The 55,951-nt window shown below is 59.0% G+C and carries 56 protein-coding genes (2 of these 56 only partly in view); 31 read left to right on the top strand and 25 right to left on the bottom strand.

The genetic code is table 11. From position 1 onward, the window contains the following. Positions 1-351: the 5' portion of a lysine--tRNA ligase gene (locus tag ACR0D9_RS11965; RefSeq protein ID WP_480538937.1), read on the bottom strand. It extends 1,224 nt beyond the left edge of the window; the window shows 351 of its 1,575 coding nt (coding positions 1-351); the start codon lies at positions 349-351; its stop codon lies beyond the left edge, outside the window. A gap of 210 nt (positions 352-561) precedes the next feature. Here ACR0D9_RS11965 and ACR0D9_RS11970 point away from each other — a divergent pair, with 210 nt between their 5' ends. Together ACR0D9_RS11970 and ACR0D9_RS11975 are read left to right on the top strand one after the other, a co-directional pair. After that, positions 562-1,047: a hypothetical protein gene (locus ACR0D9_RS11970; RefSeq protein WP_480538939.1), complete on the top strand. Its 486-nt coding sequence runs from the start codon at positions 562-564 to the stop codon at positions 1,045-1,047. A gap of 118 nt (positions 1,048-1,165) precedes the next feature. After that, positions 1,166-1,588 (top strand): tellurite resistance TerB family protein, encoded by a 423-nt coding sequence (locus ACR0D9_RS11975; RefSeq protein ID WP_209507905.1) that lies wholly within the window; start codon positions 1,166-1,168, stop codon positions 1,586-1,588. 26 nt (positions 1,589-1,614) lie between these two features. Here ACR0D9_RS11975 and dacB read toward each other — a convergent pair whose 3' ends face one another. The 3 genes from dacB to ACR0D9_RS11990 all read right to left on the bottom strand — a co-directional run bounded on the left by dacB (position 1,615) and on the right by ACR0D9_RS11990 (position 4,280). Further along, on the bottom strand, positions 1,615-3,093 hold the full coding sequence (gene dacB, locus ACR0D9_RS11980; RefSeq protein WP_480538941.1) for a D-alanyl-D-alanine carboxypeptidase/D-alanyl-D-alanine endopeptidase: 1,479 nt from the start codon (positions 3,091-3,093) through the stop codon (positions 1,615-1,617). Between the two features lie 66 nt (positions 3,094-3,159). Next, complete coding sequence (locus ACR0D9_RS11985) at positions 3,160-3,780, bottom strand: nicotinate-nucleotide adenylyltransferase (protein WP_480483271.1); 621 nt, start codon at positions 3,778-3,780, stop codon at positions 3,160-3,162. 32 nt (positions 3,781-3,812) lie between these two features. After that, the gene (locus ACR0D9_RS11990; protein ID WP_348540357.1) at positions 3,813-4,280 is read right to left on the bottom strand and encodes an MOSC domain-containing protein; all 468 of its coding nucleotides are present in this window, start codon (positions 4,278-4,280) and stop codon (positions 3,813-3,815) included. Between the two features lie 140 nt (positions 4,281-4,420). On the opposite strand from ACR0D9_RS11990, the gene ettA reads away from it, so the two are divergent. Beyond that, the gene (gene ettA, locus ACR0D9_RS11995) at positions 4,421-6,088 is read left to right on the top strand and encodes an energy-dependent translational throttle protein EttA (RefSeq protein ID WP_010442471.1); all 1,668 of its coding nucleotides are present in this window, start codon (positions 4,421-4,423) and stop codon (positions 6,086-6,088) included. A gap of 524 nt (positions 6,089-6,612) precedes the next feature. Here ettA and ACR0D9_RS12000 read toward each other — a convergent pair. Together ACR0D9_RS12000 and ACR0D9_RS12005 are read right to left on the bottom strand one after the other, a co-directional pair. Next, the gene (locus ACR0D9_RS12000) at positions 6,613-7,212 is read right to left on the bottom strand and encodes an REP-associated tyrosine transposase (RefSeq protein WP_480538943.1); all 600 of its coding nucleotides are present in this window, start codon (positions 7,210-7,212) and stop codon (positions 6,613-6,615) included. A gap of 136 nt (positions 7,213-7,348) precedes the next feature. Beyond that, a complete protein-coding gene (locus ACR0D9_RS12005) occupies positions 7,349-7,786 on the bottom strand; it encodes a hypothetical protein (protein ID WP_480538945.1) in 438 nt (145 codons plus the stop codon). A 532-nt stretch (positions 7,787-8,318) separates the two neighbouring features. Between ACR0D9_RS12005 and ACR0D9_RS12010 the strand changes: the two genes are divergently transcribed. Both ACR0D9_RS12010 and ACR0D9_RS12015 read left to right on the top strand, forming a co-directional pair. Next, on the top strand, positions 8,319-8,525 hold the full coding sequence (locus ACR0D9_RS12010) for a cold-shock protein (RefSeq protein WP_209506380.1): 207 nt from the start codon (positions 8,319-8,321) through the stop codon (positions 8,523-8,525). A gap of 168 nt (positions 8,526-8,693) precedes the next feature. After that, entirely contained in the window at positions 8,694-9,248 is a 555-nt protein-coding gene (locus tag ACR0D9_RS12015) for a L,D-transpeptidase (protein ID WP_209506382.1), read from the top strand. A gap of 18 nt (positions 9,249-9,266) precedes the next feature. Here ACR0D9_RS12015 and ACR0D9_RS12020 read toward each other — a convergent pair whose 3' ends face one another. Then, on the bottom strand, positions 9,267-9,893 hold the full coding sequence (locus tag ACR0D9_RS12020) for an arylesterase (RefSeq protein ID WP_480483262.1): 627 nt from the start codon (positions 9,891-9,893) through the stop codon (positions 9,267-9,269). Between the two features lie 65 nt (positions 9,894-9,958). Here ACR0D9_RS12020 and ACR0D9_RS12025 point away from each other — a divergent pair, with 65 nt between their 5' ends. Both ACR0D9_RS12025 and ACR0D9_RS12030 read left to right on the top strand, forming a co-directional pair. After that, the gene (locus tag ACR0D9_RS12025; RefSeq protein ID WP_480506777.1) at positions 9,959-10,654 is read left to right on the top strand and encodes an ABC transporter ATP-binding protein; all 696 of its coding nucleotides are present in this window, start codon (positions 9,959-9,961) and stop codon (positions 10,652-10,654) included. After that, positions 10,651-13,179, top strand: coding sequence for an ABC transporter permease (locus ACR0D9_RS12030; protein WP_480538947.1), 2,529 nt, complete (start codon positions 10,651-10,653; stop codon positions 13,177-13,179). Before ACR0D9_RS12025 ends, ACR0D9_RS12030 begins: the two co-directional genes overlap by 4 nt. 2 nt (positions 13,180-13,181) lie before the next feature. Here the strand turns inward: ACR0D9_RS12030 and ACR0D9_RS12035 are convergent, their stop codons facing one another. Then, positions 13,182-13,628 (bottom strand): RrF2 family transcriptional regulator, encoded by a 447-nt coding sequence (locus ACR0D9_RS12035; protein WP_209598591.1) that lies wholly within the window; start codon positions 13,626-13,628, stop codon positions 13,182-13,184. 93 nt (positions 13,629-13,721) lie between these two features. On the opposite strand from ACR0D9_RS12035, the gene ACR0D9_RS12040 reads away from it, so the two are divergent. Next, positions 13,722-14,291: a gamma-glutamylcyclotransferase family protein gene (locus ACR0D9_RS12040; RefSeq protein ID WP_480538949.1), complete on the top strand. Its 570-nt coding sequence runs from the start codon at positions 13,722-13,724 to the stop codon at positions 14,289-14,291. 48 nt (positions 14,292-14,339) lie between these two features. Here ACR0D9_RS12040 and gltX read toward each other — a convergent pair whose 3' ends face one another. After that, positions 14,340-15,665 carry a glutamate--tRNA ligase gene (gene gltX, locus ACR0D9_RS12045; protein WP_480538951.1) on the bottom strand — a complete coding sequence of 442 codons (1,326 nt, stop codon included), beginning with the start codon at positions 15,663-15,665 and terminating at the stop codon, positions 14,340-14,342. Between the two features lie 75 nt (positions 15,666-15,740). Continuing rightward, the gene (locus tag ACR0D9_RS12050) at positions 15,741-16,175 is read right to left on the bottom strand and encodes a DUF1801 domain-containing protein (protein WP_480483253.1); all 435 of its coding nucleotides are present in this window, start codon (positions 16,173-16,175) and stop codon (positions 15,741-15,743) included. 116 nt (positions 16,176-16,291) lie between these two features. Here ACR0D9_RS12050 and ACR0D9_RS12055 point away from each other — a divergent pair, with 116 nt between their 5' ends. Beyond that, on the top strand, positions 16,292-17,224 hold the full coding sequence (locus ACR0D9_RS12055; RefSeq protein ID WP_480483251.1) for an MBL fold metallo-hydrolase: 933 nt from the start codon (positions 16,292-16,294) through the stop codon (positions 17,222-17,224). A 4-nt stretch (positions 17,225-17,228) separates the two neighbouring features. On the opposite strand, the gene ACR0D9_RS12060 is transcribed toward ACR0D9_RS12055, so the two are convergent. The 3 genes from ACR0D9_RS12060 to ACR0D9_RS12070 all read right to left on the bottom strand — a co-directional run bounded on the left by ACR0D9_RS12060 (position 17,229) and on the right by ACR0D9_RS12070 (position 20,888). After that, the gene (locus ACR0D9_RS12060) at positions 17,229-18,560 is read right to left on the bottom strand and encodes an NAD(P)/FAD-dependent oxidoreductase (RefSeq protein ID WP_480538953.1); all 1,332 of its coding nucleotides are present in this window, start codon (positions 18,558-18,560) and stop codon (positions 17,229-17,231) included. Positions 18,561-18,696: 136 nt separating this feature from the next. Beyond that, the gene (locus tag ACR0D9_RS12065) at positions 18,697-18,921 is read right to left on the bottom strand and encodes a hypothetical protein (protein ID WP_245220582.1); all 225 of its coding nucleotides are present in this window, start codon (positions 18,919-18,921) and stop codon (positions 18,697-18,699) included. 308 nt (positions 18,922-19,229) lie between these two features. Continuing rightward, a complete protein-coding gene (locus ACR0D9_RS12070) occupies positions 19,230-20,888 on the bottom strand; it encodes an NAD+ synthase (protein WP_480483248.1) in 1,659 nt (552 codons plus the stop codon). Between the two features lie 153 nt (positions 20,889-21,041). Between ACR0D9_RS12070 and ACR0D9_RS12075 the strand changes: the two genes are divergently transcribed. Beyond that, entirely contained in the window at positions 21,042-22,523 is a 1,482-nt protein-coding gene (locus ACR0D9_RS12075; protein ID WP_480538955.1) for an MORN repeat-containing protein, read from the top strand. A gap of 4 nt (positions 22,524-22,527) precedes the next feature. Here the strand turns inward: ACR0D9_RS12075 and ACR0D9_RS12080 are convergent, their stop codons facing one another. After that, positions 22,528-23,193, bottom strand: coding sequence for an SDR family NAD(P)-dependent oxidoreductase (locus ACR0D9_RS12080; RefSeq protein ID WP_480486711.1), 666 nt, complete (start codon positions 23,191-23,193; stop codon positions 22,528-22,530). A gap of 290 nt (positions 23,194-23,483) precedes the next feature. Between ACR0D9_RS12080 and ACR0D9_RS12085 the strand changes: the two genes are divergently transcribed. Further along, entirely contained in the window at positions 23,484-25,052 is a 1,569-nt protein-coding gene (locus tag ACR0D9_RS12085) for a 2-isopropylmalate synthase (protein WP_480538957.1), read from the top strand. Positions 25,053-25,157: 105 nt separating this feature from the next. Here the strand turns inward: ACR0D9_RS12085 and ACR0D9_RS12090 are convergent, their stop codons facing one another. Beyond that, on the bottom strand, positions 25,158-25,943 hold the full coding sequence (locus ACR0D9_RS12090) for a 23S rRNA (adenine(2030)-N(6))-methyltransferase RlmJ (protein WP_480486707.1): 786 nt from the start codon (positions 25,941-25,943) through the stop codon (positions 25,158-25,160). A gap of 155 nt (positions 25,944-26,098) precedes the next feature. Here ACR0D9_RS12090 and ACR0D9_RS12095 point away from each other — a divergent pair, with 155 nt between their 5' ends. The 6 genes from ACR0D9_RS12095 to ACR0D9_RS12120 are packed head-to-tail and all read left to right on the top strand — an operon-like array spanning position 26,099 to position 32,665. After that, entirely contained in the window at positions 26,099-27,145 is a 1,047-nt protein-coding gene (locus tag ACR0D9_RS12095) for a rod shape-determining protein (protein ID WP_039523195.1), read from the top strand. A gap of 58 nt (positions 27,146-27,203) precedes the next feature. Beyond that, on the top strand, positions 27,204-28,106 hold the full coding sequence (mreC, locus tag ACR0D9_RS12100) for a rod shape-determining protein MreC (RefSeq protein WP_209506411.1): 903 nt from the start codon (positions 27,204-27,206) through the stop codon (positions 28,104-28,106). Continuing rightward, the gene (locus tag ACR0D9_RS12105; RefSeq protein WP_480483238.1) at positions 28,099-28,635 is read left to right on the top strand and encodes a rod shape-determining protein MreD; all 537 of its coding nucleotides are present in this window, start codon (positions 28,099-28,101) and stop codon (positions 28,633-28,635) included. Before mreC ends, ACR0D9_RS12105 begins: the two co-directional genes overlap by 8 nt. Beyond that, positions 28,632-30,581 carry a penicillin-binding protein 2 gene (gene mrdA / locus ACR0D9_RS12110; RefSeq protein WP_480483236.1) on the top strand — a complete coding sequence of 650 codons (1,950 nt, stop codon included), beginning with the start codon at positions 28,632-28,634 and terminating at the stop codon, positions 30,579-30,581. Before ACR0D9_RS12105 ends, mrdA begins: the two co-directional genes overlap by 4 nt. Then, positions 30,578-31,717 (top strand): rod shape-determining protein RodA, encoded by a 1,140-nt coding sequence (gene rodA, locus ACR0D9_RS12115; RefSeq protein ID WP_209506418.1) that lies wholly within the window; start codon positions 30,578-30,580, stop codon positions 31,715-31,717. The genes mrdA and rodA overlap by 4 nt, the downstream gene beginning before the upstream one ends. Before the next feature lie 15 nt (positions 31,718-31,732). Beyond that, the gene (locus ACR0D9_RS12120; protein ID WP_480483233.1) at positions 31,733-32,665 is read left to right on the top strand and encodes a 2-hydroxyacid dehydrogenase; all 933 of its coding nucleotides are present in this window, start codon (positions 31,733-31,735) and stop codon (positions 32,663-32,665) included. Positions 32,666-32,667: 2 nt separating this feature from the next. Here ACR0D9_RS12120 and ACR0D9_RS12125 read toward each other — a convergent pair whose 3' ends face one another. From ACR0D9_RS12125 to ACR0D9_RS12150, 6 genes are all read right to left on the bottom strand, one after another. Next, complete coding sequence (locus ACR0D9_RS12125) at positions 32,668-34,683, bottom strand: M3 family metallopeptidase (protein ID WP_480538959.1); 2,016 nt, start codon at positions 34,681-34,683, stop codon at positions 32,668-32,670. A 75-nt stretch (positions 34,684-34,758) separates the two neighbouring features. After that, positions 34,759-35,808: a HesA/MoeB/ThiF family protein gene (locus ACR0D9_RS12130; protein WP_480486701.1), complete on the bottom strand. Its 1,050-nt coding sequence runs from the start codon at positions 35,806-35,808 to the stop codon at positions 34,759-34,761. Next, complete coding sequence (gene dut / locus ACR0D9_RS12135; RefSeq protein ID WP_480486699.1) at positions 35,808-36,263, bottom strand: dUTP diphosphatase; 456 nt, start codon at positions 36,261-36,263, stop codon at positions 35,808-35,810. Before dut ends, ACR0D9_RS12130 begins: the two co-directional genes overlap by 1 nt. Positions 36,264-36,278: 15 nt before the next feature. Then, positions 36,279-37,475 carry a bifunctional phosphopantothenoylcysteine decarboxylase/phosphopantothenate--cysteine ligase CoaBC gene (gene coaBC, locus ACR0D9_RS12140; RefSeq protein WP_480486698.1) on the bottom strand — a complete coding sequence of 399 codons (1,197 nt, stop codon included), beginning with the start codon at positions 37,473-37,475 and terminating at the stop codon, positions 36,279-36,281. Between the two features lie 63 nt (positions 37,476-37,538). Further along, positions 37,539-38,363, bottom strand: coding sequence for a ChaN family lipoprotein (locus ACR0D9_RS12145; RefSeq protein WP_480486696.1), 825 nt, complete (start codon positions 38,361-38,363; stop codon positions 37,539-37,541). Further along, on the bottom strand, positions 38,360-39,238 hold the full coding sequence (locus tag ACR0D9_RS12150; protein ID WP_480486695.1) for an RNA polymerase factor sigma-32: 879 nt from the start codon (positions 39,236-39,238) through the stop codon (positions 38,360-38,362). The genes ACR0D9_RS12145 and ACR0D9_RS12150 overlap by 4 nt, the downstream gene beginning before the upstream one ends. Positions 39,239-39,339: 101 nt before the next feature. Between ACR0D9_RS12150 and cobU the strand changes: the two genes are divergently transcribed. The 4 genes from cobU to ACR0D9_RS12170 are packed head-to-tail and all read left to right on the top strand — an operon-like array spanning position 39,340 to position 42,940. Beyond that, positions 39,340-39,861, top strand: a complete 522-nt coding sequence (cobU, locus tag ACR0D9_RS12155; RefSeq protein WP_480486693.1) for a bifunctional adenosylcobinamide kinase/adenosylcobinamide-phosphate guanylyltransferase — start codon at positions 39,340-39,342, stop codon at positions 39,859-39,861. Next, positions 39,858-40,436: a histidine phosphatase family protein gene (locus ACR0D9_RS12160; protein WP_480486691.1), complete on the top strand. Its 579-nt coding sequence runs from the start codon at positions 39,858-39,860 to the stop codon at positions 40,434-40,436. Before cobU ends, ACR0D9_RS12160 begins: the two co-directional genes overlap by 4 nt. Positions 40,437-40,494: 58 nt before the next feature. Then, positions 40,495-41,379 carry a glutathione S-transferase gene (locus tag ACR0D9_RS12165; RefSeq protein ID WP_480538961.1) on the top strand — a complete coding sequence of 295 codons (885 nt, stop codon included), beginning with the start codon at positions 40,495-40,497 and terminating at the stop codon, positions 41,377-41,379. 46 nt (positions 41,380-41,425) lie between these two features. After that, complete coding sequence (locus tag ACR0D9_RS12170) at positions 41,426-42,940, top strand: YifB family Mg chelatase-like AAA ATPase (RefSeq protein WP_480538963.1); 1,515 nt, start codon at positions 41,426-41,428, stop codon at positions 42,938-42,940. Here the strand turns inward: ACR0D9_RS12170 and gshB are convergent. The 3 genes from gshB to rsmI form a co-directional block, all read right to left on the bottom strand. Further along, positions 42,937-43,869, bottom strand: a complete 933-nt coding sequence (gene gshB, locus ACR0D9_RS12175; RefSeq protein WP_480538965.1) for a glutathione synthase — start codon at positions 43,867-43,869, stop codon at positions 42,937-42,939. The genes ACR0D9_RS12170 and gshB overlap by 4 nt on opposite strands. A gap of 61 nt (positions 43,870-43,930) precedes the next feature. Beyond that, positions 43,931-44,302, bottom strand: a complete 372-nt coding sequence (locus tag ACR0D9_RS12180; protein WP_480538967.1) for a YraN family protein — start codon at positions 44,300-44,302, stop codon at positions 43,931-43,933. 1 nt (position 44,303) lies between these two features. Next, positions 44,304-45,161 carry a 16S rRNA (cytidine(1402)-2'-O)-methyltransferase gene (rsmI, locus tag ACR0D9_RS12185; RefSeq protein WP_480538969.1) on the bottom strand — a complete coding sequence of 286 codons (858 nt, stop codon included), beginning with the start codon at positions 45,159-45,161 and terminating at the stop codon, positions 44,304-44,306. A gap of 88 nt (positions 45,162-45,249) precedes the next feature. On the opposite strand from rsmI, the gene ACR0D9_RS12190 reads away from it, so the two are divergent. Genes ACR0D9_RS12190 through murJ form a run of 3 tightly spaced genes read left to right on the top strand, consistent with a single transcriptional unit; the run spans position 45,250 to position 50,739 of the window. Beyond that, positions 45,250-46,422, top strand: coding sequence for a penicillin-binding protein activator (locus tag ACR0D9_RS12190; RefSeq protein WP_480483206.1), 1,173 nt, complete (start codon positions 45,250-45,252; stop codon positions 46,420-46,422). Next, positions 46,382-49,201 carry a [protein-PII] uridylyltransferase gene (locus ACR0D9_RS12195; RefSeq protein ID WP_480475156.1) on the top strand — a complete coding sequence of 940 codons (2,820 nt, stop codon included), beginning with the start codon at positions 46,382-46,384 and terminating at the stop codon, positions 49,199-49,201. Before ACR0D9_RS12190 ends, ACR0D9_RS12195 begins: the two co-directional genes overlap by 41 nt. After that, a complete protein-coding gene (gene murJ, locus ACR0D9_RS12200) occupies positions 49,198-50,739 on the top strand; it encodes a murein biosynthesis integral membrane protein MurJ (protein WP_480538971.1) in 1,542 nt (513 codons plus the stop codon). Before ACR0D9_RS12195 ends, murJ begins: the two co-directional genes overlap by 4 nt. Here murJ and ACR0D9_RS12205 read toward each other — a convergent pair whose 3' ends face one another. After that, entirely contained in the window at positions 50,740-51,426 is a 687-nt protein-coding gene (locus ACR0D9_RS12205) for a rhomboid family intramembrane serine protease (RefSeq protein WP_480483200.1), read from the bottom strand. An 86-nt stretch (positions 51,427-51,512) separates the two neighbouring features. On the opposite strand from ACR0D9_RS12205, the gene trpS reads away from it, so the two are divergent. The 7 genes from trpS to ACR0D9_RS12240 all read left to right on the top strand — a co-directional run. Further along, complete coding sequence (gene trpS, locus ACR0D9_RS12210; protein WP_480486677.1) at positions 51,513-52,541, top strand: tryptophan--tRNA ligase; 1,029 nt, start codon at positions 51,513-51,515, stop codon at positions 52,539-52,541. Between the two features lie 59 nt (positions 52,542-52,600). Continuing rightward, entirely contained in the window at positions 52,601-53,464 is an 864-nt protein-coding gene (locus ACR0D9_RS12215; RefSeq protein ID WP_480486675.1) for a branched-chain amino acid aminotransferase, read from the top strand. A 77-nt stretch (positions 53,465-53,541) separates the two neighbouring features. Next, on the top strand, positions 53,542-53,997 hold the full coding sequence (locus ACR0D9_RS12220; protein ID WP_267366250.1) for a universal stress protein: 456 nt from the start codon (positions 53,542-53,544) through the stop codon (positions 53,995-53,997). Between the two features lie 9 nt (positions 53,998-54,006). Next, positions 54,007-54,600, top strand: a complete 594-nt coding sequence (locus ACR0D9_RS12225) for a DsbA family protein (protein WP_480538973.1) — start codon at positions 54,007-54,009, stop codon at positions 54,598-54,600. Between the two features lie 69 nt (positions 54,601-54,669). After that, positions 54,670-55,233 (top strand): NifU family protein, encoded by a 564-nt coding sequence (locus tag ACR0D9_RS12230; RefSeq protein ID WP_267366253.1) that lies wholly within the window; start codon positions 54,670-54,672, stop codon positions 55,231-55,233. Next, positions 55,223-55,813 (top strand): tRNA (adenosine(37)-N6)-threonylcarbamoyltransferase complex dimerization subunit type 1 TsaB, encoded by a 591-nt coding sequence (gene tsaB, locus ACR0D9_RS12235; protein WP_480538975.1) that lies wholly within the window; start codon positions 55,223-55,225, stop codon positions 55,811-55,813. Before ACR0D9_RS12230 ends, tsaB begins: the two co-directional genes overlap by 11 nt. Then, on the top strand, positions 55,810-55,951 hold the 5' portion of the coding sequence (locus tag ACR0D9_RS12240) for a GNAT family N-acetyltransferase (protein WP_480506752.1). 272 nt of this gene lie beyond the right edge of the window; only the first 142 of its 414 coding nucleotides appear in the window; it begins with the start codon at positions 55,810-55,812; its stop codon lies beyond the right edge, outside the window. The genes tsaB and ACR0D9_RS12240 overlap by 4 nt, the downstream gene beginning before the upstream one ends.

The following is a 55,951-nucleotide window of genomic DNA, read 5'->3' on the forward strand; positions in this document are numbered from 1 at the left end:
ATACTCGCCAAACGGATCAGGAACCGAGGTCAGCGGGCGCTGCAAATGCTCTTCCAGCGCCTCAGGGTTCGGCACGTTGCTGGGGACCTTGCGCATCCCGTCCAGATCGTCCGAAAAACAGATCAGCTTGGTCGGGATGTCCGACAGCACCTCAAAGGCACGCTTGACCATCGTGGTCCGCGCCACCTCGCCGAACGTGCCGATATGCGGCAGGCCCGACGGGCCGTATCCGGTTTCAAACAGCACATACCCCTTTTCCGGAGCACCTTTCTGATAGCGTTTAAGCAACCGGCGCGCCTCTTCAAAGGGCCAGGCCTTGGACGACATCGCGGTTTCGCGCAGTTCAGACATTTCAATGTGCTCCATTGGGGAAACGGTCGCGGCTGCACCACGCAACCCGACCGGCCCCTCCTATTGTGCCAGTGCAGCATGAGTCAATGACAGGCAACACTTTTCGCGATCCTGCGGCACCAGATCACTGGCGCCACCCCGCAAGGACTGTCAGTTTTCCCAATAGGCACACGACCCTTCTTCCTCCACGTCCAGGCGCGAAAGCAACTCATGTACAGAATGAAACCCGGTGTTAAGAAAGACCCCGAGCGCAGGTGGGCGCTTCCGGACCGTATATTCTTCGGCAATGGCGCCTGCCACATACTCGCTGGCGTCTATCTGAAGATGTCGCCCCTGCCCGGTTTTTATGCAGAAAGAATTGTCCCTGCCGAAGGGTTTGCCGGAAGCCACATCTACGTCACCAATGGCTTGCTCGCGTTCGATTGCCACGGGTATACGATCCGGAACCGGCTTGTCAGGTATTACACGAACAATTGGGCCGGTGAATATGATGAGGGGTGGAATTGCTGGCTGGAAAAGGTGAATTTTGACCTTCTGAGTACCGCAGATCTGAATGCACGCAAGTTTCTTGGCCCCGACCAGTACAGATATGACCCGGTTGAGCGGGCACAGAATTATCTCGCACGGATTGACCACAAAAATGCTTCAGAGAAAGCCATGCTCCGGCACCTCAGGGTTATGCCTGACCGGAGTTAAACAGAATTCCTAACCCCCAGAACCTGCTTTTCCGCCTCAAATCACGAGCTAGGTGTTGAACCTCACCGCCCCCCCTCATATCGTGCGCGATCAGAAACACCCAAGCAGGATGCCCCGAATGACCGAGCAAGTTCCCCACCCGATGTCCCCACAGGATTGCCTTGTGGCGATCATGGTTGCGATCTCGGCCTCCGACGAAACCATCCGAACTGCCGAGCTGGTCAAGATCGAGGTCGCCGTGAACATGTTGCCGGTTTTCGCCGGGTACGACATCGACCGGATGCGCCACGTGTCGCAGGTCGTGTTTGACCTGTTCGAACAGGAAGACGGGCTGGATGCGCTGTTTGGCCTGATCCGGGACAACCTGCCCGAACGCCTGAACGAAACGGCCTATGCCCTGGCCTGTGACGTCGCTGCCGCTGACGGAACGCTGGCAGAATCCGAACTGCGCCTGCTGGAAGAAATCCGGTACGAGCTGAACATCGACCGCCTGCACGCGGCCGCGATCGAGCGCGGGGCTAGGGCGCGCCACACCGTCTGACGCCCGCTTCAGGCCGGTTTCAGGTTTCAGCTTCCGTAAAGTGACCCCCAGCGCTCCAGCAAGGCGCGCTGCAATTTCCGTGATCTGCTGTTCCAGCTGCGTGCGCCATCCGGGCGCTCACGCTGCGCGCGTGGGATCGTTGCGCGATGGTCCACGTCAGCGGTGAATATCGCGAATGCCAGATCAACCCCGTCCGCAGTTGTCAGGAACCCGCCCAACCCGGATACAAAGTTCAATGTTCCGGTCTTGGCATCAACCTTGATCGGGTGGTTCTTGACGGGCCGCCCGTCCCGGTCGGTCAGTGCAAAAGGTTTCATCAGGGGTCGCAACATCCCCGATTTCTGTGTTGCAACAAGGGCCGCAACCAAGTCCGCCGGTACCATGCGCGAGGCATCGCTCAGTCCCGAATGATCGACCATGGCGATCCCGGTCACGCCGAAACGACTGGCGGCCCACCGGTTCATCTCGGCTGCTGATTCCGCCAGGGTGTGCGGGTCAACACCGCGCGCCCTGGTCGCGGCCAGCCCGACCATCTCGGCCGTCAGGTTGGTCGAGTATTTCAGCATCCCGCGCAGGACATGGTCCAAACTGTCGCTGCGATGCACTACAAGATCGACGCCCCGTACGCTCTGGCGTGTCACCTGAACACGCTTCAAAACGATCCCGTTCGACCGCGCCAAGGTGCGAAACACATCGCCCGCGTATAAAGCGGGCTTGCGCACCGGCAACCAGCGGGCCCCGCCATTGCCCAACGCGCCCTTGGCCACGGTCCAGCGATCCTGCCGCGCGCTTGCCTGATAGGTATAGATCGGCAGGCTGCGATCCTCGACCCGCATGGCCGAGACATCCACCGCAGGCACATAACGCTCGCTGCGGGCATCCATGGTTATGTCATAGCCATTGCCTGCACGTTTCCATTCAAAATGGACACGATTGAAGTTCAGGGAAATGCCGCTGACAGCCGGGCTATAGCCCACATGATCCGGCTGTTCGGGATCGATGCTGAACACATAAGGCAACGCCCCGTCATAAACCTTGAACGCGCCGCGCACTTCGATAATCCCGGCCTCGCGCAAATTGGCCGCCATCGCGGCCAGCGCATCCGTATCCAGCAGCGGGTCGCCGCCCCCAACCAGAATCAAATCGCCGTGCAGAACGCCGTTCTCGATCCGGCCATCCGCCACCAGGCGGGTCTCGAACCGGTGTTCCGGCCCCAGAACATCCAGCGCATAAAGCGCGGTCATTGCCTTTCCAACGCTGGCCGGGGGCAGACTTGCGCCCTCGCCAAACACTTCCAGTTGCGCCCCGGTCGCCACATCCGCAACCGCAAACACAACTTCGCCTTTCAGGCCTGCTGCGGCCACCAATCGCTCGGCACCGCTTAATATGACCCCACGCGCCTGCGGCCTCAGCGATACAAGCGGTGCCTGCGCAAGGCCCGCTGCCGGGATCAGGGACGCCCCTAATCCCCCCAGAAACAATCGACGTGAAAAACGACCAGCCATAGCCGAATTAAAATCCCACAGATCAAAAGCACACAACCACTGTGTTAGATTATGCGCCCGTTGGGGCTATTCCGGCAACACTTCCGCGCCCCATTCCCCGCGCGTCCGAAGATCGGTCGAACTGACATCGATCATCGGCACGTTCACGAAACACCACGCCGGGGCCTGTGCCTGCCCCAGAAGATGCCGCGCCTGCCCGTCGATCCGGTACTTCGCATAAACCCGCGCCGCAGGCGACATCCGGGCCGAGATCCGCTCGCCCGGCCGCGCCACCACGCCCACCGGCACAGTGTCCATGATCAGCCGCCAGTCTTTCCAGCGATGAAACTGCGCCAGATTATCCGCGCCCATCAGCCAGACAAACCGCACCTGCGGGTAAAGCCGTCTGAGCGCTGTCAGAGTGTCCGCCGTCGCCCGCGTGCCGACCAGCGCCTCGATATCCGTCACATCCACCTTCGGATGCTGCATCACCTGACGCGCCGCCGCCATCCGCCGCGCAATCGGCGCAGGCCCCCGCTCTTTCAACGGATTGCCGGGTGACACCAGCCACCACACCCGATCCAGCCCAAAGGCCTTCATCGCCTCACGCGTTACATGCACATGGCCCCGATGCGGCGGATCGAATGACCCGCCGAACAGCCCAACGACCTGCCCGGGCCGCGCGTATGGGATGTCGTATCGCTCCATACCCTGCTGATGTTCAGAACCGGGCCGCGTTGTCAATCAATCGGTTGCACGGCGTCGCCCAGCGCAACCCGCCCCGGCCTGACAACTTCGGCGCACCATCCCCCATGCCCCCGCACGGCAGAATAGCCGCCCTTGCCCAGCGCCTCTTCCATCCGGCTGCACGGCGCACAGATCACGGTAAAGCGCAAAACGGCCTCACCCACCTGCACCTCGCGCCCCTTGAGCGCGGCAAGATTGATCCCCGAAACCACCAGATTGCGCCGCAGGGTTTCCGGGGCCACGGGTCCCTGCCCCAGATAAGACCCAATCGCCGCCAGATGCTCCTGCTGGATCAAAGAAACCGCCCGCTTGCCCGCATGGCCCCGGTCGCCTTCCAGCCCATCGGCCGAGACCACCGCCTCCCTCACCACCTCCACCCCAACCCGCCGCTCGGGCCGGACGCCTATCCATTCGACACGTCCTGGCTGCGCCCAGCCTGATATCAGTTCCGCCAGTTCCACTACTTCATGCCCCTCATACAGCCCGACAAACCTAGCCCATGCAGATACGGGACGAAATTCACAAAACCACCAGCTTGCCCCGCCCGCCCCGCTCGGATATCCAGCGTTTCAACCCAAATTCCCGACCCAGAGGACGCGACATGGCCGCCTATCAATATGTCTACCACATGCAGGGTGTCTCCAAGACCTATCCCGGTGGCAAGAAGTGCTTTGAAAACATCCACCTCAGCTTTCTGCCCGGCGTGAAAATCGGTGTTGTCGGCGTCAACGGCGCCGGTAAATCGACGCTGATGAAGATCATGGCCGGCCTCGACACCGACTTCACTGGCGAAGCTTGGGCGGCTGAGGGCGCCAAGGTCGGCTATCTGCCGCAGGAACCGCAGCTGGATGAATCGCTCACCGTCCGCGAAAACGTGATGCTGGGCGTGGCCGCGAAAAAGGCCAAGGTCGACCGCTTCAACGAGATCGCCATGGAGATCGCCGAGAATTACTCGGACGAGCTGATGGAGGAAATGACCACCCTGCAGGACGCCATCGACGCGGAAAACCTCTGGGACCTCGACAGCCAGATCGACGTGTCGATGGAGGCACTGCGCTGCCCGCCGGACGACGCCAACATCGCCAACCTTTCGGGCGGTGAAAAACGCCGCGTGGCGCTCTGCAAGCTGCTGCTCGAAGCGCCCGACATGCTGCTCCTGGATGAACCGACCAACCACCTGGACGCCGAGACCATCGCATGGCTGCAACAGCACCTGATCGACTACAAGGGTACCATCCTGATCGTCACCCACGACCGTTACTTCCTGGATGATATCACCGGCTGGATCCTCGAACTCGACCGCGGCCGCGGCATTCCGTACGAAGGCAACTATTCCGCATGGCTGGAACAAAAGGCCAAACGGCTGGAGCAGGAAGCCCGCGAGGACAAGTCCAAGCAGAAAACCCTGCAGCGCGAACTGGAATGGATGCGTCAGGGCCAGAAGGCCCGTCAGGCCAAATCCAAGGCCCGGATCAACGCCTATAACGAGCTGGCCGAACAGTCCGAACGTGAAAAGCTGACCCGCGCCCAGATCGTCATCCCCAACGGCCAGCGCCTTGGCGGCAAGGTGATCGAGGTCGAGGGCCTGTCGAAACACATGGGCGACAAGCAACTGATCGAAGGGCTGGACTTCGCCCTGCCCCCCGGCGGCATCGTCGGCGTCATCGGCCCCAACGGTGCCGGTAAATCGACGCTGTTCAAGATGCTCACCGGTCAGGAACAGCCCGACAGCGGCACCATCACGCTGGGCGACACGGTCGAGCTGTCTTATGTCGACCAGTCCCGCGACGACCTGAAAGACAACGACACCGTGTGGGAGGCTATCACCGGCGGCGCCGAGATCATCCAACTGGGCGACGCGCAGGTCAATTCCCGCGCCTATTGCTCGTCCTTCAACTTCAAGGGCGGCGACCAGCAGAAAAAGGTCTCGTTGCTATCTGGCGGTGAGCGCAACCGCGTCCACATGGCCCGCCTGCTGAAAGAGGGCGGCAACGTCCTGCTGCTTGACGAACCCACCAACGACCTCGACGTCGAAACCCTGCGCGCACTGGAAGACGCGCTGGTCGATTTTGCTGGCTGCGCCGTCGTCATCTCACACGACCGCTTCTTCCTCGACCGGATTTGCACGCATATTCTGGCCTTCGAGGGCGATGCCCATGTGGAATGGTTCGAGGGCAACTTCGAGGATTACGAAGAGGATAAGAAGCGGCGGTTGGGGCCGGACGCGCTGGAGCCCAAGCGGTTGAAGCATAAGAAGTTTGCGCGGTAAACTTTGTCAAGAACTTGGGAAAGAATACCTGAAGACGTCCCCTTTCTGGACGGCGAGAGAACGATTGATTTCGTCATAGGCGAATACGAATATTCGTTGACACTTCGACCTCTTTCGCCCAACAAGCTGCTTTTCGCGGATGACAGCCGAACCGAAGATTGGATCGTGGAAATTGTCAAAACAAATGGAGAATTGCTGCAGTTGCATGGATGTGCGTTCAGCGTTCCTGGCGCGGAATACACCGACTGCTGGTTCGAATTGGAAGTAGGCTCAGTAGCCAAGGTTACCTATTGGGGAGACCAAACTTTACTGAGAACCGACAAATCCAAACAAGCTTAGCAAGCGTAAGTTAAGTGCTCGCTCCCCTCACGCCAACTGGTAGGCCGGGCTTCAGCCCGGCACCCCTCGAAACACCCACACTTTTACCAACATACGCCGATGAATGGCCTCAAAACCCTTCAATCGCCTCAAGGGGAATGGTGGATGCCGGGCTGAAGCCCGGCCTACGGGGGGTGTTCTTTGTATCACGGCTCTCCGAATGCGCCGTCCGTCACACCGCCGCTCCATTCCGGATCAACCCGGCCCGCACGGATATCGCGATGGATCGACGAATACGGCCAATCGGTTGAATGCTCTACCAACCCGTGTTTGACCGGATTCCCCCAACAATACGCCATATGATTGCGAAAATCCCGTTCGTCACGAATGGTATGTTCCCAAAACCGACGCTGCCAAACGGGCGCTTCGCGTTTGTTGGCCCGTAGGCCGGGCTTCAGCCCGGCATATCTGCCAAAGGTCACAACGGGCAGAACTGTCGGTATCGGTGCCGGGCTGAAGCCCGGCCTACGGTTTGCCTTGTTCACGCGCATGGTAAACCGAGCTTTGATCGCACCCCACCGCGTGGAATAATCCGCATCCCCCGGCGGCAAGGACCACACCGCGTGCAGGTGATCGGGCAACACCACAAACGCATCACACCAAAACGGACGCTCCCGCTGCGCTTCGGCAAAAGCCGCGCGCAGATGTGCGACCTCGCGGATCAACAGGTCTGACGACCGGTCGGCCAGCGAAACCGTAAAGAAATATCTGGCTCTGGGAATGCGGGCGCGGTGATAATCACTCATGCGCGCAAGGTGGCGCAGGTATGACTACCAAGTGGTTAACAAACACGCCTTTGCAGGCCATTGCCGCAGGTCGGCAGTCCCACCAACTTTCGGTGTCCCATATCACAGCATTCAAGGATGATTGCAGGTGCAGCGCTTACCCGGATCGGTTGCCACGCAGCCGTCCAAAACCAAACAGCCCCGTCAGCGCCCCAACCAGCAGCAGCCAACTGGCCGGAAGCGGCACGGCCGAGACGTTCACGTCCACCGGCGTTTCTTCGGACCCTGGCTCATTGCACCACAGCTCGCAGAACTCGGGCCCGGAGTCCTCCACGACCTCCGTCCGTTCAGCCAGAATCTCGGGCAAACGCTTGGGTCCTCCTAGCTCGACAAGACGACGACGTCTTTCCTTACGGCGCGGCTTCTCTTTCGCAAAGACAGGTGTCTTCAACTCGTGTTCAACTTCGAACATGTTGTCGAATTTGAACCCGCCTTCACGCGCGCCCGGCTTCGAACCCTCTGTCCCATATGGAACAGTCAGGGCCTGCGCGGCTCCGGCCCAGCACAACAAGGTTATCGTACAGACAACTTTCATATCCGCCCCCACGGCTGCCTGAAAGTATAGCACCGGATCGCAGATTTTCCAAACATAGTGATTAATGAATAATAACCGTCAGTTGTGAGAAGACCCCCCGCTCAATGGGTCAGAACAACACTGGTTCTGAACACGTGCCTGCAACGAAAAAGTGTCACTCTCCCGCGCAGGCGTGGCCCGTGGTGACCGCTCCGCATGGCTGACCGGGAAAGTGTGGGTCCGGGTTTTTCACCGCCGTCGCGCGTATCAACAGACAGGGTGGTCAGAGCGCTCGGGACGCTGTCAAACACCGCCAAATCAGCCTGAAACCCATCAGCGGATTCTTGTACATATTGGGCTTTCTGCCCTCTGGCCCCTGTACAATCCGTACAAACCACTCTTGCCACAGGCTTACCTCAATGCCATATGCAAGGTGCTAACGTTTTTCTATTTCGACCTACTGTCTCCTTCTACGGCGCTCAGTCTATCGATCCAGACCTACGACGCCAGGCTGCCGCAACTCCGTGGGCAGCACCAAACAGGAGACACGGATATGCCAGCAGGCACCGTAAAATGGTTCAACACCACCAAAGGCTACGGCTTTATCGCGCCCGAAGATGGCGGCAAGGACATCTTCGTCCACATCTCGTCCGTCGAACGCTCGGGCCTGACCGGTCTGGCCGACAACCAGAAAGTCACGTACGAACTGCGTTCGGGTCGTGACGGCCGCGAAAGCGCCGACAACATCCAGCTTGCATAAGCTATTGAAAGGATGAGGGAAACCCCTCATCCTTTTGTTCAACCGCTGCCGTTTCGGTGGCTGTTTGATCACATCACGGATGCGTGATGCTTGCCCCAGAATTGACCAAATAACATATCATGATGAAACTGGCTCTTAGGTTTCATTGGTCAATTGATGAGGGTTTCGATGTTTACACGCCGAGTTTTTCTGGCCGGAACAGCGGCCACGCTGCTGCCAGGCATCGCCAGTGCAAAGAAAGCGGTCGAGTATGATCCGACACCGCAATTCGTGCGCATCAAAAAGCAGTTTCTGCCCGGGCAGCTGCTGGTCGCCCCCCGTTCATTCTATCTTTACTATGTCACCGAACCACGCAAAGCGATCCGCTATGGCTGCGGCGTCGGCAAGGCAGGTCTGGAATTCACCGGCACCGCTACCATCGATGTGAAGAAGGAATGGCCGACCTGGCGCCCGACCCAAGAGATGATCCAACGCGATCCGGTGGCCTACGCAAAATTCAAGGACAATGACTATGTCCAGCCGGGAGGTGGGGATAACCCTCTCGGCGCGCGCGCGATGTATTTGTTCCAGAACGGTGTCGATACCTATTTCCGAATCCACGGCACGACACAGCCACAAACCATAGGCAGGGCGGTGTCAAACGGGTGTATTCGGATGCTGAATGAACATGTCATCGATCTGTATAACCGGGTCCCCATCGGAACGGTTGTTACGGTCGTCTGATCGCTATCACGGGGATGGCTAACCTTCCCCGCCCGCCTGCGTCACGAGTTGCAGCACGGACGGACCCATTGCGTCGACGATCTTCGCCACCCCTGCCGCATTTGGATGAATGCCGTCCGATTGCATGAAGTGCGATACGGCCGCGGGGTCGCCCTCCGCTGCAAGCCCCTCGAAGAAACTGCTGAAAAACAGGACTTCAAACTCCTGCGCCAGCGCAGGGTACATGCCATCGAATGCCCGCTTGTATTCAGCACCGTAGTTGCCCGGCGCCTGCATTCCGATCAACAAGACAGGAACCTTCGCATCGCGTGCAACCTCAAGGATCTTGCGCAGATTGGCTTGCGAAACAGCAGGATCGATCCCGCGCAACACGTCATTCCCGCCTAAGGCAACGATCATTCCGTCCACATCCGGTGTCAGGGTCCATTGCACCCGTGCGGCACCACCCGCCGTTGTATCGCCCGAGACACCGGCGTTGATAACCCGGACATCTGCGCCCTGCGCCTGCAACCAACGGTCAAGCTGGGGAACAAACCCGTTCTCCTCCACCAGCCCGTAGCCTTGCGTCAGCGAATCCCCAAGGGCTGCAATCGCCACCTGTTCGGCTGTGGCCGCAAAACCGCAGAAAACAAATGGACTTGCCATCAAAACCTTGCGCAATACGGTGATCACTCCATATCCCAAAAACCGCTCCTTTATCGGGAAGACCCATGACGCCTGCTGTTCTCGCTCTTCAGAATGCCGCTTTATCGCTGGATGGCAATGCCGGGCGGGTCGATATTTTGCATGACATTACGTTGACCGTGAACAGGGGGGAAACGCTGGGGCTGATCGGGCCATCGGGGTCGGGAAAATCGTCGCTGTTGATGCTGATGGGTGGGTTGGAACAGGCAACAAGCGGTCAAATCTTGGCCTTGGATCAGAATTTGACAAGCATGGACGAGGACGCCCTGGCGCGGTTTCGGCGCGACAACATGGGCGTGGTGTTTCAGAATTTCCACCTGATCCCAACGATGACCGCGTTGGAAAACGTGGCGACACCGCTGGAACTGGCAGGGCACAAAGATGCGTTTCACCGGGCCGAAACTGAACTGAATGCCGTGGGGTTATCGCATCGCCGCGATCATTACCCAGCACAGTTGTCGGGTGGCGAGCAGCAACGAGTTGCCCTGGCGCGCGCATCGGCACCACGCCCCAAGATCTTGCTGGCGGATGAACCGACCGGGAATCTGGACGAAACAAACGGTGCCGCGATTGTCGATCTGCTGTTCGGGCTTCGGCGCAAATATGATGCGACGCTGGTTCTTGTAACGCACAGCCGTTCGCTGGCTGAACGATGTGACCGTGTGATCCGGCTGCGCGACGGCAGGATTGCCGACGAGACCCGGCAGGAGGCCGCAGAATGAGCCTTCGGCTCGCCGCGCGGCTGGCCCGTCGAGAGCTGCGCGGGGGCCTGCGCGGGTTTCGCATCTTTCTGGCTTGTCTGGCCTTGGGCGTCGCGGCCATCGCAGCCGTCGGATCGGTGCGTCAGGCGATTCAGACCGGGCTGACCCGCGAAGGGGCATCACTGTTGGGCGGCGATGCCGAGCTTGAGTTCACTTATCGTTTTGCCACTGAGGCCGAGCGCCTCTGGATGCAACAGGCATCCGAGCAGGTGTCTGAGATTGTCGATTTCCGCTCGATGGCGGTTGTACCCCGCGACACCGGGCCGGAGCGTGCTCTGACCCAGGTCAAGTCCGTGGATAAGGCTTATCCGCTGGTCGGATCGGTCAAGCTGGAGCCGGGCATCACGCTGGACGACGCCCTGAACGGCAGGTCCGGATTACCCGGTGCCGTTATGGAACCCGTTCTGATCGACCGGCTTGGTTTGTCGGTCGGTGATCACTTCGCGCTAGGCACGCAAGAGTTCATTCTGATGGCCGCACTTCGGAATGAACCCGACAGCGCCGCGGCTGGTTTTGCCTTGGGGCCTCGTACAATGGTGCGTACCGAAGCGTTGCAGGCATCTGGCCTGCTGGAGCCCGGAACGCTTTTTTCGACCAGGTACCGGCTGACCTTGCCCCAAGACGCGAACCTGTCGGAGGTGGCCGCACGTGCCAGCGCGGCGCTTGAAGGCTCGGGGATGCGCTGGAGCGACGCGCGTAACGGCGCGCCGGGCATATCGGAATTCGTCAACCGCCTGAGTGCCTTTCTGGTCCTTGTCGGGTTGTCGGGGCTTGCCGTCGGTGGCATCGGTGTGTCCGCCGCCGTGCGGGCCTATCTGAGCCAGAAAACAGAAACCATTGCGACATTGCGGACATTGGGGGCGGATCGCGCTACCATTTTTCAAACTTACCTGATTCAGATCGGAATGCTGTCCCTGACCGGCATTGTAATTGGGCTGGTGCTGGGCGGGGTGGCTCCGCTTTTGCTGGCGCCGCTGCTGGAATACCGGTTGCCGGTTCCGGCGGTGTTCTCGCTCTATCCGCAACCACTGATCGAGGCCGCACTTTATGGCTTGCTGACAGCGTTTCTGTTCACGCTCTGGCCGCTGGCCAGAACCGAAGATGTGCGCGCCGCAACCCTGTTTCGCGATGCGCTGAGCGCAGCTCGTCCCATCCCACGCGCGGTTTACGTCGTGGCAACCGGGATTGGATTGGCGTCCCTGATCGCGATTGCGTCCTGGTTCAGCGGATCAACTCGCCTAACCCTGTGGACCAGTGGCGGACTAGCGGGCGCACTGATCCTGCTGGCGCTCGCCGCCTATGCCATTCGCAAACTGGCACGGGCCGGAACACCTTTGGCGCGGGGCCGCCCTGCCCTGCGATGGGCCTTGTCCGCCATCTCTGATCCGCGTGAAGGCGCGGGGTCGGTGGTTTTGTCGCTTGGCCTGGGTTTGTCAGTGCTGGCGGCGGTTGGGCAGATTGACGGAACGCTGCGCAATGCGATCTCCGGCAATCTGCCGGAAGTGGCGCCTTCATACTTCTTTGTCGATATTCAAAAAGACCAGATGCCCGGTTTTACCGAACGGCTGCAAACCGATCCTGCTGTCAGCCGCATTGAAAGCGCACCAATGCTGCGAGGGATCATCACTCAGATAAACGGCCGCCCCGCGCGCGAGGCAGCCGGAGATCATTGGGTACTGGAGGGAGATCGCGGCGTCACCTATTCAGCCCGACCCCCGGCAAATGCACGGGTGACAGCGGGGGAATGGTGGGCCGAGGATTATTCTGGCGCACCACAGATCAGCTTTGCAGCCGAAGAAGCCGAAGAGATGGGTCTGAAACTCGGCGATCAGATAACTGTCAACATCCTGGGGCGGGATATCACCGCAGAGCTGACCTCAACCCGAGAGGTGGATTTTTCCACAGCGGGTATGGGTTTTGTCATGTCGATGAACCCGTCGGCGCTGGCGGGCGCACCACATAGCTTTATTGCGACGGTATATGCAGAAGAACAGGCCGAGGCCGCTATTCTGCGAGATCTTGCGGGCCAGTTCCCCAACATCACGGCCATCCGTGTGCGCGACGCCATTGACCGTGTTTCGGGCCTATTGGCAGGGATCGCCGCTGCTACCTCGTATGGCGCGGGCGTGTCTTTGTTGACCGGATTTCTGGTTCTGATCGGTGCGGCAGCCGCCGGTGAACCCGCTCGCAGATACGAGGCGGCAATCCTCAAGACGCTGGGGGCTGACCGTGGCCGCATCCTGCGCAGTTTTGGACTGCGCTCGGTCCTGCTGGGTGCCGCGGCGGGTTGCGTCGCCTTGCTGGTTGGCATCCTGGGCGGCTGGGCTGTGGCCACCTATATCTTCGACACAGGTTTTACCGTGATCTGGTCTTCGGCCATTGGCATTGTTCTGGCCGGTGTCGGCGTCACGCTCTGCGCAGGATTTGCCTTCGCACTGCGCCCTCTCTCTGCCCGGCCAGCCCGAATTTTGCGGGCCAGCGACTAAGATCAGCGTATGCAGGCCACGGGCTGCAACAGCTTCAGCAACGGGTCGTTGTCACAAACCAGCGCATCCAACGACACTTCGTCCAGAGATGCATAAAAAACTTCCGCCGCATCCTGCAACGCCAGCCGCAGCCTACAGGCATCGGTCAAAGGACAGGTGTTATCCGCATCCGCAAAACACTCGGCGATGGGCAAGGCCCCTTCTACGTGCCTGAACACCGCGCCGATCCGGATTTGGCTTGCTGGACGTGCCAACGACATACCGCCGTTGCGGCCGCGCTGAGTGCTCAGGTAATTCAACTGGCTTAACTGGTTGATCACCTGAGCCAGATGGTTTTCCGAGATGTTGCAGACTTCGGCAATCTCGGCTTTGGTGACCAGCCGGTCCGGGTGTGCAGCACAATACATCAACAGGCGCACAGCGATATTCGTCCGTTTGGTAATCCGCATGAGGGCCTCCCTGAAAACAAGATGAAGCCTTATTGCATGTCGCGGAAAAAAGCGGTTTGACATACATCAATCGATCAAAAGGAAGCCGTTCCAATGGCCGACCCGTATTTCTTTGGTTATGGAAGCCTTGTGAACCTCGCCACCCATGATTTTCCCGACCCCCGCCCGGCAAAGCTTAAGGGTTGGAAACGTGCATGGCGACACACTGATCTGCGCCCGGTCGCGTTCCTGACGGCTGTCCCGGACCCGGAGTCTGAGATCGAAGGCATGATCGCGCATGTCCCCAAGAACGACTGGGCTGCGCTGGATGAACGGGAATGGGCCTATGACCGAATTCCGGCAACCCGGTCGGTTTCACATCCGCTGACACATGAAGTTGAAATTGCGGTCTACGCCGTCCCGCAAGGTCGGCACAACAAGCCCAGCAACCGCCATCCCTTGTTGCTCAGTTATATCGACGTTGTCGTGCAAGGCTATCTACGGGCATTTGGAGAGGAAGGGGCAGACCGGTTCTTCGCAACAACCAGCGGCTGGGATGCCCCGATCCTGAACGACCGGGCCGAGCCCCGTTACCCACGACATCAACAACTGAAACCAGCCGAACGTGACTTCGTTGATGATCGACTGATCAGATTGTCGGCCCGGATTGAACAGCCGGAATAAATATGGGCCGCGCCTGTGCACGACCCTTTTTGCTGGAATAGTATCGATTTACCCGCGCGCGCGGATCACCTGCAACAGTGGCAGCAACGCAGCCATTTCAGGGCCACGCTCGGCACCGGTCAACGCCTTGCGCAGCGGCATGAACAGACCTTTCCCCTTGCGCCCTGTTGCCTCTTTCACGGCATTGGTCCAGGCTCCCCAGGTGTCGCCATCAAACGGGCCTTCGGGCAGCAGCGACATGGCTTTAGCGATGAATTCGCGATCTTCTTCCGCAACCAACGGCTCGGCACCATCACGGCAAAGGTCCCACCACCCTTTAAGGTCGGCTAAAGTGGTAATGTTTTCCCGCGCCATGGCCCAGAACGGCTCGGCTAACTCAGCAGGCACCCCGGCATCCGCGACAGCATCGGCTACATTCGCCAGCGGCAGAGATTGCAGGTGTTTGGCGGTCAGCGGGAACAGGTCCTGCACGTCGAACTTGGTCGGCGCGGCACCAAACCGGCTCACGTCAAAGCCGTCGATCAACTCGGCCATTTCCGAGCGCAGTTCGACCGGATCGGACGAACCCAGACGCGCCATAAGGCTCAGCAGTGCCATCGGTTGCACGCCCTGTTCGCGCAGATCGCGCAGGGCCAGCGTACCCAGGCGTTTCGACAGAGCTTCGCCCTGCGGGCCGGTCAGCAGCGAGTGATGCGCAAAGCGCGGGCAATCCCCACCCAGTGCCTTGATGATCTGAATCTGGGTCGCAGTGTTTGTCACGTGGTCCGAGCCGCGCACGACATCAGTCACGCCCATTTCGGTGTCATCCACCACCGACGCAATCGTATAAAGTACCTGTCCATCACCACGGATCAGCACCGGATCAGAGACCGAGGCCGCATCGATCGAAATGTCGCCCAGAATTCCGTCGGTCCACTCGATCCGTTCGTGATCCAGCTTGAAACGCCAGACACCGTTGCCACGTTCCGCGCGCAAGGCATCCTTCTCGGCATCCGACAGGTTCAGCGCGGCGCGGCCATAAACCGGCGGCTTGCCCATGTTCAGCTGTTTCTTGCGCTTCAGGTCCAGCTCGGTCGGCGTCTCAAACGCTTCATAGAACCGCCCCATCGCGCGCAACTTGTCAGCCGCTTCGGCGTAGCGGTCCAAACGCTCGGATTGACGCTCGACACGATCCCAGTGCAAACCCAGCCATTCAAGATCCTGTTTGATGGCATCGACATATTCCTCTTTCGAGCGTTCGGGGTCGGTGTCATCGATGCGCAGGATGAACGTACCGCCCGCCTTGCGGGCGATCAGATAGTTCATCAGGGCGGTGCGCAGGTTGCCCACATGGATGTAACCGGTGGGCGACGGGGCGAAACGGGTGGTTGTCATGGGTGTCTCCTGTTGGCGCGGCTCTTGTCACATGGGCGCGTTTTTGTCCAGCCGCCGCTTGATCCCTCAGGTGATTCAACGCGGTTCCACGGGCCATATCCTGCCAAGGTCGTCCAACCCGGCGCGGATGAGTTCCGACAGAACCTGCATGTCGATATCCGCCAGCGTGTTCACATACAGGCAGGACTTTCCCAGCTTGTGCTTGCCCAACCGGGCAAGAATGCCGCCAAAATCCGCGTAACCCGGCATGATATAGATCACCAGCGCCGACTTGCGCGGGGAAAATCCGGTTGCAAGAAATTCGCCCTCCCGGCCCGAGGCGTAGCGATAGTGATAACGGCCATACCCTATCATCGACGGGCCCCACATGACCGGATCAAACCCGGTGGTGGCCCGAAACAGTTCATCCAGAGCGCGCGCCTCCTCGGCCCGACGTTCTGATTGGACCGAATTAAGGAAATCTTCTACGCTTTGATCCGTTGGAACGGTTTTGTTCTGCGATCGCGACATGAACAAAAATTAACACGTATTGTTCATCCATGCACCCTACGTGGATGTCGTAACATCTGGTCAGAATCTCACAACGTTCTAGTTTTTCTAAAGGTGTTCTGACAGGGAGAACGATAATGACAATCAAACTTACGCGCCGTGCCGCCTTGGGAACTGCTGCCGCCTTGCCGTTTGCCACGGCAGCAGCGCCGGTTTTGGCCGCAGGCTCTGACGCCAAGGCCAACTCGACCATCGCCAAATCCTTCAAGGTCGGCGACTTTACCGTCACGACCCTGCTGGATGGCAGCCTGCCGCGCGACGGCGCCAAGGATATCTTTGGCGGTGGCGCGTCTGATGAAGACTTCGCAAAGGTTTCGGCAGAGAACTTTATTCCCGCCGACACCGCCCAGTTCTTCTTCACCCCCTCACTGGTCAACACCGGATCGGAACTGGTGTTGTTCGACACCGGTCTGGGGCAGGGTGGCATTCAGGCCGCTTTGGCCGATGCAGGTGTCAGCCCGGATCAGATCGACGTTGTCGTGCTGACCCATATGCATCCAGACCATATTGGCGGCATGACAACGGATGGCGCACCGACCTTTTCCAACGCACGCTATGTGACCTCGGCAACGGAATACGATTTCTGGTCCGCGCAAGAGGCCGGAAACAATGTCGGTGATCTTGTGGCCGCAAAAGTCACGCCGCTGGCCGAGAAGATGAGCTTTATCGGTGATGGAGAGCAAGTGGCGTCGGGCATAACTGCGGTTGCGGCCCACGGCCATACTCCGGGCCATACGGTCTATCATCTGGAGAGCAACGGACAGCGCCTTCTGCTGACAGCGGATTTGGCCAACCATTACGTGTGGTCCTTTGCCCATCCGGAATGGGAGGTTCGGTTTGACATGGACAAGGCCGCCGCGACAGCCGCGCGCCGTAATGTTCTTGGCATGCTGGCAGCCGACAAGGTGCCGATGGTCGGCTATCACATGCCCTTCCCTGCCGCGGGCTTTGTCGAGACACGAGGCGAGGGCTTCCGCTTTGTTCCGGTCAGCTATCAGATGATGGGCTAAGCCCCTAGTAACCCGGATCCGGTCGCACCTTTGAGCCGTCGGTGAACCGAGACAGGCGGAACGCGGTCGGATCCACACAAGGGGTTGAATCAGTGACAAGGTCAGCCGTCAGGCGGCCGGCGCCGGGCCCGATGCCAAAGCCGTGGCCGGAAAAGCCCGTGGCGATATACATACCCGGCATGTCATCCACGCCCGAGATTACGGGAATGGCGTCGGGGGTAACATCAATCATACCCGCCCAACTTTGGACGATTTCACTGTCCTGCAAGGCAGGGAACCCTTTTCGTGCACTGGCCCAGGCTTGTCGCAAAAACTTCTGCGAAGGTTCAGGATCCAAAACCCGGCACAGCTCGAACGGGGTCACGTCGGTCGGCAACCATTTTCTGTTCTGACGGGCCTCGATAGCCCACTGTTTTGACCAGCGAAAACGCAGGGATTTCCATTCCTGCGCAAAGGCAAAACGAAACTGCAACCCCAGCCGGAAACTGTCTGGCACGATATCGACCGTGTTCTGATGTCCCGACGCGATGGTGTGCCCGCCATCTGCGCGCTTTCGGATCGCAAAATCATCCGACCATAGCGCAGTTTCGGGCCCATCTTTCACCGGAGAGGTCCGCAGAACTGTGTTCAGAACCTTAAGCTGCGGCAGGTTGATACCTGCATTACCCGCAAACAGACGCGACCACGCACCCCCCGCCAAAACCACGCGCCCGCAGGCGACCTTGCCGCGTTCGGTGAATACACCAGCAATACGCCCATCCTGAATGTCCACACTTCGCACAGCGCAGCCTGTCATGATCACAGCACCTAGACGACGTGCGGCTTCGGCAATGGCCGGGGCGGCCCATTGCGGTTCAGCCCGCCCGTCCTGCGGCATGTACAGAGCAGATGTCAGGCCGGTTTCGTGCCCGTGCAACAACTCTGCCAACTCGCGTCCCGACACCATTTTTGCCCCGGCCTGCAATCCTTCCACATGGCACATCCAACGCTTCAGGTTGACTTCTCCCCGCTTGCCGGACGCGCCGAAAAGAATGCCGGATTGCGCATAGCCGGTATTGCCATCCAGGCGGGCATCAAGGGTCTGCCAGATCCGCAACGCCTCTTGCATCAGGGGAATTTCGCGGGGGTCACGCATGCCCAAACGCACCCACCCCCAATTGCGCGAGCTTTGTTCAGCTGCAATCTGCCCCTTTTCGCACAAAAGGACGGAAGCGCCGCGTTCAGCCAGTTCCAGCGCGGTTGAAACGCCGATTATGCCGCCGCCAACAACGACAACATCAACAGATTTGGGAAGGGCAAGATCGGATTCTACGGGGTTCGGTTTTGGTGCCGTCATAAATACGCAATACTCTGTCGCCTGAACCTGTATGGGGACCAAGACCCAGAAGTTTGGCAACACGAATTGTCACAACGTCGGCACTATTTTTACGCCTGTGGCCCAGACGCCAATGGCAACGAAAATCCTCAGCACATCACGCTGCGCCGGACAGTTCCGCCCATTTCTGACGCAGCTTCGCGGTCAATCCGGTGTCTTTTTGCACGGTCTGCGCGGTTACGTCCTTCTGCGGCAACAAGCTTGGAAACTCAGCCCGAAGCGACGCCGCTGCCTGTTCGTCGGACAGCCGCTGTTCATTCAGGACACCGGCAATCGCCGCTTCCAGCTTTTCCTCATCCAGCTCCTGCGGCGGAGATTCCATCGTCCGCCGTTTCAAAAGAGCATGATGCGATCCTTGATATTCCTCATACATGTCAAAACCAAACCATTTACTCAGACATCCAACCCCGGATGCGTCACACTTCATCAAAATCAACTCGCGACTTTGAGAATTGCGTCGCACCCGCCCCACATAGGGCAATTTTCAAGCTAAAATGTGGCAGAAAGTTGTCACTGCGACAAGTCAGAGGCCGGTTTTCGCGCCCGTGGCAGGCCCATAACGAGAAATTGGAAAACAATCAAAGGGAGGGAAACTTTACTGTTTCCAAGTCAGCGCACGAATTGCGGCAATCAGGGGCGATCACGCCAGCGATTCACAATCGGATACCGCCGGTCCAGCCAGAACGCGCGGTTGCTCAGGCGCGTACCGGGGGCGGACTGAAACCGTTTATACTCGCTGATATAGACCAGATGTTCGACCCGCTGCGCATCTGCTTCGTTGTACCCGGCGGCGACGCAATCCGCGATCGATCCGTCCTGATCGACCAGGATCTCAAGTATTCCGTCCAGCACCGGGTAATCCGGCAGGCTGTCGCTGTCTTTCTGATCTTCGCGCAGTTCCGCACTGGGCGGTTTGTCGATGACAGAGGGACGGATCACTTCGCCTGCAGGGCCCATCATCCAGTCTCGGTGATTGGCATTGCGCCAGCGGCAGGTTTCGAACACACGGGTCTTGTACAGATCCTTGATTGGATTATAGCCGCCGTTCATGTCGCCATAGATCGTGGCATAGCCCACGGCGACCTCGGATTTGTTGCCGGTGGTCAACAGCATTTCGCCGAACTTGTTCGAGATCGCCATCAACAGCAACCCGCGCAGGCGGGATTGAATGTTTTCTTCGGTCAACCCTTCATCCAGCCCTGCAAACAGCGGTGCCAAAGTGCTGGTGACGGCTGCGCGGCTGTCCGAGATCGGCACGTAGTCATAATGCACGCCCAGCGCTTTGGCGACCGCCTCGGCATCGTCAAGCGAGGCCTGGCTGGTGTATTCCGACGGCAGCATCACGCAGCGGACATTTTCGGCCCCGATGGCATCGACCGCAATGGTCGCAACCAGCGCGGAATCGACCCCGCCGGACAAGCCCAGCAGCGCCTTCTTGAAACCGGTTTTTCCCATATAGTCGCGAAGGGACTGCACCATTGCGCGATAATCCTGCTCCCACTCATCCGGTTGAGGCACGATTTCACCTGATGCGATCCGCCAGCCGTCTTCGCCGCGCTCAAGATCGACTTGCGAGAGCAGTTCGTCAAAAACAGGCATCCGGAACGCCAGTTCCCCGCCCGGGTTCAGGCCAAAGCTGGCACCGTCAAAGACCTGATCATCCTGCCCGCCAACCATATTCAAGTAGATCAGCGGCAAGCCGGTTTCGACCACGCGCGCGACCATATGGTTCAGTCGCACATCGTATTTATCCCGGAAATAAGGCGACCCGTTGGGGATCAACAAAAACTCGGCCCCGGTTTCCTCCAGCGTTTCTGCCACGTCCGGGTGCCAGCTGTCTTCGCAGATCGGGCTGCCAATCCGGAAATTCCCTACCGAATACGGCCCACCCAATGGACCCGCATCATACAAGCGCACTTCGTCGAACACCGTCTCATTCGGCAAGTGGTGCTTCAGAACCTTGCTGGTGATCCGGCCACCCTTCAGGATCAGGTAGGCGTTGTACAGCTTTCCATCGTCGACCCAGGGACCACCAATGGCGATTGCAGGACCTTCAGCGCATTTTGCGGCCAGCGCTTCGACCGCAGCCATGGCTGCGCGGTGGAATACCGGTTTGAGAACCAGATCCTGCGTGTTGTAGCCGGTGATGAACATCTCGGGGAAGGCCACCAGATCCGCGCCCGCTGCCTTGCCTTGCTCCCATGCCGCAACGGCCTTGGCCGCGTTGCCTTCGATATCGCCAACGGTCGGGTTCAGTTGCGCCAGAGTGATGCGGAAACGGTCGGCCATGCTGCCCTCTTGCCTCGTAAGTCCTATTGCCATTTAGCAGATCACCGCGCGAGTAAAAGACCAATGCGGCAAAAGCCGTTGCTCTGCCCGCAACGGTACCTTAGTTTTGCGAAAGAGATATCACCAGCGACGACCGGGCAGACAGGACCAGAAATGAACGTGATCCGAAACTCAATTTTGGCGGCGGGGATGAGCCTGACAGCGGCCACTGCTTTCGCGCAGGACGGGACCGTCATCGTCAAGGATGATGAAGTTGGCGGTGTCTATGAAGGCACTTATGAGAACGGGTTGCGGCACGGGACAGGAACGTATCGGCTGCCGAACGGATTTGAATACACCGGGCAATGGGTAGAAGGCGAAATTCAGGGTCAGGGTACCACACACTACCCCGACGGGTCAGTCTACGAAGGCATGTTCGCCAAGGGTCAGCCCGAAGGGCGCGGCAAGATCATCTATGCCAATGGCAGCAGCTACGAGGGCGATTGGTCCAACGGGTCAATCAACGGCACCGGCATCGCTGAATTCGCGAACGGCACGCGCTATGAGGGTAAATTCAGGAACGCCCAGCGACATGGCAAAGGCGTGCTGAGTTTTCCCGACGGATACATCTATGATGGCGACTGGGTCGACGGTGAACGGCAGGGCAAAGCAAAGATCACATATGCCGACGGCAGCGTTTACGACGGCGACGTCAACGCAGGTTTGCGCGATGGCACCGGCACACAGACAATGCCAGACGGGATGGTGTATTCAGGGGATTGGTCCGGGGACCAGATCACCGGGATGGGTAACCTGACCTACTCCAACGGTGACGTATACGAAGGCGAGCTTCTAGAAGGGCGCCGTCACGGCAAGGGCAAAGTGACCCACGCCCAAGGGGATGTGTACGAAGGCGATTTTGTCGACGACCGCCGCCACGGCAAAGGAACGTTCACCGGAACAGACGGCTTTGTGTATACCGGCGACTGGAACGCCGGGCAGATTGAAGGCCTTGGCGAAGTGACCTATCCGGATGGCTCTGTCTATGTCGGCGATTTCGTTGCCGATCTGGCCGAAGGAAACGGCAGCATCACCTATCCGGACGGATCGACCTATGAAGGCGAATGGATCGCGGGTGTTATCGAGGGTCAGGGCACGGCCACCTATACCAATGGTATGATCTACAAAGGCCAGTTCAAGAACGCGCAAAGCCACGGCAAGGGTGTGGTTACGCGCGCAGATGGCTCGGTATATGACGGCGACTGGGTTGAAGGCGTGCGTCAGGGCAAAGGCAAGGCGACCTATTCCGATGGCACGGTCTACACCGGTGATTTCCTGAACGGAAAACGGCACGGCAAAGGGGAAATCATAACCCCTGCCGGGTTCAAGTATACGGGCGACTGGTCGGACGGAAAAATCAACGGCGTGGGTACCGCCACCTACTCGAACGGGGATGTGTATGAGGGCAGCTTTGTCGACAACAAACGGCAGGGCAGTGGGACGATGCGCTATGCCAACGGCCAGGAGGAAAGCGGTGTCTGGGAAAACGGCGTGTTGCCAGATCAGACCTCGGACCAGCAGAGCGACGCTGACACCCCTGCCCCGCAACCCAACCCTGATGCAAATACAGAGGCAACCGGAACCTCGGACGGGTGAAGGCTCACCACGGGACCGGCTTACCGGCCCAATCATAGAACCCGCCGGTACCAGCGAGCGTTAACCCGCGTATCACGTTCAACAGGTTATCGGCGGCTGCTTCAGGTTCGACGGCAGGATGACGACCCAGGTATTTGTTCGTGAACTCTGTTTTTACTGTGCCGGGGTGAAGGGCGACGCAAATCGCCTGTTTATGTGTTCGGGCCAATTCAATCGCGGCAGTACGGACGACCTGATTGACCGCTGCCTTGGCCGCACGGTAGCTGATCCAGCCGCCTGTTCGATTATCCCCGATTGATCCCAACCGCGCCGACAGCACCGCGAATACAGATCGTCTATGTCGCGGCAACAGATGATACGCGCGGCTTAGCACCAATGCCGGACCAACGGCATTCAACGCAAACTGATCCATCATGGCACTGGCTGAAATCGCCCGAAGGGTTTTTTCCGGCACAGCGCCGTTTATCTCCAAGGCGCCCGAAGCCACCAGAATCAGATCAAACTGACCTGGTAGGTTATCAAGCTTCAGCATCACCCCGTCCGGATCGGTCATGTCAAAGCCTTCTTCCGACCGGGACAAACGCGTGACCGAAACGCCCTGCTCAACCAGCCGTCTGGTAACGGCTGCGCCAATCCCGCCAGAAGCGCCAATTATCAATGCAGTTTCCATCCGTGATCAGCTAGCGGCGCAGTGCGAACAATCAAGGTGGTCTAAACACGGGCAGTTGCCAGAAGTTCGCGTATTGCAAATTGGTTCTTTTCATTCCCGGCGGGCTCTGTATAACCTCAATCCCATGATCAACCGCGCAGATATCCCTTGTGTCGACACCGCCCTTCGCGGTGCGTCGCTGCGTGGCCTACTGATCCTAATCCGCCTCTGAGCGTGCCATCCGGCGCGCCCGCTCAGAGGAGGACGCCCGCGCGCCATAGGCTTTAGGACAGAAGAAGAAAGAGAACCCCATGACCAACGTGACCGACCAAGACCGCGTCTTGATCTTCGATACCACTTTGCGCGACGGCGAGCAGAGCCCTGGCGCCACCATGACCCATGATGAAAAGCTGGAAATTGCCGAGCTGTTGGACGACATGGGCGTCGACATCATCGAAGCCGGTTTTCCGATCGCATCCGAAGGTGACTTCAAAGCGGTATCCGAGATCGCGCAGCGGTCAAAGAACAGCCGTATCTGCGGTCTGGCCCGCGCAAATTTTGCCGATATCGACCGCTGCTGGGAGGCGGTAAAACACGCCGAGAATAACCGCATTCACACGTTCATCGGCACTTCACCCCTGCATCGCGCCATTCCGAACCTGACGATGGACGAGATGGCCGACAAGATCCACGAAACGGTCAGCCACGCGCGCAACCTGTGCGAAAACGTGCAGTGGTCTCCGATGGACGCGACCCGAACCGAATGGGATTACCTGTGCCGGGTGATCGAGATCGCAATTAAGGCCGGGGCAACCACGATCAACATCCCGGATACGGTGGGCTATACCGCTCCGGTGGAAAGCGCGGACCTGATCAAGCGTCTGATCGAAACGGTGCCGGGGGCGGATGACGTGGTCTTTGCCACCCATTGCCACAATGACCTTGGCATGGCGACCGCGAACTCGCTGGCCGCTGTGGCAGGTGGTGCCCGCCAGATTGAATGCACCATCAACGGTCTGGGCGAACGCGCTGGCAACACGGCGCTGGAAGAAGTTGTCATGGCACTGCGCACGCGCAACGATATCATGCCGTGGCACACTGGCATCGACACCACCAAGATCATGCACATCTCGCGTCGGGTTGCGACGGTCTCGGGCTTTCCGGTGCAGTTCAACAAGGCAATTGTCGGCAAGAACGCTTTTGCCCATGAAAGTGGCATCCATCAGGACGGGATGCTGAAAAACCGCGAAAACTTTGAAATCATGCGTCCTGAGGACATTGGTCTTTCGGGAACATCCTTGCCGCTTGGCAAACATTCGGGCCGCGCAGCCTTGCGCGACAAGCTCGAAACGCTGGGGTTTGAGGTGGGCGACAACCAGCTCAAGGATATCTTTGTCCGGTTCAAGGATCTGGCAGATCGCAAGAAAGAGGTGTTCGACGACGATCTCATTGCACTGATGACGCTGGACGAGGCTGACGACCACCTGCAACTGGTTTCGATGAAGGTGACTTGCGGCACGGGTGGTCAGGCGGAATCGACGGTCGAGCTGGAGGTTGAAGGCGTGGACAAAACCGCCACTGAACATGGCGACGGCCCTGTGGATGCGACCTTTAAGGCGATCCGTGCGATTTATCCCAACACAGCACGGCTTCAGCTTTATCAGGTTCATGCTGTGACCGAAGGCACGGACGCGCAGGCAACGGTTTCCGTTCGCCTGGAAGAGGATGGAATGATCGCAACCGGCCAGTCGGCAAACACCGACACAGTCGTGGCGTCAGCTAAGGCTTATATCCACGCTCTCAACCGCCTGATTGTGCGCCGTGAAAAAGCTGGACCAGGCGCGGATGCGCGCGAGATCAGCTATAAAGACCTGACGTGATTGCATAAATCATCCGGGCAACCGCAAGTTTGGTTGCCCGGAAAATCCAACACGACCCACGGTGATGGATTGGGTGCTTTATCCCGACCAGCGTCTCGTCTGCTGCTAAAGCTGCGCGAAAAGCTTGGAAAGGCGGTTCATTTCGTCGCCGATACAGAACGGCGCGTTCACAACAAACATACCTGACCCAATCATCCGGTGCCCCTCACGCGCAGGCGGGAATGTCACTTCGTGGCAAATTGCTTTGGGGTAGTTTCGCGATTTGAGAGCCGCAGTCATCCCAGCATGTCGATTGTCCGTCAGGATCGGGTACCAAAGGGCAATCACGCCCACATTCCACTTGCGGTGCAGCTTGGCGATAATGCCGGGCAAGCGGTCATAATCGGCTTTCACCTCGTAACTGGGGTCAATCAGCATCATGCCCCGGCGCGGAGCTGGAGGCAGCAAGGACTGCGCCAGATCGAACCCATCCTGCTGATAGACTTTCGCCCCAAACGGCGACATCGCCAACGACAGGGCCGCAAATTCCTGTGGGTGCAGTTCCGCGAGGTGCAAACTGTCCTGTTCCCGCAACATAGTCGCAGCAATCATCGGCGATCCTGGATAGGCCATGTCGCCGTACCGGGCCTCTACCTGCTTCAGGACCTGCGCCATCGGGTGGTCGGGCCCGAACCACCCTTCCCGCTGTGCGCGACCGATCCCTGCCTCTGCCTCTCCTGTCCGAATGGATTCGTCTGCATCCAACCGATACAACCCACGCCCGGAATGCGTTTCGATATAGCTGAGCGGCTTGTCCTTGCGTGTCAGATAATCCAGCACCCACGCCAGTAAAGCGTGCTTTTGGACATCCGCCAGATTCCCGGCGTGGTAAATGTGTTGATAAGAGAGCATTTTGCCTTCTAAAGTCCCATTCAATAAGGCGGAAAGGTGCTGATTGTCGCGGAATCAGCCCTTTTACCGGGCGTGATGGCACCCTATAAGTCATCCGTCCCGGAACCGTCGAGTCGCGGGCAGTAGAAAACCGACATTACAGGATCAGGGAAAACATGGGGATCTTTGGCAATCTGGGCGGCCTGTTCACAGCGGACATGGCTATCGACCTTGGAACAGCAAACACGCTGGTTTACGTCAAGGGGCGCGGTGTCATCCTGTCTGAACCTTCGGTTGTGGCCTACCACGTCAAGGACGGTGTGAAGAAAGTTCTGGCAGTTGGCGAAGATGCCAAGCTGATGCTGGGTCGGACGCCCGGTTCGATCGAAGCCATCCGCCCCATGCGCGAAGGTGTGATCGCGGATTTTGATACTGCCGAAGAAATGATCAAGCACTTCATCCGCAAGGTGCACAAACGCTCGACCTTCTCGAAACCCAAGATCATTGTCTGCGTTCCTCATGGCGCAACCCCGGTCGAAAAACGTGCAATTCGGCAGTCGGTCCTGTCAGCAGGTGCCCGTCGCGCGGGCCTGATTGCCGAACCGATTGCGGCCGCAATCGGGGCCGGCATGCCGATCACCGACCCGACCGGCAACATGGTTGTTGATATTGGCGGGGGCACTACCGAGGTTGCTGTTCTGTCGTTGGGAGACATTGTCTATGCCCGTTCGGTCCGCGTTGGTGGTGACCGGATGGACGAGGCCATCATTTCCTACCTGCGTCGCCAGCAGAACCTGCTGGTAGGTGAATCCACGGCTGAACGCATCAAGACAACCATTGGTACCGCCCGCATGCCCGACGACGGGCGCGGTCAGTCGATGCATATCCGGGGGCGTGATCTGTTGAACGGCGTGCCCAAGGAAATCGAGATCAGCCAGGCCCAGGTGGCCGAAGCGCTGTCAGAGCCCGTGCAACAGATCTGCGAGGCGGTTATGACCGCGCTTGAGACAACGCCCCCCGATTTGGCTGCGGACATTGTCGACCGTGGTGTGATGCTGACCGGCGGCGGCGCGCTGCTGGGCGATTTGGACCTGGCCCTACGCGAACAGACCGGCCTGGCGGTATCCATTGCGGACGAAAGCCTGAATTGTGTGGCTTTGGGCACCGGCAAAGCACTGGAATATGAAAAACAGCTGCGCCACGCGATTGACTACGAAAGCTAAGGCGCGCACCCTCGGAAGATAGGGTTATATCGGCGCGAGCAGCACGGGAAGGTAACCTGTGGCAAAAGACCGATCACAGCGCGATGAGTACACGACCCCCCTGCGACGTTTGTTGCTGGGGATTGTTGTGCTGTGCCTGCTTGGTATCTTCCTTCTGTGGCGCATCGACAGCCCGCGCGTAGAACGGTTCCGCGCGCGAATCGTGGATACGGTTGTACCATCTATGGAATGGGCCATGGTCCCGGTGACTGCCGCCGTCAATCTGGTGCGTGACTTCCAAAGCTATCAGCGCCTGAGCGAGCAGAACAGGGAACTGCGTAGCGAACTGCGCCTGATGCGCGCCTGGAAAGAGGCTGCTTTGCAGCTTGAACAGGAAAACGCACGACTGCTGGATCTGAACAATGTCCGCCTTGACCCTCGTCTGACCTACATCACCGGCGTTGTCATGGCCGACAGCGGGTCGCCATTCCGGCAATCCGTTCTGCTGAATGTCGGAGAGCGTGACGGGATCGTGGATGGATGGGCCACGATGGACGGCATTGGCCTGGTCGGCAGGATATCAGGTGTTGGCCCTGACACGGCACGCGTGATCCTTGTGACGGACGCCACCAGCGCCATTCCCGCAACCATTCAGCCTTCTGGCCAAACCGCTTTGATCAAAGGCGACAACAACCCCGCACCCGCGGTGGAGTTTCTTGAAAACCGCGAGTTGGTTCGCCCCGGCGACCGGGTGATCACTTCGGGTGATGGCGGCGTTTTTCCTGCGGGCCTGCTGATCGGTCAAATCGCGGCAGATCCCGGGGGGCGCCTGAGGGTCCGCTTGTCGGCAGATTTCGAAAGGCTCGAATTTCTTAGGGTTCTGCGGTTTCACTCGGCTCCGCCCATTCAGGATCCGGGCAGTATCGTCGGGCCTACCCGCCCAGAGGCAGCGCTGACCCCGGATGAGGTCAGCGATGGATAGACCGGCCTCGCAAATCTGGGCCATGCGCAGCCTTTATGCCTTGCTGGCATTTGCTGTACTGTTTCTGCATCTGTTGCCGTTGGACGCTCAACCCGATCGCTGGCCTTTTCCTGACGTCCTGATTGCCCTGACTTTTGCCTGGGTGCTGCGGCGGCCCGATTACGTCCCGACTGTATTGGTTGCGCTTGTCATGCTGATGGCCGACTTTCTACTGCAACGTCCACCGGGCCTTTTGGCCGCGCTGACCGTAGTCGGGTCGGCCTATTTGCGGTCAGCGGCGTTGGGTATGAGGGATGCGGGATTTGCCGGAGAATGGATGTCTGTCGGCATTGTGATCACGGCGGTCATTTTGATGAACAGGGTCGTACTATCGGTGATGTCCGTGCAACAGGCCGCATTGGGGCCGGTCGTGATTCAGCTTGTGCTGACGGTCGCTGTCTACCCGTTGGTCGTGCTGCTTAGCCAAAGCGCGTTGGGGGTTCGCCGCATATCCGCTGCTGATGTCAGCGCTGTGGGAAGCCGGGCATGAAACAGCGTAAACCCAAATCCCAGGGCCTTGCCTATAAGCGCCTGCCACGCAGAGCGCTGTTGCTGGGTGGTCTACAGGCGGTGTTCATAGGCGGTCTGGCGGCACGAATGCGGTTCATGCAGGTCGAACAGGCCGACGAATACCGCCTGTTGGCCGAAGAAAACCGTATCAACATCCGGCTTATCCCGCCGACCCGTGGGCGTATCTATGACCGGAACGGCCAGATCATCGGCCAGAACTCACCTTCCTATCGCATCGTCATCGTGCGTGAAGACGCCGATGACGTGGAAAAAGTCATCGCCAAACTGTCGGAACTGATCCCTCTGAACGAAGATGAGATCGAGCGCGCCAGGACTGAAATGCGCCGCTCGGCTCCGTTTCTGCCGGTGACGCTGGCGGATCAGGTTACGTGGGAGGATATCTCGAAGGTTGCGGTCAATGCTCCGGCGCTGCCGGGCGTAACGCCCGAGGTCGGCCTGACACGGCAATACCCACGATACGAGGATTTCGCACATATCGTCGGCTATGTTGGCCCGGTCAGCGACTATGACCTCAGCAAGATAGAAGACCCTGAGCCGGTATTGCGCATTCCAAGGTTCCAGATTGGAAAGGTTGGCCTTGAGGCCAAGCAGGAAATCGAACTGCGCGGCAAGGCCGGTGCAAAGCGGGTCGAGGTCAACGCGACGGGCCGCGTCATGCGCGAGCTTGACCGGCAGGAAGGACAACCCGGCGCAGACCTGCAACTGTCCATCGACGCTGATCTGCAACAATATGCACAGGCGCGACTGGCAGGCGAAAGTGCAGCCGCAGTTGTCATAGACTGCGAGACCGGTGACTTGCGTGCGGTCGCCTCGGCACCCAGTTTTGATCCGAACCTGTTTGTACGTGGCATTTCGGTCGCCGATTACCGGGCATTGACAGAAGACAAGTACCGCCCTCTGGCGAATAAATCCGTGCAAGGAACTTATCCTCCGGGATCGACCTTCAAGATGGTCACCGCGCTGGCCGCGTTGGAAGCTGGCGTAGTCTCTCCCGGCAACACCGTGTACTGCCCCGGACACCTGAAGGTCGGCAGCCGTCGCTTCCATTGCTGGAAGCGTGGTGGGCACGGGACGGTTGACCTCAACCTCTCGCTGAAACGCAGCTGCGATGTCTATTACTATGACGTGGCTCTGCGGGTTGGCATCGACAAGATCTCCGACATGGCCCGCACTTTGGGACTGGGCGTCAAGCATGACATCCCGATGTCGGCGGTGGCGGATGGGCTGGCCCCCAATCAGGAATGGAAGCAGCGCGCGCACGGTCAGGAGTGGCTTGTGGGCGATACGGCAAACGCGTCCATCGGCCAGGGATTCATGCTGGCTTCACCGCTGCAGCTTTCTGTGATGGCCGCCCGCATCGCCACCGGTCGCGCGGTCACGCCGCGCCTGGTGCGCTCGATCGACGGTGTTGAACAACCCTCGGGCGCCGGAGAACCACTGGGCCTTAATTCTTACAATCTGGAACAGGTCCGCAAGGCCATGTTCTCGGTCTCGAATGACAGGCGGGGAACGGCATATCGAAGCCGCATCATCGCGGATGAGTTCCGGATGGCGGGGAAAACCGGAACCAGCCAGGTTCGAAACATCACCAAAGCAGAACGGGCCGCAGGCGTGATCCGAAACGAGGACTTGCCGTGGGAGCGTCGCGACCACGCGCTGTTCGTTTGCTTTGCACCGTATGACAACCCAAAATACGCCGTGGCCGTGGTTGTTGAGCATGGCGGCGGCGGGTCCACAGCCGCAGCCCCGGTTGCACGCGACATCATGCTGCAAGCTCTTTATGACGGCACACCGCCGCTTGAAGCCTACCCCGTCGCCGACCGCGAACGCATCAAGGAACAGCAAAAACGGCTGGAGGGTGACAAGCGCCCCAAGGCGCGACCGGATGAAAAGGACCGTGCATGAGCTATCTTGAATATGCCGTCAAGTCCACGCCGTCGGGGTTTCGCAAGTTTCTGTATATGAACTGGCCGCTGACATTGCTGTTGATCAGCACCGCCAGCGCGGGCTTTTTGATGCTGTATTCTGTTGCGGGCGGTTCGTGGACGCCCTGGGCCGAGCCGCAAATGGAACGTTTCGGGCTTGGCCTGACAGTGATGTTCATCATCGCACTGGTTCCGATCTGGTTTTGGCGCAACATGTCGGTGCTGGCCTATCTCGGCTCGGTGGCATTGCTGGTATTTGTTGAACTGTTCGGCACCATCGGCATGGGTGCGCAGCGCTGGATCGACCTTGGGTTCATGCGCCTGCAACCCTCGGAGGTCATGAAAGTCACGCTGGTCATGTTGCTTGCCGCTTATTACGACTGGCTTCCTTCGCACAAAACGTCTCGTCCGCTTTGGGTTCTTATCCCGGTTGTCCTGATCATCCTGCCTACTTTGCTGGTTCTGAAACAGCCCGATCTTGGCACATCCATCCTGCTTCTCGCCGCAGGAGGTGGGTTGATGTTTCTGGCAGGGGTTCACTGGGCCTATTTTGCCGCCGTTATTGCTGCTGTCGTGGGCCTGATCGCCGCTGTGTTCAACAGCCGGGGGACCGACTGGCAATTGTTGAAGGACTATCAGTTTCGGCGCATCGACACCTTTCTGGACCCGTCCACCGACCCATTGGGGGCCGGATACCACATTACCCAGTCCAAGATTGCCTTGGGGTCCGGGGGATGGAACGGGCGTGGTTTCATGCAAGGCACGCAGTCCCGCCTGAACTTCCTGCCCGAGAAGCATACTGATTTCATTTTCACGACGTTGGCCGAAGAGTTCGGATTTGTCGGGGGAACGACCCTGTTGACCCTTTATGCCTTGATTCTGGTTTTCTGCATGGTCACGGCCCTGGCAACCAAGGACCGGTTTTCATCTCTGGTCACGCTGGGTATCGCGCTGAACTTCTTCCTGTTTTTTGCCGTCAACATGTCGATGGTGATGGGCATGGCCCCGGTCGTGGGTGTACCACTGCCAATGGTCAGCTATGGTGGCTCGGCCATGCTGGTTCTGATGGCGGCCTTTGGCATCGTCCAAAGCGCCCATATTCACCGCCCCCGTTGATCTGAAAGGGCTCTGATGTCTGTGAACGTCCTGTTTTCCGCGCGCCCTGCCCTTTGGCCGGTGTATCAGCCGCTGCTGACACAATATCTTGATGAGGCGGGACTGGACGTCCAGCTAGGAACCGAGTTCGAACCGGATCAGGTCGATTACGTTGTTTACGCCCCAAACGGAGGGGTACAGGATTTCAGACCTTTCACGCGCCTGAAAGCGGTGCTGAGCCTTTGGGCCGGTGTCGAAAAAATCGTGGGTAACGAAACACTGACCGTTCCATTGGCGCGGATGGTGGATCACGGCCTGACGCAAGGCATGATCGAGTGGGTGGTTGGCCACGTTCTGCGCTACCATCTGGGGATGGACCGGCACATCACGGTACAGGACGGTGTCTGGACCCCAGATATCCCACCGCTGGCCCAAGAGCGCAACGTTTGTATTCTGGGGCTTGGAGCATTGGGCGAAGCCGTGGCCCGCGCGCTGACCGCGCTTGAGTTTCGGGTCTTAGGCTGGAGCCGTACAGCCAAGAACATCCCCGGCGTAACCTGCCTGCATGGTGCCGAAGGGCTGCGCCAGGCGCTTTCTCATGCCGAAATCGTAGTCTTGTTGCTGCCTGACACACCTGCCACTGAAAACGCGCTGAATGCGGAAACGCTGGCCCTGCTTCCCAAAGGTGCGCGTATCATCAACCCGGGACGCGGGCCGCTGATTGATGATGATGCGCTATTGGATGCCCTGAACTCGGGCCAGGTGGGCCACGCAACGCTGGATGTGTTCCGTGTCGAGCCCTTGCCCACCGATCACCCCTATTGGGCGCATCCGAATGTCACCGTGACCCCGCATATCGCGTCCGAGACCCGCCCGATCACTGCCGCACAGGTCATTTGCGAAAACATCCGGCGCGGGGAATCCGGCGAGCCCTTTGTGCACCTTGTCGACCGCACGCTGGGCTACTGAAGTCACGCCGCAATCAGACCGCGGCCTTTCAACAGGGCATCCACGCCCGGCAATCGCCCCCGGAACGCCAGATACAAATCCTCTGCCTCGCGCGAACCGCCGGTGGACAAGATATTGTCTTCCAGCGCTTTGGCCCGTTCAGGATCAAAGGCACCACCTGCTTCTTCGAAGGCCGCAAAGGCGTCAGCATCCATCACCTCGGACCACATATAGCTGTAGTAGCCCGAGCTATAGCCATCGCCTGCGAAAACATGCGCAAAGTGGGGCGTGGCATGGCGCATTCCAATGGCTTTCGGCATCCCCAACCCGGCAAGAAGTTCGTCCTGTTTTGCCATCGGGTCTGCCGGGGCGTCGCCATCGTGGAAGGCCAGATCGACAAGGGCCGAGGCGACATATTCCACCGTCTGGAACCCCTGGTCGAAATTGGCGGCATTCAGCACTTTTTCAAGCATCTCCTTCGGCATCGGTTCGCCCGTTTCGGCATGGGTGGCGAACTCGGCCAGAACTTCGGGCACTTCCAGCCAGTGTTCATAAAGCTGGCTGGGCAGTTCGACAAAATCGCGCGCAACAGAGGTGCCCGAGATGCTTTCATAGGTCACATTGGACAGCATCTGGTGCAATGCATGGCCAAATTCGTGGAACAGGGTGCGTGCATCGTCATAAGACAGCAGCGCCGGATCACCCTTGGCGAAGTTGCAGACATTGATGACAATCGGTGCCTGTTCTTTCGGGAATCTGGCCTGTGCCCGCATCGCGCTGCACCAGGCACCTGACCGCTTGGACCCTCGTGCAAAGTAGTCACCGATGAACACGGCGACATGCCGACCGTTGCGCGTAACTTCCCACGCGCGGCAATCCGGGTGATAAAGCGGCACGTTCAAAGGCTTGAATTCCAGCCCGAACAGGCGGTTTGCACAAGCAAACGATGCCTCGATCATCCGGTCCAGTTGCAGGTAGGGTTTCAGTTCCGCCTCATCCAGATCATGTTCCGCCTTGCGCCGCTTTTCAGCGTAATAGCGCCAGTCCCATGCTTCCAGCGGGCCGTTGACACCGTCTTTCTGCATCATCCGGGTCAGGATTTCCGCGTCCGCATCGGCGCGGGCCTTGGCAGGTTCCCACACCTGCATCAACAACTCACGTACCCGGTCCGGAGTACGAGCCATTTCAGTTTCCAGCTTGTAATCGGCGAAGTTGTCATAGCCCAACAGCTTGGCGCGTTCCTCACGCAAGCCCAGAATCTCAGCCGCGATGTCGCGATTGTCGGTCTCGCCACCATTCGCCCCGCGGGCAGCCCAGGCGCGATAGGCTTTTTCGCGCACATCCCTACGGGGTGAAAACTGAAGAAACGGCACGATCAGCGACCGGGAGAGGGTAACAACCGGCCCCACGGCGCCCTTTTCCGCACCAGCAGCGAGCGCCGCATTCACAACGAAATCCGGCAGGCCCTGCAGATCTCGTTCGGTCAGATCCATGAACCAATCCCGCTCATCCGCCAGCAGGTTCTGGGTAAAGGATGTCCCCAATGAGGCTAGGCGCGACTTGATTTCTTGCATACGAGCGTCTTCGTCCCCGTCCAACGCCGCGCCTGCACGAACAAATCCTCGATGGGTCAGCATCAGAACGCGTACCTGTTCCTCGGTCAGGTTCAGGTTTTCGCGCCGCGCCCAAAGGTCGGCAACGCGTTCAAACAGCGCCTTGTTCGAGGAAATTCCCGAGAAATGGGCCGACAACTTGGGGGAAAACGCGCGCTGCAACTCTTCCCGCTTGGGGTTGCTGTCTGCGCCTGCAACGGTGAAGAAGACCGACAGAACCTTGTCCAGCTGCTCGCCCGCAGCCTCAAGGGCTTCCACCGTGTTCGCGAAAGTAGGGGCCTCTGCATTTGCTGCAATCGCGTCGATCTGCGCGTTATGCGCAGTCATCGCCTGATCCAAAGCCGGGGCAAAATCTTCATCCGAAATATCGGCGAAAGGGGCTATTTCGAATGGGGTGGTCCAGTTGGACAGGATCGGGTTGGTCATGCGGATCTCCTTTGATCCTATAGCTAGTTCGCCATGGCCGGGTGTTCCAGAACCCCCAGCCCACATTAAGAAAGGTTAATTGCTTGCGGCACCACAAATGGGGCAATCGGCACGGCGGGTCAGAGTGATCTTGCGACTTTCACCGTACAGGGCGTCGTAGATCAGCATCTCGCCCCGCAGCGCCATGCCAGCGCCCGTTATCACCTTGATCGCCTCGACCGCCATCATCGATCCGACGACGCCCGGCAATGGGCCAATCACACCAGCCTCGGAACAGGACGGGGCCAGACCGGGGGCCGGGGCTTCGGGAAAGATACACTGATAGCACGGGCTGCCATTGGCTGGGTCAAACACGCTGAGCTGCCCTTCCCACTGCGACAAGGCCCCCGAAATCAGTGGCTTGCCCAACGCGGCGGCGGTTCGGTTTGCCAGGTACCGGGTCTCAAAATTATCCGTACCGTCAAGGATCAGATCGAAGTCGGCAAAAAGATCTGCTGCGATTTCATCGCTTAATCTGCGATGAAAGGGCAGAACCTCCACATTCGGGTTCTGCGCCTCCATAGCTTGCTGGGCGGAAAAGACCTTGGGCATATCGATATCTGCATCGCGGTGGATCACCTGCCGCTGCAGGTTCGCATTCTCGACTATGTCGTCGTCAATGACCCCGATTGTACCCACACCTGCGGCCGCCAGATATTGCAGCGCCGGGGCGCCTAAACCTCCCGCGCCGATCACCAGAACACGGGCCTGTTTCAACTTTTTCTGACCCGGCCCGCCCAATTCGCGCAGCACAATGTGACGGGCATACCGGTTCAGTTCGGTTTCGGTGAAACGGTCAGAGGGCATGGTGGTTTCCGGCTTGGATGCTTGTACTGCGCGGTTACGCAGGGCCTTCAGCACACGGCCATATAACAAAACGATGGCCGCGAAACCTGCAAGGATCAGCCACAGCGCCGCAGACCCACCGGTTGCTTCGCGCAGAGGATGCCCATCCGGCAAGATCAGATGAGACAGGATCACCCCGACCAACAACACACTCACCGACACCACGCGCGCGGTTTTTGACGTGCCGGCGATATAGCCAACGCCCCATAGCCCCGCTGCCAGAACAAGAACCAGCAACATCAGCCGCGCCCGGTCGAGCCGAAACCGCCAGCCCCGCGATCTGTTTCACCCAATGCCTCAGCCAGTTCGAATGCCGCCTGCACGACAGGGGCAACTACCAGCTGCGCGATACGATCGCCATGGACAATCTCGAACGGTTCCTGACCGGCATTCATCACGATTACCCCCAGAGGTCCGCGATAGTCACTGTCGATAGTGCCCGGTGTATTGGGCAGCGTGATCCCGTATTTCAGTGCAAGGCCCGAGCGGGGACGAACCTGAACCTCGTATCCCTGCGGGATTTCAATGCGCAGACCGGTCGGAACAAGCGCCCGCTGTCCGGGCTCCAGCATGATCGAAGCCCCCTGGGGCAAGTTGGCCCGCACGTCCGCGCCAGCAGCACCCGCAGTTTCGTAAGACGGAAGCGCCACGGCGGGGTCTGCCCCGTCTTCGCGGATCACTCGAATTGCAACCATGGTTTTGCCTTTCCTTCAGCCCGCCAACGCGTCCGCGATCCTGCTTGCCAACCGCCGCGCAACCTCGGCCTTGCCCATACGCGGCCATTCCTCGGCTCCGCTGTCCGAAATCAGGATAACCGCATTCTCGGACCCGCCCATGATCCCGGTGGCAGAGCTGACATCGTTGGCAACAATCCAGTCACAGCCTTTGCGCAGCCGCTTGGCGGTAGCATGTTCGATCACGTCATCGGTCTCGGCCGCAAAGCCGACAACCAAAGGTGGGCGCCCATTTTCCATCCGCGAGACACGTTTGAGAATGTCGGGGTTCTCGGCAAACTCCAGAACCGGAAGCCCGTCTCGGCTTTTCTTCAGCTTCTTGTCCGACGCACTGGCCACGCGCCAATCTGCCACCGCAGCCGCAAACACGCCCGCGTCGACGGGAAGCGCCGCATCAACCGCGTCCGACATCTGTTGCGCGGTCTCGACCGGCACGACCTGCACACCCGCCGGAGGCGGTACGTCTGCGGGGCCTGTGACAAAGATCACCTCGGCCCCCAAATCCGCAAGCGCCTGTGCCACGGCCGAGCCCTGCGCCCCGGAAGAGCGGTTCGCGATATACCGGACCGGATCAATCGGCTCATGCGTCGGGCCCGAAGTTACCAGCACGCGCTTTCCCACCAAGGGTCCTGCCGCAAGCTGCGCCTCAACCGCCGCGACGATTTCCAGCGGTTCCGACATGCGTCCCGGCCCATATTCACCGCAGGCCATATCACCTTCGTTTGGGCCAACAAAGCGCACGCCATCCGCTTGAAGCTGCTTCAGGTTGCGTCGCGTCGCCGGGTGTTCCCACATGCGTACATTCATCGCGGGCGCACACAGAACAGGCGTGTCTGTCGCCATCAGAAGGGTCGATGCCAGGTCATTTGCCAACCCCCCGGCCATCTTGCCCATCAGGTCCGCCGTTGCGGGGGCCACGACGATCAGATCGGCAGAGCGTGACAGCTGGATATGACCCATCTCGGCCTCGGCGGTCAGATCGAACAGATCGCCATAGACCTTTTCTGAGGCAAGGGCAGACACGGACAGAGGTGTTACAAATTCCTCTGCCGCACGCGTCAGCACAGGCGTTACGGCCGCGCCACGTTCACGCAGCCTGCGGATCAGGTCCAGCGATTTGTAGGCCGCGATGCCGCCGCCGATGATCAGCAGAATGCGTTTGGATGACAGCATGTTCAGCCCTTCCTGTCCCGGTCGGCCCCGACATTAGGCAAGCCCAGCAGGTTGTTCCAGCGATTAATTCTGAACCTGAAACGCCGCACAGGGATCTTCACGCTCGACTGTGGGGCTGTCGATTACGATATCAAAGTCACCGTCGATGATGTCGTCCTCGGACTGTCCGACCGAGACCACCTTCCATCCGGGTTGAAGGCGTTCAAGAAATGTCGGGATACCTCGGTCTTTGCGCGCATGCCCGTTCCCAGTGATCACGGCAACCGGGCCGCCGGTTTCTTCCATCGCGCGCATCACCGCGCGCGCAAGAACCGCATCGCGCAAACGCTGGATCGCGACCATCTGGGGTAACATTTCGGGTGGGAGAGCATCGCAATGCGCGGCCATTTGATCTGCCTCACGCGCCTCCTGCTCCTCGGGCGTCAGCGGTACAGTCAAACCATAGCGCGCCGCGTCTGCACCCAGCGCCGTGGCGGCCCCGCGTTCCATCGCAGCCCGCGCGGCAGCACGCGGCACCATGGCCCCGTAAACCGGCGCACCGGAGGCCTTGAACACCGGATAATACAGCCTGAGCGGTGGCCAACCACTTTCTGCCCATTGCAGAATACGGCTCAATTCTTCCGGGTTGGAGACGGCTTTTTGCGCCAGCCGTTGCGCGCCTTCTTCGGTGACCATCTCCCAGACAACGGCCGAGGGTGAGATTTCCACTATCGCTTCGGCTTGAATGAGGTGGTGGCGGGGATTGTCGTGAACCTCTCCCAGAATTACTACATCTGCATCCCGCATCGCGAGAGCCGCATCATCGGAAATAAGATCTTCCGCCAGTCCGGGTCGCGCCGCTGTAACCGTAAGGCCCAGAACACACGCAAGAATCGCAAGCTGTTTCATGCGATGAAGTGTTGCACCTCGTTCGACTGGGCTTCAAGGTTCTTGCGCATTTTTGCGAACGCTGCGGCCTCAAGCTGTCGCACCCGCTCCTTGGACAGTCCCAACTCGACGCCGAGACTCTCCAGTGTCCGCGCAGGCTCGCGCAGTTTGCGTTCGCGCACAATGAACCGCTCGCGGTCATTCAGTGCGTTCATCGCGATCAGCAACCACTGGCGCAACTGTTCGGTGTCGTGGGTGTGTTCAACTGCTTCGGCGGCCTGTTCGCGTTCATCTTCCAGCGCATCGATCCATTCACGCCCGTCTTCGTCGGCGGATTGCACCGCGTTCAGGGAAAAATCCGACCCTGACAGCCGACCTTCCATCAGTTCAACGTCGCGCAGAGGAACCCCGATTTCCGTGGCGATCATCTGATGCAGCTGGTGGCGATCCAGTTCAAGACCTTCGGTTGCGGCCTCGCGTTCAAGGCGGGCCTGAACCCGACGCATGTTGAAAAACAGCGATTTCTGCGCCGAGGTGGACCCCGTTCGCACCATGGACCAGTTCCGCATCACATAATCCTGAATGCTCGCCTTGATCCACCACACCGCATAAGTCGAAAACCGCACCCCACGATCAGGGTCGAACTTGTCTGCGGCCTTCATCAATCCCAGACCGGCCTCCTGGATAAGGTCATTCATCGGCGCGCCATAGCGTTTGAACTTGGCCGCCATCGAAATTGCCAGCCGCATATACGCTGTGATCAGGCGGTGCAGTGCCTGTTCGTCACGCTGGTCACGCCAGGCATAGGCCAGCTTCAGTTCCGTTTCCGCATCCAGCAACTCGGCCTTCATCGCTTGCCGGGACATCGAAAAATCTGTCGCGTTGTCCAGTGCCATAAACCTCTCCCCCTGATTTGCAGGCGTTGGCCGGGCTTGCCATGCCGACCTATGACCGATACGCAAAACAGCACTAATTGGATCATCTTTAGGTAAGTACTGTGGCGTCAGATTTAACCTTAATTCTGGGCGGAGCTGCTTCAGGCAAGTCGGCATTTGCCGAGAACCTCGTTGTTTCCACTGGGAAAAATCGAGTTTACCTAGCGACATCACAAGTGTTTGATGACGAGATGCGGCAGAAGGTTGATCGCCATCTGGTACAGCGGGGCGGCGGTTGGACCACGATTGAAGAGCCTCTTGACCTGGGACCGGTGCTGTCCAGCCTATCCTCGGATCAGGTGTGTCTGGTAGATTGCGCCACTTTATGGGTCAGCAATCATTTGCTGGCCGAAACCGATCTGGGGGCAGTCCAAACTGACCTGCTAAAGGCCCTGCGCGCATGTACAGCGCAGGTAGTGATCGTGTCGAACGAGGTCGGGCACGGTATTGTTCCCGATAACCCGCTTGCCCGTCGCTTTCGCGAAGCGCAGGGTCGGCTGAACATCGCGCTTGCGGCACAGGCTGATCTGGTGGTGCAAGTGACCGCCGGGTTGCCGTTGGTCCTGAAAGGGCAGCTGCCGTGACGCGACTGCATCTTGTTCGCCATGGGCCTACGCATGCAAAGACGATGGTTGGCTGGTCCGATCTGCCTGCTGATCTAAGCGATACAGCAGCGCTGAAGCGCCTGCACGATCATTTGCCACCCGATGCATTTGTGATTTCGTCCGACCTGTCGCGTGCAATTGACACTGCTTCGGCCATTCAGGGCCAGCGTCACCGTCTGCCACATCACCCGAACCTGCGGGAAATCCATTTCGGTCAGTGGGAGCTTCGCGGGTTTGCCGATATTGAAGCCGAAGACCCCGAGCTGGCTTTTGCCTATTGGGACAACCCCGGTGATGTCCGCCCACCGCAAGGTGAAAGCTGGAATGAGGTCCGCGACCGGGTCGATTCCGCGATCGACGCGCTTATGTCCGCGCATACGGGCCGCGATCTGGTGATCGTCGCGCATTTCGGCGTAATCCTAACGCAAGTACAACGCGCCCTTGGTCTGGACGGGCAGCAGACCTTTGCGCATCGGATCGACAACCTTTCCGTTACGGATATTGCTGTCAACGGCGGGGTGTGGACTGTCGGATCGATCAATCACCTTCCGTGAACAGGTCCAACACAAATCACTGATTTACCGGTCCGCAAAGCTGAGGCATCGTCCGCGCATGACTTATGACCTTTATATCGGCGATCGCCTCTTCTCCAGCTGGTCAATGCGCGGCTGGTTGATGCTTGAGAAATTCAACCTGCCCTATCGCAGCCACATGATCGGCCTCTATTCCGGCACCATGGCGCAAGACATGGAACCGCTGGCCCCTGCCCGCCTTGTCCCTGCCCTGCGCATGCCGGATGGAACGGTTGTGGGGGAAAGCCTGGCGATGGCCGAAACCCTGGCCGAACGCCACCCCGATGCCGGGTTGTGGCCTTCGGATGCCGCAGCCCGGGCAACAGCCCGCTGGCTATGCGCCGAAATGGTAGCCGGTTTCAGCGCCCTGCGTGGAGAATGCGCCATGCAGCTGCGCAACGTGTGGCAAGGCTTTACGCCGTCTGAGGCGACTTTGTCAGACCTGGAGAGGATTGAAACACTCTGGGCACATGCGCGGAGCGTGTCAGGGGCAGACCAAGGCCCGTTATTTGGTGCCTATTCACTGGCAGACGTCTTCTACACACCCGTTGCTGCGCGGATTATAGGATATGGGCTGCCGGTGTCAGAGGCGAACCGGGCTTATTGCATGGAATTGCTCTCTGATCCCATAGTCAGACAGTGGCGCGCCATGGGATTGACCGTTGTGTACGACACCTTCCCATACGCGCAGGATTTACCGTCCAGCCCCTGGCCGGTCGGGGGTGTATCTGCTGCGAAGCCGGTTTCAGGTGGTCCGTCAATCAACGCCGCCTGCCCGTATTCCGGCAAGCCTGTCACCGATTTCCTGGAGCTAGACGGACAATGTTGGGGGTTCTGCAACCCATTCTGCCAGAACAAAACCGTGGCCGATCCCGAAGCATGGCCCAAATTCGCGGCCATGCGCGCAGCCGTTAACGACTCTTAAACCAGAACCGTGGCAGCAACGTCCTGTTAACCAAAACAGGACTGCCATGGTCGCCCGCGCCCACACCGTTGCTTTTCAAGGCGTTGATGCCCGCCCGGTCGAGGTGCAATGCGCAGTCTCACCCGGACTGCCAGCCTTTTCCATCGTGGGCCTGCCCGACAAAGCCGTGTCCGAGGCGCGTGACCGCGTCCGCAGCGCGCTGAACGCGATGGCCATTGCGCTGCCGTCCAAGCGGATCACCATCAACCTGTCCCCCGCCGACCTTCCTAAAGAAGGCAGCCATTTCGACCTGCCCATCGCGGTCGCGCTTTTGTCCGCGCTCGACATCATCCCTGCCGATGCCGCGGAAAGCACCGTTGCATTGGGGGAGTTGTCACTCGACGGTTCTCTGGTGCCCGTTGTTGGTGCTTTGCCCGCCGCGATGACGGCCGCGTCAGAAGACCGCACATTGCTTTGTCCGCGCGCCTCCAGCGCCGAGGCGGCCTGGGTCGATGCCACTCAGGTGATCGGTGCCGGATCGCTTGGAGAGGTCGTGCGCCATTTCTCAGGTCAATCCCCTTTGCCAGCGGCACAACCCGGCGAAGTGAACCTGACACCGTCCAACCGCGACCTGCGCGATGTGAAAGGGCAGGAGCGCGCCAAACGCGCCCTGGAAATCGCCGCCGCCGGACGTCACCATCTGATCATGATCGGCACGCCGGGATCGGGCAAATCCATGCTGGCGGCGCGGCTTCCCGGAATTCTACCGCCGCTTACAGCCGTGGAAGCCCTGGAAACATCGATGATCCAATCGCTATGCGGGTTACTGGATGAAGGCGGAATAAACCGCACTCGCCCGTTCCGCGAACCGCACCACACGGCCTCGGTGGCGGCCATAGTTGGTGGCGGGAAAGGGGCCAAACCGGGCGAAATCTCATTGGCCCATAATGGTGTGCTGTTCATGGATGAATTCCCCGAATTTCCACGCACCGTTCTGGAAACCCTGCGGCAACCCATTGAAACCGGCGAAGTCATGGTGGCGCGCGCGAACGCCCATGTGAAATACCCATGTCGTTTCATGCTGGTGGCCGCCGCCAACCCTTGCAAATGCGGCTATCTGACCGATCCGTCCCGTGCCTGTTCGCGGGCACCGGGATGTGGCGAAGATTACCTGAACCGAATCTCGGGGCCCCTGATGGACAGGTTCGATCTGCGGATCGAAGTCCCGCCCGTGGGCTTTACCGACCTCGATCTGCCCCCTTCGGGCGACAGTTCGGCGACGGTTGCAGCACGTGTCGAAAGGGCGCGAGCCATTCAGGCAGACCGGTTTTGTGACACGCCGGAGTTACGACAAAACGCTGATGCAGAAGGCAAAATACTGGAAGAGATCGCCACGCCCGATGCCGAAGGAAAAGAGCTGCTGTTGAAAGCCGCAGATCGTTTCGGCCTGTCAGCCCGGGCCTTTCATAGAATCCTGAGGGTGGCGCGCACCATCGCCGATCTGGACGGCGCGACCGATATCCGCCGACCACACGTGGCTGAAGCGCTGAGTTTTCGCATCTCTGCCCGGGTTATGGCCTAAAGCCTGGCCTCGATGGCCTGCCAGATCTTTTCGGCGATATTTACGCCGTCAAACCGTTCCAGCTCCTGAATGCCGGTCGGTGAAGTCACGTTAATCTCGGTCAGATAGTCGCCAATAACGTCAATTCCGACAAAGACCTGACCCTTTTCCTTCAGCAAAGGCCCAATCGCCGCACAGATCTCAAGATCGCGTTCGGACAAGCCGATCTTTTCCGGACGTCCGCCAACATGCATGTTCGACCGCGTTTCGCCTTTGGCGGGTACCCGGTTGATTGCGCCGACCGCTTCGCCATCCACCAGAATCACCCGTTTGTCGCCATTGCTGACATCCGGCAGGAATTTCTGCACGATCAAAGGTTCGCGCGAGAATCCGGTGAACAGCTCATGCAAGGAAGTCAGGTTGCGGTCATTGGCGTCAAGCCGGAACACACCCGCGCCGCCGTTCCCGTAAAGCGGTTTGAGGATGATATCGCCGTGCTTTTCCTTGAACGCCTTGATCGTCTGCAAGTCGCGCGCAATCGTTGTTGGCGGGGTCAGTTCGGGGAAATCCAGCACCAGCAGCTTTTCCGGGTAATTGCGCACCCAGAACGGATCGTTGACGACAAGCGTCTGCCCCTTGAGACGATCCAGCAAATGCGTGGACGTGATGTAATGCATGTCAAAAGGCGGGTCCTGACGCAGCCAGACGACATCGAAATCGGCCAGACCCACCTCACGTTCGGGACCCAGAACCGCAGGATCTCCGGCAACCCTTTGCACAGTCATGTCGTGACCTCGCGCGGTGATGCGACCCTGCTGATAGGCCAAATGATCCGGACCATAGAAAAACAAAGAATGCCCGCGCGCCTGTGCCTCTTCCGCCAGACGGAACGAACTGTCGGCATTGATATCCACGGCCCCGATCGGGTCCATTTGAAAGGCGATTTTCATGGCATGTCCCTCAGTTTCCCGCCAGATACATGGACCAGCACGCCTGTGGGTTCAATGGGGCTTAACCAAAACCAAAGGCGTTTTCGATGATTTGAACCGCGCCAGAACCATCCACAAGCGCCGCGTCAAAGCGCACGTTTGTCAGCTGCCCGTCCGGCTCGTTTTCCAAGAACTGCGCGGCAGAGGCGTAAATCCGTTCGATCTGCTTGCGGCTGATCCGGGCAGCGGCCTTTTCAAAGCTGGTGCTTTTTTTAACTTCGATGAACACAAGCCCGTCGCCGTCGCGTGCAATCAGGTCGATCTCTCCGCCAGCGCCCCGCCAGCGACGATGCGCTATGGCAAAGCCCCGACGCTCGTAATCTGCGGCGACCTGTGACTCTGCGGCCTTTCCGGCGTGGTAAGAGATCGAACCCTGTCGTTCACGCCGCCCCATGTCATCCCTTGCCCAATTTCAATGCTTTCTGATAAATCGGTCGGCGCGGCAGGTCGTACATTTCCGATACAAGATCCGCTGCATCCCGAACTGAGTGATTTTCCAAAGCCCGTTTCAAAGCTTCTTCTAGATCGGATTCGTTAACACTTTGCGAATGACCGCGGTCCACCAGCAGGACGATCTCGCCTTTGACCGTCTTGCCCCGATACTCCTCTGCCAGTTCGGACAGGCTGCTGCGACGGACCTCCTCAAACTTTTTTGTCAGCTCTCGACAAAGCGCAGCCTGCCGTTCAGGCCCCAAGCATTCAGCCAGGTCCGACAGACAGGCGGCAACGCGTTTCGGAGATTCGTAGAACACCAATGTGCCGGGGATGTCCTTCAACGCCTCGATACGGGTGCGGCGTGCTTTGGATGCGTTGGGAAGGAAGCCTGCAAAAAAGAAGGCGTCCGTGGGAAGCCCCGCCAACGTCAGGGCCGTTACAACGGCAGACGCGCCCGGGGCGCAGGTCACGGTATACCCGGCTTCGGCGGCCTGCTTGCCCAAATCATAGCCCGGATCGGCAATTAGCGGCATTCCTGCTTCGGACGCGTAGGCCACCGATTGCCCTTGCGCCAGCGCCTCCATGATCTTGCCGCGTGCGCCTGCGCCGCTGTGGTCGTGATAGGCTTGGATTCGTCGGCCTTCCAGCGGGATGCCATGTATTTCCATCAAGCGACGTAAACTGCGGGTGTCTTCTGCCGCAATCACATCGGCTGAGGCCAAAACATCCAAGGCCCTGAGCGTAATGTCGCGTGCTGTTCCAATCGGAGTGGCAACAAAATACAGGCCCGCAGCCAACTTGATCTTTTGGAAATTCAAAGCTGGACCCTCACAGCGTGACGTTTATTATCGCGGCTCAACAGAACAGAAGCATTCGCAGCCGCCGGATCAGGGAGTTTTCATTTAGATGTTTACCGTTTGCAAGCCCGTAAGCAAGCTGGCGAAAGTCGCCGCTGCCCTGACGACCGCAGCGTTTCTTGCTGCCTGTGAACCAGGTGGTCTTGGCGGAGGTCCCTCGATCAATACCGCAAAGCCGGTTCCTGTCGCCTTGCTGGTTCCCAGAGGATCTGCGCAATCTGGTGATGCAGCGCTGGCGCAAAGCCTTGAGAATGCTGCGCGGCTTGCAATGTCGGATTTGCCAAATGTCCAGATCGACTTACGCGTTTATGACACGGCCGGAAACCCGAACACGGCGACAGCCGTTGCACAACAGGCTGTTGCGGACGGGGCAAAAATCATCATTGGTCCAGTATATGCCCAAGCAGCGAATGCTGCGGGATTGGCGGTGCTGAGCAAGAACGTCAACGTTCTTTCGTTTTCAAACAACGCCAGCATTGCAGGCGGCAACGTCTTTGTATTGGGCCCGACCTTTGACAACACGGCCAACCGGCTGGTGAATTATGCGGGCAGTCAGGGCAAGGTCAACACCGTGGTCGTGCACAGCAACGACGCCGCAGGACAGTTGGGCCGGTCCGCAATCGCCAATGCCATAGCGAACAGTCGGGTCAACAATGCAGGGACCGTCGCATACGACCGGTCGCAACAGGGTGTCATTAATGCGGTTCCCACGATCAAGGCCACTGTCGATTCGACGGGCGCGGATTCGATCTTTCTGACGGCGACCACGGCGGGGGCATTGCCGCTGTTCTCGCAATTGCTGCCAGAGGCCGGTGTTTCTCCGGCAACCACGCAATTCATTGGCCTGACACGTTGGGATATCCCTCCGCAAACTCTGGAGCTTCCGGGGGTTCAGGGGGGGTGGTTTGCGTTGCCTGACCCGTCCAAGGCACAAGCCTACCGTCAGCGTTACAACGCAACCTACGGCGAAGCACCGCACCCGATCAGCGGTTTAGCCTATGACGGTATCGCCGCAATTGGGGCCTTGGTCAGCCAGGGCAAATCAGATGCCCTGACCGCTTCGGCCCTGACACAGAACGCCGGTTTCCAGGGCGTTGGCGGCATCTTCCGCCTGCGCCCGGACGGCACCAACGAACGCGGTCTGGCGGTTGCCACGATCCAGAACAAACAGGTGGTTGTGATTGACCCTGCCCCACAAAGCTTCTCTGGCGCCGGTTTCTGATCTGACTGGCGCGATCAACGTGCCCGAAAGCGCGTTGATCTGCCCCGCCGGGGACATCTTCGACAGCACTGCCGTCAATGATGCACTGGCTCAGGCCTTTGAGGCCTGCCCGGACAACACCAAAATGCGGTCCGAGACGGTGCGCATTCTGCGCGAGGCTCAAAAGTCTGGCCGCGCGGTCATTGCAGAGGCATTTGGCGAACGTCCTTTCGACGCGCGGGCACTCACGCGCTCATACACTTACCTGACGGATCAACTGGTTGGGACGGCGATGCTGGTCTCAAGCACACGCCTGCATCCGCTTGCAACGCCCACCCAAGGTGAAAAGATCGCCGTTCTGGCTGTTGGCGGTTATGGGCGCGGGGAAATGGCACCGTTTTCCGACGTCGATCTGCTGTTTCTCACCCCCTACAAGATCACCGCGTGGGCCGAGAGCGTTATCGAGTCGATGCTTTATATCCTGTGGGATTTGCGGCTGAAGGTCGGGCATTCCTCACGCACGATCAAGGATTGTCTGCGGCTGGGCGCCGAGGATTTCACGATCCGCACAGCGATGTTGGAGCAACGCTATCTGGCCGGTGACAAGGCGCTGGCGGACGGGTTGGACCGAAGGCTGAAAGACGAACTGTTCAAGGGAACCGAACGCGAATTCATCGAAGCAAAGTTGCACGAACGTGATGAACGCCACCACAAACAAGGCGAGCGTTACATGGTCGAACCCAACGTGAAGGAAGGCAAAGGCGGCCTGCGCGATTTGCAATCCCTCTACTGGATCGCGAAATATGTCTATGGCGTTCAGGACGTGGCCGAACTGGTGCCTTTGGGCTTGTTCACCCCCGAAGAGTTCAAGACCTTTGTTCAGGCCGAAGAATTCCTTTGGGCTGTGCGTTCGCACCTGCATCTTGTCACCGGTCGTGCGACCGAGCAGCTTACCTTTGACATGCAGGTCGAGGTTGCCGCGCGCATGGGGTACGAGGACCGCGCCGGGCGTCGCGCAGTCGAAGTGTTTATGCAGCGGTATTTCCGCGAAGCCACCCGCGTGGGTGAGTTGACGCGCATCTTCCTGACCAAACTCGAATCGTTGCACATGAAAGGTGCGCCGTTGCTGGAACGCATTTTCCGCAGGCGTCGACGGGTCAAGGCGGGATACAAGGTGGTTCACGGCCGTCTGGATCTGGTGGAACCTGAAAAATTTCTATCCGACAAAGTGAACCTGCTGCGCCTGTTCGAAGAAGGTTTGCGGACAGGTATGCTGATCCATCCCGATGCCATGCGGCTGGTGAGCGCGAACCTGCATCTGATCGATGACGAGATGCGCGGCGACAAGGAAGCCCAGCGCATTTTCCTGGATCTGATGTTGAAACACGGCAACCCGGAACGTGCATTGCGACGTATGAACGAACTGGGCGTGCTGTCCGCTTTCCTACCCGAGTTCGAGCACATCGTGGCGATGATGCAGTTCAATATGTATCACAGCTATACGGTGGACGAGCATACGATCCAATGCATCGTCAATCTTGCCCAGATCGAACGCGGAGAACTGGTCGAATCCCTGCCTCTGGCGTCATCGATTCTGAAAGGCGGGGTGAACCGAAAGGTGCTGTACGTCGCGCTTCTTCTGCATGACATTGCGAAAGGTCGCCCCGAAGATCACTCGATCCTTGGGGCACAGATCGCGCGCAAGGTGGCGCCTCGGCTCGGCCTGAACAAATCGGATTCCGAAACCGTTGAATGGCTGGTGCGTTATCACTTGCTGATGTCCGACATGGCGCAAAAACGCGATATCTCCGACCCTCGGACGGTGCGCGATTTTGCCAAGGCCGTTCAGACAACCAAACGGCTGGATTTGCTGACGGTTCTGACGGTTTGTGACATTCGCGGTGTTGGCCCGACCACCTGGAACAACTGGAAGGCCACCTTGCTGCGCGCCCTGCATGCTGAAACAAAGCGTGCACTGGAAACCGGTATGGAAGATCTGAACCGGGCGAACCGGGGGGCCGAGGCCAAAACAGCGCTACGCCGCGCCTTGGACAACTGGTCCAAGGCTGACCTCAAGGTCGAGACCGGGCGCCACTACGCCCCGTATTGGCAGGGCCTGAACCTTGCGACGCATATCGAGTTTGCCGAGATGCTGTACGCGCTGGAACAAAGCGGCGACCCCGGCGCGATGGAAATTCGCCTGCAACCTGATGAAGACCGTGATGCGACGCGGGCCTGTTTCGCCATGGGAGATCACCCCGGTATTTTTGCCCGCATCGCCGGGGCACTGGCTCTGGTCGGCGCGAATGTCGTGGATGCACGCAGCTATACCACCAAAGACGGCTACGTGACGGACGCGTTCTGGATTCAGGACGCCGAAGGGCACCCGTTCGAGGCATCGCGCCTTCCACGCCTGACGCAGATGATTCACAAGACCCTGCGCGGCGAAGTCGTCGCCAAGGAAGCACTGAAGTCGCGTGACAAGATCAAGAAACGCGAACGCGCTTTCAACGTGCCAACTCATATCACGTTCGACAATGAGGGCTCTGAAATCTACACAATCATCGAGGTGGACACACGCGACCGCCCAGGCCTGCTGTTTGATCTGACCCGGACCCTGGCCGCGGCGAACGTGTATATCGCCAATGCCGTGATCGCGACCTATGGCGAACAGGTGGTCGATACGTTCTACGTCAAGGATATGTTTGGCTTGAAGTATTACTCGGAAAGCAAGCAGCGCGGGCTTGAGGCCAAGCTGCGCACGGCAATCACCGAAGGCGCCGAGCGTGCGGCCTCATGAAGCAAATACGGTTGTTCTCTGGCCTGTTCACGGTCGGCTTCTGGACGCTCGCCAGCCGAATTCTGGGGTTTCTACGGGAAATACTGCTGACGGCCTATATCGGACCGGGCCCAGTGATGGATGCCTTTGTTGCTGCCTTTCGCCTGCCCAACATGTTCCGCCGCTTTTTCGCCGAGGGGGCATTTAACGCGGCCTTTGTGCCGATGTTCTCCAAACGACTGGAAGCCGACGAAGACCCTCAGGGTTTTGCGCAGGACGCATTCAATCTTCTGGCCGTGGCTGTTCTTGCGCTGGTCGGGCTGGCCATGGTTTTCATGCCCGGTCTGGTGTGGCTGACCGCCGAAGGGTTTTACGGCGATGAACGGTTCGATCTGGCGGTGGACTATGGATATGTTGTGTTTCCATACATCCTGTTCATGTCTCTGGCTGCCTTGTTTTCAGGCGTTCTGAATGCAACCGGGCGGTTCGCGGCGGCGGCAGCCGCACCTGTTCTGCTGAACATCTTCGCTTGCACCGCCCTGATTGCCGGTGCCATGTCCGGCGGCGAGGTGATCCGGTGGTTGATCCCTGTCATTCCAGTGGCCGGTGTCGCGCAGCTGGCGCTGGTCTGGATCGCAACCGAACGCGCCGACATCCGCATCCGCCCCAGCATGCCGCGCCTGACGCCTGAAATGCGACGGATGGTACGTATCGCGGTCCCGGCCGCGCTGGCGATGGGGGTCACACAGGTTAATCTCGTTGTCGGGCAATTGGTTGCATCGAAAACCGAAAATGCCGTCAGCTGGCTTTTTGCCGCAGACAGGCTCTACCAGTTGCCTTTGGGTGTTGTAGGCATTGCTGTCGGCATAGTCTTGTTGCCGGACCTGTCCCGCCGTTTGCGTGCGGAGGACAAAGAGGGCGCACGCAATGCCTTTTCCCGGGCCGGTGAGTTCACACTGCTGCTGACGCTGCCTTCGACTGTGGCCTTCGTGGTTATGCCAACCCCCCTCGTATCGGTGCTGTTCGAACGTGGTCAGTTCGGCCCCGAGGATACGGCCGCCACGGCCCTTGCGGTTGCCATCTATGGGGTCGGGCTTCCTGCCTTCATGTTGCAAAAATTGCTGCAACCGCTGTTCTTTGCGCGCGAGGATACGCGTTCCCCGTTTCACTACGCAGTTGTTGCGATGATCGTGAACGCTGCTCTTGCGTTTGGTCTGTTTCCACTGGTGGGCTGGATCGCGCCAGCAATTGCCGCATCGACTGCGGGGTGGGCGATGGTGGTGCTACTGGCTTTCGGCGCACGACGTATGGGTGAAGAGGCGCGCTTTGATGTCCGGTTCAAAAAGCGCGCGGGCCGGATTGTGGCCGCTTCGCTTGGGATGGGCGCGATATTATACGCAGCGCTCTACCTGTTCGGGTGGGCATTGGATGTTCCCGGCTGGCGCTATCTGGCACTGCTGGTCCTGATCATGGTCGCGGCCGTCTCATATTTCCTTCTGGGCCATATCTTCGGCGCTTTCAAACTGTCGGAGTTCAAGCACGCCCTGCGCCGGTCCTGATCAATCCCGGCGAATGCGGCCGACGATCCGGGACCACGCGCCCGGTGCAACAAGAAAAGACATGCCAAAACCGGTGGCAAACCCACCCAGATCAGCAACCCATTCCCAGTTGCCACCAAAGATCAGGCCGAAAAGAAATTGTATGCCCATAAGGACGGCAATCAATTGAAATGCCCGTGCTTGGTTTGCACCTACAAGTGACAGTTTGCGCCACAACAACCACGTAAATGCGCCTATCAGACCGTACACCGGCGGGAACCCTCCGATCAGCGGATAGCGCGGGTCCAGTAACACGGCGTAGGCCAATGCGCCGCCAATGCCCGACACGACAAAAATCAGCAGCATTGGGAAACTGCCGAACACTTCGCCAACCATTTTGCCCATCGCCAGCACGAAAACACAGACGAAAATCGCCTGGGTGAAATTGGCGGATACAAAGGGGTAGGTCACGAAGCGGATGACATGTTCGAATGGCCAGCGCCCGTTCAGAACCATCCAGTCGAAAATATCCGCCGAGAACGCGTAATGCTGTATCGCATCCAGCCGCCAGCCCACCGCTGTTGGCCCTCCGACCAGCCCGCGTGATCCCAGCGTGAAGGCAATTTCTATCCCGATTATGAACAGAACCAACGCCACCACAGCAGGTGGCAGAGGGTTCACAGGCGGTGTGTAATGTCCACTGCTCATTGGGCTGGCCTTTCGCGGCTGTTGACGTCCCTTTGCCTCATGGGTAAGCGACGGGGGCTGATTTTTCCAGACAGGAGTTCCCTTTGATGACTGAGTCCCAATTCACGCCACGCGTGTTTTCCGGCATCCAGCCTTCGGGAAACCTGCACCTTGGGAACTACCTTGGTGCACTCAAGCGTTTTGTCGATATGCAGGGTCCCGAATTCGAAACCGTCTATTGCATGGTCGATTTGCACGCCATCACCGTATGGCAGGACCCAGATCGTCTGCGCGAAAAAACACGCGAGGTTTGCGCGGGCTTTATCGCGGCGGGTCTTGATCCAGAAAAATCAATCCTGTTCAACCAAAGCCAGGTGCCCGAACACACTCAGCTGGCCTGGATTTTCAACTGCGTCGCCCGAATGGGCTGGATGCAACGGATGACGCAGTTCAAGGACAAGGCGGGCAAAAATGCGCAAAATGCCTCGCTTGGCCTGTTTGCGTACCCTGCCCTGATGGCAGCCGATATTCTTGTCTACCACGCGACACATGTTCCTGTGGGTGAAGACCAGAAGCAGCACCTGGAATTGACCCGCGATATCGCGATCAAGTTCAACCACGACTACGGCGTCGACTTCTTTCCCGTGACTGAGCCCGTGATTGGAGGCCCTGCCCCGCGCGTGATGAACCTGCGGGACGGTTCGCGCAAAATGTCGTCCTCCGACCCCTCGGACATGAGCCGGATCAACCTGACCGATGATGCCGATGCGATCGCCAAGAAAATCCGCAAGGCCAAGACCGACCCTAACGCTTTGCCGTCGGATGTCGAAGGTCTGGAGGGCCGCCCCGAAGCGCGCAATCTGGTCAATATCTACGCAGCACTCAGCGAACAGAGCATAGCGCAGGTTCTGGCCGAAGTTGGGGGCAAGCAGTTCGGTGATTTCAAACCGATGTTGGCTGATCTGGCAGTCGCCAAGCTGGCCCCAATCTCGACTGAGATGTCGCGTCTTATGGGAGAACAGGCCGAGATTGACCGGATTCTGGCTCATGGGGCCGAGCGCGCCCGCCAGATCGCCGCTCCGATCCTGCAAAAGACCTATGAAATCGTCGGTATGGTCGGATCGGCATCACGCTGAATGCACTGGACCTTCGCCTGACGCCCTCCTAGGGTCTGCCTGAACCACAGGAGGGCGTCATGGCAACCGGCAAAAACATCCGGACCTATTTCCAAGGCCAATGGCATGACGGGGATACTCCCATCATGCGCGCAGCGGATCACGGGTCGTGGCTAGGGTCTTCGGTCTTTGACGGCGCCCGTTATTTCGACGGGTTGGCCCCTGATCTGCACGCGCATTGCGCCCGGGTGAACCGGTCCGCCGAAGCCCTGATGCTGACACCGACCATGACAACCGAGCAGATGGTCGAATTGGTACATGAAGGGTTGCAAGCCTACAGCCCTGACACGGCTGTCTATATCCGCCCGATGTATTGGGGCATTGACGGCGATAGCACGGCAATCGTTCCGCAGGAAAACAGCACAGGGTTTGCCATCTGTCTGGAAGAAATCCCAATGGCACCAGAAACGGCTTCGGCCACGCTGTCGACCACGCGATTCCGTCGCCCGGTACTGGAATCGGCTGTGGTCAATGCCAAGGCCGGGTGCCTTTACCCCAACAATGCGCGCATGTTGCAAGAGGCACGCTCCAAAGGATTCTCGAACGCTCTGGTCGCTGACGCGATGGGCAATGTGGCCGAAACGGCAACGGCCAACATCTTCATGGTCAAGGATGGCGAGGTCTTTACCCCGATCCCCAACGGCACATTTTTGGCAGGGATCACGCGGGCGCGACATATCAAGAATCTGCGCGAGGATGGTGTTACAGTTCATGAAACGGTCTTGGGTTTCGAGGATTTTCACCAGGCGGATGAGGTTTTCATGTCCGGCAATATGAGCAAGATCACATCGGTAACTGCGCTGGAAGACACACAGTTTCAGGTTGGTCCCATTGCCCGCCGTGCCCGCACACTTTACTGGGACTGGGCTGCAAGCGAACGCTAGTACATCGACATGAACGTGTCCGAGTTGCCAGCACGCAAACGCTCGGGCATGATCCCTTAAAATTGAAGAGGACACCCATGCGTAAGTTCTTAGTTGTTCTGGATGACAGCCGTGAATGCCTGAACGCAATGCGGTTCGCCGCGATGCGTGCCGCGCATACAGGTGGCGGAGTGACGATCTTGTCGGTTATTCCGCCGGACGAGTTCAATCACTGGATCGGTGTTGCCGAAACCATGCGCGAAGAAGCCCGGGAACGTATCCATGCCCATTTCGAAGTCTTCGCCAAATGGATGCGCGACAAACAGAACGTAGAACCTGAACTGGCCATTCGCGAAGGTGATCCGGTGCCGCAGATCATCGAACACGTTCAGTCTGACCCTGAGATCGGCGTTCTTGTTCTTGGGGCGGGGACTGACAAGAAAGGCCCCGGTCCGCTGGTAACCCAGCTCACAAAAAACTCTGGCAGCCTACCGATCCCGATCACGATTGTTCCAGGTGACCTGAGCAAGGAAAAGTTGGAAGAAATCACCTGAGGATCGAACATGGCGAAGACGTTGCAGTTCTGGTTCGACTTCGCCTCGACCTATTCCTATCTCAGCGCGATGCGGATCGAACAGGCTGCGCAGGACAAAGGCGTCCCGGTCGACTGGCAGCCTTTTCTGTTGGGTCCGATTTTCGCGGATCAGGGATGGCGCACGTCACCGTTCAACCTGTATCCGGCCAAAGGGCGCTATATGTGGCGCGACATGGAACGTCTTTGCGGCGCACGAGGGCTGCCGTTGGTTCGGCCTGACCCGTTCCCGCAAAACTCCCTCACCGCAGCGCGCCTGGCTCTGGCCCTTGCGCATCGCGAAGAACGGGCTTCCTTCGCAAAGGCTGTCTTCAGCGCTGAATTCGGGGGCGGGAGGGACATCTCTGACGAAGGCGTGCTTGAGGATTGCCTGAAGATGGCAGGTCTGCCTGCGGCAGTGATGAATCGTGCAAAAGATCCGAGCATCAAGGCTGCGCTGTTCGAGCAATCCGCGCGCGCAAAAGCACTTGGCCTGTTCGGCGCACCCAGTTTTGTTGCAGGGACAGAGTTGTTTTGGGGAGATGACCGGCTGGATGACGCGATTCGTTACGCGGTCACGATTTAGAATCGTTCCAAATATTGACTTCTCCGACCCCTGAGCGCATATCAGAAACACCTCAGACGGAGCTGCCTCATGTTCATCCAGACCGAATCCACCCCAAACCCGGCCACGTTGAAATTTCTGCCCGGCCAAACGGTGCTTGAGGCTGGAACCGCGGATTTCCCGACAGCCGAGGCTGGTGATAAGTCCCCACTGGCCAAACGAATCTTTGCCGTAAACGGCGTGACCGGTGTGTTCTTTGGAAACGACTTTGTCACGGTGACCAAATCCGACGATGTTCAGTGGGATCACATCAAACCTGCAATTCTTGGCGCAGTGATGGAGCATTATCAATCCGGTCAACCCGTCATGGGTGCCGACGCGGCAGCGGCCTCGGGTCATGCCGAACATACCGGAGAAGATGCAGAAATCGTCAACCAGATCAAAGACCTGCTGGACAGCCGCGTGCGCCCGGCCGTAGCACAGGATGGTGGCGACATCACCTTTCATGGTTTTGATCGCGGCATCGTCTACCTGCACATGCAAGGTGCCTGCGCGGGGTGCCCGTCATCAACCCTGACACTGAAGATGGGTATCGAAAACCTGCTGCGCCATTACATCCCCGAAGTGACTGAGGTTCGCCCAGTTGCCGTCTGACCCGACGATCCTGGCATTTGATACATCGGCCGCGCATTGCGCGGCCGCTTTGTTGCGTGGCAGTGTGATCGCAGTATCCCGTGTCGAAGGCATGTCGCGGGGTCAAGCCGAACGATTGATGCCCTTGCTGCAAGAAGTGCTGACCGAGGCCGGTTGCGTATGGGCCGATCTGGACGCTATCGGTGTTGGGATTGGGCCCGGTAATTTCACGGGTATTCGCATCTCGGTCTCTGCCGCCCGGGGCCTTGCCTTGGGCCTTGGCGTCCCGGCGGTGGGCGTTTCTGGGTTCGATGCTCTGATTGAACTGGCAGAAGCGGGGCAACTTCCAGCCATCCCTGCGCCGCGCGAACAGGTATATGTACAACTTCCCGGAACCGGCCCATGCCTTTTGCCTTTGGACGAGGCCGAAAAGCATGGGCCATTGTATGTCTGCCCCGACCCCGCATTGCAGATACAAGCCGTTGCCAGACTTGCCGCAAAACGATGGCACAGCGTCAGTGCGCCTCCGGCCCCGCTATATGTCAGACCTGCGGACGCGGCCCCATCCCGAGATGTGCCGCCTGTGTTACTGGACCAATGACGCCTTACGAGATGGCAGCGACACATGCAGCGGCATTCACCCAGTCACGCCCATGGACTGCCGATGAATTCGCCGGCCTTATGGAAAACCGGTTCACTGATTACGTTGGAAATGCCCGCTGCTTTGCCCTTTTTCAGG

This window comes from Ruegeria sp. AK11 (genome assembly GCF_056541095.1).

Coding starts and splice junctions, on each gene's coding strand:
- coaBC (WP_480486698.1), bottom strand. CDS start 37,475: ATGCTGTCATCCAAACGCATTCTGCTGATCATCGGCGGCGGCATCGCG.
- ACR0D9_RS11985 (WP_480483271.1), bottom strand. CDS start 3,780: ATGGAGCGATACGACATCCCATACGCGCGGCCCGGGCAGGTCGTTGGG.
- ACR0D9_RS12040 (WP_480538949.1), top strand. CDS start 13,722: ATGGCCGACCCGTATTTCTTTGGTTATGGAAGCCTTGTGAACCTCGCC.
- ACR0D9_RS12055 (WP_480483251.1), top strand. CDS start 16,292: ATGACAATCAAACTTACGCGCCGTGCCGCCTTGGGAACTGCTGCCGCC.
- dacB (WP_480538941.1), bottom strand. CDS start 3,093: ATGGCTGGTCGTTTTTCACGTCGATTGTTTCTGGGGGGATTAGGGGCG.
- mrdA (WP_480483236.1), top strand. CDS start 28,632: ATGAAACAGCGTAAACCCAAATCCCAGGGCCTTGCCTATAAGCGCCTG.
- ACR0D9_RS12015 (WP_209506382.1), top strand. CDS start 8,694: ATGTTTACACGCCGAGTTTTTCTGGCCGGAACAGCGGCCACGCTGCTG.
- ACR0D9_RS12030 (WP_480538947.1), top strand. CDS start 10,651: ATGAGCCTTCGGCTCGCCGCGCGGCTGGCCCGTCGAGAGCTGCGCGGG.
- ACR0D9_RS12025 (WP_480506777.1), top strand. CDS start 9,959: ATGACGCCTGCTGTTCTCGCTCTTCAGAATGCCGCTTTATCGCTGGAT.
- murJ (WP_480538971.1), top strand. CDS start 49,198: ATGAAGCAAATACGGTTGTTCTCTGGCCTGTTCACGGTCGGCTTCTGG.
- ACR0D9_RS12080 (WP_480486711.1), bottom strand. CDS start 23,193: ATGGAAACTGCATTGATAATTGGCGCTTCTGGCGGGATTGGCGCAGCC.
- ACR0D9_RS12060 (WP_480538953.1), bottom strand. CDS start 18,560: ATGACGGCACCAAAACCGAACCCCGTAGAATCCGATCTTGCCCTTCCC.
- ACR0D9_RS11975 (WP_209507905.1), top strand. CDS start 1,166: ATGACCGAGCAAGTTCCCCACCCGATGTCCCCACAGGATTGCCTTGTG.
- ACR0D9_RS12020 (WP_480483262.1), bottom strand. CDS start 9,893: ATGGCAAGTCCATTTGTTTTCTGCGGTTTTGCGGCCACAGCCGAACAG.
- ACR0D9_RS12170 (WP_480538963.1), top strand. CDS start 41,426: ATGGTCGCCCGCGCCCACACCGTTGCTTTTCAAGGCGTTGATGCCCGC.
- ACR0D9_RS12005 (WP_480538945.1), bottom strand. CDS start 7,786: ATGAAAGTTGTCTGTACGATAACCTTGTTGTGCTGGGCCGGAGCCGCG.
- ACR0D9_RS12220 (WP_267366250.1), top strand. CDS start 53,542: ATGCGTAAGTTCTTAGTTGTTCTGGATGACAGCCGTGAATGCCTGAAC.
- ACR0D9_RS12145 (WP_480486696.1), bottom strand. CDS start 38,363: ATGAAACAGCTTGCGATTCTTGCGTGTGTTCTGGGCCTTACGGTTACA.
- ACR0D9_RS12000 (WP_480538943.1), bottom strand. CDS start 7,212: ATGAGTGATTATCACCGCGCCCGCATTCCCAGAGCCAGATATTTCTTT.
- ACR0D9_RS12075 (WP_480538955.1), top strand. CDS start 21,042: ATGAACGTGATCCGAAACTCAATTTTGGCGGCGGGGATGAGCCTGACA.
- ACR0D9_RS12180 (WP_480538967.1), bottom strand. CDS start 44,302: ATGGGGCGGCGTGAACGACAGGGTTCGATCTCTTACCACGCCGGAAAG.
- ACR0D9_RS12105 (WP_480483238.1), top strand. CDS start 28,099: ATGGATAGACCGGCCTCGCAAATCTGGGCCATGCGCAGCCTTTATGCC.
- ACR0D9_RS12050 (WP_480483253.1), bottom strand. CDS start 16,175: ATGTCGCGATCGCAGAACAAAACCGTTCCAACGGATCAAAGCGTAGAA.
- ACR0D9_RS12035 (WP_209598591.1), bottom strand. CDS start 13,628: ATGCGGATTACCAAACGGACGAATATCGCTGTGCGCCTGTTGATGTAT.
- ACR0D9_RS12190 (WP_480483206.1), top strand. CDS start 45,250: ATGTTTACCGTTTGCAAGCCCGTAAGCAAGCTGGCGAAAGTCGCCGCT.
- ACR0D9_RS12230 (WP_267366253.1), top strand. CDS start 54,670: ATGTTCATCCAGACCGAATCCACCCCAAACCCGGCCACGTTGAAATTT.
- ACR0D9_RS12090 (WP_480486707.1), bottom strand. CDS start 25,943: ATGCTCTCTTATCAACACATTTACCACGCCGGGAATCTGGCGGATGTC.
- ettA (WP_010442471.1), top strand. CDS start 4,421: ATGGCCGCCTATCAATATGTCTACCACATGCAGGGTGTCTCCAAGACC.
- ACR0D9_RS11970 (WP_480538939.1), top strand. CDS start 562: ATGTACAGAATGAAACCCGGTGTTAAGAAAGACCCCGAGCGCAGGTGG.
- trpS (WP_480486677.1), top strand. CDS start 51,513: ATGACTGAGTCCCAATTCACGCCACGCGTGTTTTCCGGCATCCAGCCT.
- ACR0D9_RS12070 (WP_480483248.1), bottom strand. CDS start 20,888: ATGGCCGACCGTTTCCGCATCACTCTGGCGCAACTGAACCCGACCGTT.
- ACR0D9_RS12085 (WP_480538957.1), top strand. CDS start 23,484: ATGACCAACGTGACCGACCAAGACCGCGTCTTGATCTTCGATACCACT.
- ACR0D9_RS12130 (WP_480486701.1), bottom strand. CDS start 35,808: ATGTTGCTGGTTCTTGTTCTGGCAGCGGGGCTATGGGGCGTTGGCTAT.
- gshB (WP_480538965.1), bottom strand. CDS start 43,869: ATGAAAATCGCCTTTCAAATGGACCCGATCGGGGCCGTGGATATCAAT.
- ACR0D9_RS12065 (WP_245220582.1), bottom strand. CDS start 18,921: ATGGAATCTCCGCCGCAGGAGCTGGATGAGGAAAAGCTGGAAGCGGCG.
- ACR0D9_RS12120 (WP_480483233.1), top strand. CDS start 31,733: ATGTCTGTGAACGTCCTGTTTTCCGCGCGCCCTGCCCTTTGGCCGGTG.
- ACR0D9_RS12215 (WP_480486675.1), top strand. CDS start 52,601: ATGGCAACCGGCAAAAACATCCGGACCTATTTCCAAGGCCAATGGCAT.
- ACR0D9_RS12010 (WP_209506380.1), top strand. CDS start 8,319: ATGCCAGCAGGCACCGTAAAATGGTTCAACACCACCAAAGGCTACGGC.
- ACR0D9_RS12095 (WP_039523195.1), top strand. CDS start 26,099: ATGGGGATCTTTGGCAATCTGGGCGGCCTGTTCACAGCGGACATGGCT.
- ACR0D9_RS12125 (WP_480538959.1), bottom strand. CDS start 34,683: ATGACCAACCCGATCCTGTCCAACTGGACCACCCCATTCGAAATAGCC.
- ACR0D9_RS12150 (WP_480486695.1), bottom strand. CDS start 39,238: ATGGCACTGGACAACGCGACAGATTTTTCGATGTCCCGGCAAGCGATG.
- ACR0D9_RS12165 (WP_480538961.1), top strand. CDS start 40,495: ATGACTTATGACCTTTATATCGGCGATCGCCTCTTCTCCAGCTGGTCA.
- ACR0D9_RS12225 (WP_480538973.1), top strand. CDS start 54,007: ATGGCGAAGACGTTGCAGTTCTGGTTCGACTTCGCCTCGACCTATTCC.
- gltX (WP_480538951.1), bottom strand. CDS start 15,665: ATGACAACCACCCGTTTCGCCCCGTCGCCCACCGGTTACATCCATGTG.
- ACR0D9_RS12205 (WP_480483200.1), bottom strand. CDS start 51,426: ATGAGCAGTGGACATTACACACCGCCTGTGAACCCTCTGCCACCTGCT.
- rodA (WP_209506418.1), top strand. CDS start 30,578: ATGAGCTATCTTGAATATGCCGTCAAGTCCACGCCGTCGGGGTTTCGC.
- dut (WP_480486699.1), bottom strand. CDS start 36,263: ATGGTTGCAATTCGAGTGATCCGCGAAGACGGGGCAGACCCCGCCGTG.